We start from the raw sequence: 57671 nt of genomic DNA on the forward strand, positions 1-57671 counted from the left end.
CCCGCCCCCCCCCCCCCCCCCCCCCCCCCCCCCCCCCCCCCCCCCCCCCCCCTTCTTGTGTGGCGCGTGTTTGGCCTAGAAGAGTGCCACCTTGGGCGCGCGGGGGAAGATCTCGTCCAATTCCTCGCGATCCTCCTGCGTGGGCACCCAGCACACGGCTTCGGCGTTCTCGCGGATCTGCTCCGGACGGGTGGCACCGGCGATGACGCTGCTGACGCCGGGCTGCGCGGCCAACCAGGAGAAGGCCAACTGGAGCTCGCTGATGTCCCGTTCCTTGGCGAACTGGCCGAAACGGCCAAGCTGTTCCCAGTCGGCATCGTGCACCAGGTTGGTCCGGGTGTGGCTCAATCGTGAGCCTTCCGGAGCTTTCCCCGCAGAGTACTTCCCGGTGAGCAGCCCGTTGGCCAGGGGAAAGTACGGAAGGATACCCAAGGAGAAGGCCCCGGCAGCGGGAAGCACTTCGAGTTCGGCGCGCCGATCAAGGAGGTTGTAGTGGTTCTGCGTCGAGATGAAGCGGACACCACCTGATGGTGATTGTCGTGCTACATATTCAGCTTCTGCGATCTGCCAGCCGGCAAAGTTGGAGTGGCCGATATACCGGACCTTGCCGCTGGACACCAAATCATCCAAGGCGGCCAGGGTCTCCTCGATGGGGGTGCGCGGGTCCGGGGTGTGGAACTGGTAGAGGTCGATCCACTCAGTATCCAAGCGGCGAAGGGACGCCTCTACGGCCTTGATGATATAGCGGCGCGAGCCCCGGGCGTCAAAGTCGTTGCCGTTGACTCCGTGCATATCCATACCGAACTTGGTGCCGATGACCACGTCATCGCGGCGCCCCTTCAGCGCTTTGCCCAACATGGTTTCGCTGAGGCCCGGCTCACGCCCGTATACGTCGGCAACGTCGAAGAAAGTCACCCCGGCGTCTAGCGCGGCGTGGACAACAGCGTCCGTACCTTCCTGGGATTCGGTGGGAGTATTGGCGCGGCCCAGGTTGTTGCAGCCCAGCCCAACAGCTGAGACGGTCAGTCCGGAACGGCCAAGGCGTCGGTATTCAGTCATGGATTCAGCCTATACGGCGCCTCGGAGCACATAGTCACCCAAGGCAACAAACACTGGCTAGCCAGTGCCGTAGGAGATCCCGGATTCCTCCATGGCATCTTCCAGTTGAGCCAGGGCGACCGGACCCATGCCGTGGAGCTTGGTAAGTTCAACTTCGCCGAACTCGGCCAGTTGCTCCAGTGTCTCTATCCCTTCGTGGGCCAGGGCTCGTCTCGCCGGCGCGGCGAGACCCTTGGGCAGTGGCGTATGTCCGGGCCAGTTGCTCTTGGAAGACATGGAGATCCCTCCTGATGCGTTGGGTGCTACTTAGAGAGTAAAGCCCACACCCTGCTTGGGCGAGTGCTTCACACGGAATGCCGTTGGGTCGCTATGAGGCGCTGCTGCCACCGTGAGCTTGGTGAAGTCCAGGTCCTCACCACGGACGCAGATCTTGATGGCATTCACTGCTTTGTTGACGTCCGGGCAGAGGCAGAAGATGTTCAGGTGGCCATTGCCGATTTCTGAACGGTCCACGATGCCCAAGCCCCGCCACGCCAGTTCGCCGGTGAGTGCGGCCTTGGCCTTCCGCTCAAGATGCCGGTCACGTTCGGTGCCGTCCTTGGTCTTCAGCGCAATCTGGGCAACTACCCAAAACTGTTCGGACTCCGGAATTTCGGCATAGCCGTCTTCCTCGCATTGCGCGGCGAAAGCAGCCATCAAGCCATCCACGGCAGAATCGTCGTCAACGTTTGCTTCGTCGGTCTTGCTTTGGTGGCCCACTACGCCGTGGTTGACCACGAACTGCTGGTCTTCGTCGTCATACCAGGCCTCCCGGAAGTGGAGAACTCCTTCGTCGTCGCGCTTGTACGCGCGGATGATGCCGCTCATGCTCGTCCTTTCCTGAACCACTCGGCGCTGGTGCTGGTGGCTCCATTGACGTCGAAAGGTGCTTTCATGGTGTCCACTGCCTCAAAGAGAGCTGCGCATTCTGCGCGCATTGTGTCCACCGTCTGTTGCGGATAGCCCATGGCCACCCGATGATGCTCAAATTCGTCTTCGTCGTCCACGAACACCCCATGCTTGGTGGAACGGATGACGTCCAGATCCATGTCGATCATGTGGAATTCAGTGACGCCCGGCTTGATGGGATTCCAGTCATGGCCGGTGGCCAGGTCAACGTAGATCCTGAAGTCGCCCGGGTAGCTGTCGTCGTAGAACGTGGCCACGAAATCACCGTGCCGCGGGACCAACAGGACTGCATCCGACGCGGTATAGAAAGCCGCGCCCGGGCGAGCGCAAAACTCGCCGGCCCCCTGAAATATCCACCAACCATGAATGTCTTCCCCAAGGTAGCGGCCAGGCACCACCCAGTGCGCTTTTCCGTCCCATTTCCTGTTCCTCGACACCACGAGGTCACCGGGCTGTAATGCGCCCGGAACGCGCCCGTCCGTCACAGGGTTGGCAGGCTGCCGGTGGTGGGGTGTTCCTGGCCCGGGAGGGGCCTGGCGAAGGGGACCTTTGTTCCCAAAACCTGGGCCACGACGTCGTGGGTTATTTTCTGGGCGGTGAGTCCCACGCGTTCCAGGACCTGGCTGCGGGAGCCGTGCACCAGGAACTCAACCGGCAGGCCCACTTCGTTCAGGGCGGTGTCTACACCGGCAGCCCGCATTTCCTGGCGTATACGGGAACCCACGCCACCTGCTCGGACTCCGTCCTCGATGCAGATCACCAGGCGGTGACGGGCGGCAAGGGCGATGATCGACTTCCGGACGGGCAGTACCCACCGCGGATCCACTACTGTGGAGCTGATGCCTTGGGCCCCCAAACGGGTAGCGACATCGAGTGCGAGTTCTGACATGGCGCCGACGCTGACAATCAGGACGTCGTTCTCTGTGGAGCCCTCCGGGCGGCGCGCGAGGATGTCCACGCCGTCGTGAAGCCTGTCGATGGCTTCAATTTCGGAACCGACGCTGCCCTTGGAGAACCGGACCACTGTGGGGGCATCGTTGATGGCGACGGCCTCACGCAGTTCTTCGCGGAGGCGGGTTGCATCGCGGGGGGCCGCCAGATGAAGTCCGGGCACGATTTGGACCATCGCCATGTCCCACATCCCGTGGTGGCTGGGCCCATCCGGGCCGGTCACTCCGGCACGGTCCAGGACGATAGTGACGCCTGCTTTGTGCAGGGCGACGTCCATGAGGAGCTGGTCAAAGGCGCGGTTCAGGAAAGTGGCGTACACGGCAACCACCGGGTGGAGGCCACCGAAAGCCATTCCCGCGGCGGACGTCAGAGCATGCTGTTCTGCAATGCCGACGTCGATCACACGCTCCGGGTGGCGCTCAGCGAACTTGTGCAATCCCACGGGGATCAGCATGGCGCCGGTGATCCCCACGATATCGGAGCGTTCATCCGCGATATCCGCGATCTCTTCAGCGAACACCGAGGTCCATGACCTGGCTCCCGGCATTTCCGTGGGCTCGCCCGTTTCCGGGTCAATGATGCCTACCGCATGGAACTGGTCTGCTTCATTGGCCAGGGCTGGTGCATAGCCGTGGCCCTTTTCCGTCATGGCATGCACAATGACCGGTCCGCCATAAGCCTTCGCGGTGTTGAGCGCATGTTCCATGGCTTGCAGGTTGTGTCCGTCAACCGGGCCGATGTATTTCATGCCAAGGTCTTCGAACATGCCCTGCGGGGCCCACCAGTCCTTGATGCCCTTCTTCATGGCATGCAGGCTCTTATAAGTGAACTGACCCGCCGGGCCGCCGTCCTGAAGCTTCTTCTTCCACCAATCCAGCATGCGCTCGTAGGCCGGTGTGGTGCGCAGGGAGTCGATGGTGGGACGCAACGAGGCAAGGTAATCGGCAAAACCGCCAACAGTGGGAGCGTACGAGCGCCCGTTGTCATTGACGACGATCACCACGCGGCGCCGCTTGTCAGCGGCAATGTTGTTGATGGCTTCCCAGGCCATGCCGCCGGTCAGCGCGCCATCGCCAACGACGGCGACGACGAACCGGTCGCCCTCGCCGGTCAGCTGCCGGGCACGCGAGATGCCATCTGCCCAAGACAAGGAGGACGATGCATGTGAACTTTCCACGATGTCGTGCTCGGACTCGGCACGGTCCGGGTAGCCGGACAGTCCGCCTTGCTGGCGAAGTGTGGTGAAGTCCTGACGTCCGGTGAGCAGCTTGTGCACATAGGACTGGTGACCGGTATCGAAGACGATGCTGTCCCGCGGAGAGTCAAAGTTCCGGTGGACAGCGAGGGTGAGTTCAACAACGCCCAGGTTGGGACCCAGGTGTCCACCCGTTGCGGCTACGTTGGTGATCAGGAATTCCCTGATTTCGCCGGCCAGTTGTTCCAGCTCGGTGCCGGACAGTTTGGCCAGGTCCCGTGGATCCTTGACGGTTTCCAAAAGTCCCAACGGCCCTCCTTAGGGTGAATGACGTGCTTGTTAACTCTAGCGCGTGCCCGGGCCTGCGCGTTGCGCCGTGGATTCGAGCCACGGCATTGTTCTCCCGGGCCGGTCCCCGGGACGCCAACAGCCCCGGCTGGTCGGGCGACCAGCCGGGGCTGTCCGGCTTCTGAATCAGCTGCTAATCAGCCGGTTCGTTATGCCGAGATCTGGCGCAGAACGTACTGCAGGATGCCACCGTTGCGGTAGTAGTCCGCTTCACCCGGGGTATCGATGCGCAGAACGGCGTCAAAGGACTTGGCGGTTCCGTCTTCGGCCGTGGCAGTCACCTTGAGCGTCTTCGGCGTGGTGCCGTTGTTGAGCTCGGTGACACCTTCCACTGCAAACGTTTCCGTACCGGTCAGGCCCAGCGTTGCTGCGGACTCACCGGCGGGGTACTGCAACGGAAGGACGCCCATGCCAATGAGGTTGGAGCGGTGGATGCGCTCGTAGCTTTCGGCGACGACGGCCTTGACGCCCAGAAGCGCCGTGCCCTTCGCTGCCCAGTCACGGGACGAACCGGAACCGTATTCCTTGCCTGCCAGGACAACCAGGGGCGTTCCTGCTGCCTGGTAGTTCTGGGCTGCATCGTAAACGTACGCCTGGGGCGCACCCTCCTGGCTGAAGTCGCGGGTGAAGCCACCTTCAACATTGTCCAGGAGCTGGTTCTTGATACGGATGTTGGCAAAGGTACCGCGGATCATGACTTCGTGGTTGCCACGGCGTGAACCGTAGGAGTTGAAGTCCTTGCGCTCCACACCGTTGGCCAGAAGGTACTGGCCTGCGGGAGTGTCCGACTTGAAGGAACCGGCCGGGGAGATGTGGTCCGTGGTGACGGAATCGCCAAGCTTCAGGAGCACGCGGGCGCCTGAGATGTCCTTGACGGGATCCGGCTGGGCCTTCATGCCCTCGAAGTATGGGGGCTTCCGGACGTAGGTGGAATCTTCGGCCCACGCGAAGGTGTCACCGGCGGGGGTGTCGAGGGCCTTCCAGCGATCGTCGCCGTCGAAAACGCCTTCGTAGCCCTTGGCGAACATAGCCTCGTCAATGGAGGAGTCGATGACTTCCTGCACCTCAGTGGGGTTCGGCCAGATGTCCTTCAGGAAGACCTCGTTGCCCTCGGAGTCGGTGCCCAGGGCATCGGTGTCGAAGTCGAAGTCCATGGAGCCGGCCAGTGCGTAAGCGATGACCAGCGGCGGGGACGCCAGGTAGTTCATCTTTACGTCCGGGTTGATGCGGCCTTCGAAGTTACGGTTACCGGAGAGGACTGCGGTGACGGAGAGGTCGTTGGCCTGGATTGCCTCGGAGATTTCCGGCTCAAGCGGACCGGAGTTACCGATGCAGGTGGCGCAGCCATAACCGACGATGTAGAAGCCGAGCTTCTCCAGGTACGGCGTCAGGCCGGACTTTTCGTAGTAGTCAGTGACAACCTTCGAGCCCGGGGCAACGGAGGTCTTGACCCACGGCTTGGAGGTCAGGCCCTTGTCCACGGCGTTGCGTGCAAGGAGGGCCGCAGCCAGCATGACGGACGGGTTGGACGTGTTGGTGCAGGAGGTGATCGAAGCGATCGACACTGCACCGTGGTCCAGCTCGAACTCGCGGCCATCGGCGGTGGTCACCTTGACCGGCGTGGACGGGCGGCCATTCGCACCGTTGGCGGCGGAGTAAACGCGCGCCGTCTCCGTGGTGTGCGAATCAGCGTGCGTGAAGGACGGCGCATCCGATGCCGGGAACGATTCGTCCAGGGACTCGTCCACGCTGCCGTCTTCGATGGCGACGTAGTTGTGGATGTCCTTGCGGAACTGCTCCTTGGCATCCGTGAGCTCGATGCGGTCCTGAGGACGCTTGGGGCCCGAGATGGAAGGAACAACAGTGGACAGGTCCAGCTCGAGGAACTCGGAGAAGCGCAGTTCGCGGGAGGGGTCGTGCCAGAGACCCTGTTCCTTGCTGTATGCCTCCACGAGGGCGACATTCGCTTCGGAACGGCCGGTCAGGCGCAGGTAGTCCAGGGTGACGTCGTCGATCGGGAACATGGCAGCCGTGGAACCGAATTCCGGGCTCATGTTGCCGATGGTGGCGCGGTTGGCCAACGGCACAGCCGCAACGCCTTCACCGTAGAACTCAACGAACTTGCCAACAACACCGTGCTTGCGCAGCATTTCGGTGATGGTCAGCACCACGTCAGTAGCGGTAGCGCCAGCCGGGATGCTGCCCTTGAGCTTGAAGCCCACAACGCGGGGAATCAGCATGGAGACGGGCTGGCCGAGCATGGCTGCTTCGGCTTCGATGCCGCCAACGCCCCAGCCCAGGATGCCCAGGCCGTTGACCATGGTGGTGTGGGAGTCGGTGCCAACACAGGTGTCGGGGTAGGCACGGACAACGCCGTCTACCTCGCGGGTCATGACTGTGCGTGCCAGGTACTCGATGTTGACCTGGTGGACGATGCCGGTTCCCGGGGGAACAACCTTGAAGTCATCGAATGCGGTCTGGCCCCAGCGAAGGAACTGGTAGCGCTCACCGTTGCGCTGGTATTCGATCTCCATGTTGCGCTCCAGTGCGCCGGAGTTTCCGAAGGCGTCGATCTGGACGGAGTGGTCGATGACCATTTCTGCAGGCGCCAACGGGTTGACGCGCTTGGGGTCACCGCCGAGCTCCTTGACAGCTTCACGCATGGTCGCCAGGTCCACGACGCAGGGAACGCCGGTGAAGTCCTGCATGATGACGCGGGCGGGGGTGAACTGGATTTCCGTGTCGGGCTCCGCATTGGGATCCCAACCGGCCAGGGCGCGGACATGGTCAGCCGTAATATTGGCGCCATCCTCAGTCCGCAGGAGGTTTTCAAGCAATACCTTAAGGCTGAACGGAAGGCTGTCTGCGCCCTCTACGGAGTTCAACCGGAAAATTTCATAGTCGGTGCCGGCTACATTCAGTACGCCTTTGGAACCGAAGCTGTCCACAGTGCTCATGGCAGGACTCCTCTCGCAACAGTTTCATCTTTGTCGCGTGGTTGGCCGCTAGCCAGTTAGGCGCACCTTACTTAGCCTGGCGGCATCTCTCTTGGTCACCCCGGTCCGCGGCGTTGATTTCTGCGGACCGGGACTACTACAGCCATCGTAGTGGCATACTCCGGCGTTGCGTCACTGATCAGGTGCCGCTGTAAAAACAAGCAGTTCCGCCTGCTGCCCCATGGAAGGCGGACCGCGCCGCGGCTACGCGGCGGGAACGATCAGCCCTACAGTTTCCAGGTGATGGGTGTTCGGGTAAAGATCGAAGGCCCGCAGGGACTCCAGTCGCCAGCCACCTTGATGGAAGTAACCCAGATCACGTGCAAAGGATGCGGGATCGCATGACACATAGGCGATTGCACGGGGTCCGGTGGCCATCAATTGCTTGACCACGGCCTTGCCCGCTCCGGCACGTGGTGGATCCAGCACCACCGAGTCGAAGCTGCGGGCACGTTGGTGCAGGACCTTCTCCACACGTCCCTGCACAATTTCCACCTGGGCTTCACCGTGCAGGTTTTTTCGGGCGTCGCGGCTGGTGCCCGGCGCGCCTTCAACGGAAAGTACCGAACCGGTAACTCCGACGACGTCCGCCAAGGGCGCCGTAAACAGGCCGGCGCCGGCGTAGAGGTCGGCCACTGTCGCGCCGGGCTGCAAGTAGCCACCGCCGGAAAGATAGCCCGTCACAGCGTCCACCAGCGTGTCCGGGGCGTCCTTGTGGATCTGCCAGAAACCCTCACCGGTCACACGGTACTCATGGCCTGCTGCGGTTTCCTGCACCCAGGTCCTCCCCCGAAGCTGCAGGACTTCGCCCTTGCTGGGATCGAAGCTGGCAACCGAGACATGGTGCGGCAGCTGCGAAAGGATGCTGTGCAATCTCTTGGGGCTGGTCGATTCTTCCGGAGCCAGCAGAATCAGGGGCCGCGAACCGTTGGCGGGCACGGCAACTTCCACACGGGCGATGCCGGACAGGTCAAGGTCCCACAGCTTCAGCTCGTTGACGCCCGTAAGCGCCAACGGCATCTCCTTGATGGGAAGCACTACGTCTGAACGGTGTGCGTGCATGCCCAACCGGCCCTTGGGGGTCACTGCGAAGCTGGCCCGCGTACGCCAGCCGAGTCCGCCGTCGTGCTGATCTCCCACGGCTTCCACCTCGGTGGTGAGGTCCAAGCCGGCAAGCCGCTTGAGCTGTTCCGCCAGCACGTCCGCTTTCAAGGCCCGCTGGCGCTGCAACGAAATGTGGCCGAGCTCGGCACCGCCCACCGGCGGAGCCCCGCGGCTCCATGAGCCCAGCGAGTCCGCCTGCTTCCAGAAGTGCGGAACGCGGTCGGGTGAGGCTTCCAGGACCTCGACGACGTCGGCACGCCAGAAGCGCGACGAGTCGCCGGAGTCGGTCAACCGGATCCGGACTTTCTCTCCCGGGATGGCGTGCCGGACGAAGATGACGCGCCCTTCATGCCGTGCGACAAAGTGCCCTCCGTGGGCTATGGGGCCTACATCCACCACCAGTTCAGTGGCGGGCGCATCCTGGTCTCCGGAGTGGTGTTGAGGGGAATTGCTGTGGGAGGTCATTTAGGTATCCTGCAGTGCCTTTGCTTCTTCGGACGATTTCAACTGCCACGGGACGCTGGCAACCATGACTCCAGGTTCAAAGTGGAGCCTCGTCTTGATTCTGAGTGCTGTTTGGTTATGGACGAGTTGTTCCCACCATTTGCCCACCACATATTCGGGGATGTACACCACGATCAGGTCCCGCGGTGAGTCGCGGCGCATGTTCTTGATGTAATCCATGATGGGTGTCACGGTCTCACGGTAGGGGCTGGCCAGAACGGTCAGGGGAACGGGGATTTCCAGCTTCTCCCAATCGCGGACCGTCTGGGCTGTCTCTTCAGCACTGATGTCCACGGTCACGGCGTCCAGGCGCGATGGCCGCGACGCCCGTGCATATGCCAACGCCCTGAGGACCGGCTTGCGGACGTGGGAAACGAGGAGAACCGCGTGGACCCTGGTGGGAAGTGCACGCGGTGAGGAATCCTCGTCCACGGCCAACTCCCTGGCCACGTTGTCGTAGTGGGCACGAATGCTCCACATGATGAGGAAGAGAACAAACATGGCGAGCAAAGCAATCCAAGCGCCTTGCTCGAACTTGGTGATGAGGACGATGACAAGGACCAAGGCCGTCATCCCGAAGCCCAGCATATTGATGGTCCGTGACTTGATGATACGGCGGCGGACGGCTTTGTCCCTGGCGAGTTTAAGTTCGCGGCCCCAGTGCCGGATCATGCCGAGTTGGCTGGCAGTGAAGGAGATGAAGACGCCCACAATGTACAGCTGGATCAGCTTGGTGACATCTGCGTTGAACGCGAGAATCAGGACCAGCGCCCCGGCTGCCAACGCAAGGACGCCATTGCTGAACGCAAGCCTGTCGCCACGGGTGCGGAGCTGCCGGGGCAGGTAGCCGTCTTGGGCAAGGATCGAACCCAGCACGGGGAAGCCGTTGAAAGCCGTGTTGGAAGCGAACACAAGGATGACGCCGGTGGCCGCAACGACGACGTAGAAAAGAATGGAGCCGGACCCGAAGATGGTGTCTGCGATTTGGCTGATGGCAGGTGTCTGGATGTACCCCTCAGGAAGTGGCTTTCCGTCCACCAGGAACTCCCGGGCAGGATCCAGGACGATGTGCACCTTGGTGGCGTTGGCCAGGTAAAGGATGCCTGCCAGCATGGAGGCTGCGATGACGCCGAGCAGGAGCAACGTGGTGGCCGCGTTTTTGCTCTTGGGCTTCTGGAAGTTTGGTACGCCGTTGCTGATGGCCTCAACACCGGTCAGCGCGGCGGCGCCCGATGAAAAGGCACGCAGAAGCAGGAAAGCCCCGGCCAGGCCCACCAGGCCCTCATCAAATCCGGGCTCAGGGACGATGGTGAAGTTGGCGGAAGGTGCCTCCCCCAAGGTGCCGGTGACCGCCTGAAAGATACCCACCCCGGTCATTCCAAGGATGGACGCCATGAAGATGTACGTCGGGACAGCGAAGAGCGTCCCGGCTTCCTTGACTCCGCGAAGATTGACCAGCGCCAGGATGATCACGCCACTAGTGGCAATCAGTGCCTGCTGGCCATGGAGTGCCGGGATGGCGGTGGTCAGGTACGTCGCCGCTGATGACATGGACACGGCAACCGTCAGCACATAATCCACCAGCAAGGCGGAGGCGACGGTAAGACCGGCGTACTTGCCGAGGTTGACGTTGGCAATCTCGTAGTCGCCGCCTCCGGACGGATACGCGTGCACGTTTTGGCGGTAGGACGCCACCACCGTGAGCAACACCACCATGACGGCCAGGCCCACGAGCGGGGAGAAAGCCACGGCGCTTACGCCGGCAAGGGCGAGCGTCAACAGAATTTCGTCGGGGGCATAAGCCACCGAGGACAGGGCGTCCGAGGCGAAGATCGGCAAAGCGATGCGTTTGGGCAACAAGGTGTGGGACAGGCGGTCGTTCCTGACTGGCCGGCCCACCAACACCCGCTTCGCGGCATTCAGAATTGTCAGCACTCCGCAAAGCTACTCTGAATCCCCAGGGATGTCATGACGGGTTGTCGCCGGCTTAGCCACGCGGCACCGGTAAAGTCATACCGAGCGGGATGGACAACACACATTAGGAGACATGGTGGCTCACTTCGTGATCATGGGTTGCGGCCGTGTTGGCGCAACCCTGGCACACACTTTGGAGGATGCCGGCCACTCGGTGGCCATCATCGACCAGGACGAGCGGGCCTTCCGCCGGTTGCGCAACACGTTCACTGGGCGCAAAGTCACCGGAGTCGGGTTTGATCGGGACACCCTGAAACAAGCCGGCGTGGAAGAGGCCTATGCCTTTGCCGCCGTATCCAGCGGCGACAACTCGAACATCCTGGCCACGCGTGTGGCCCGCGAAACCTTCCATGTTGCCCACGTGGTGGCACGGATTTATGATCCCGGCCGCGCCGAAATCTACCAGCGGCTCGGCATCCCCACGGTGGCAGCCGTCCGCTGGAGTGCCGACCAGGTCCTGCGCCGCATCCTTCCCGAGCAGCACCTCGCCGGTGACTACCGCGAGCCGTCGGGCCGCTTGGTACTGGCCGAAGTGGATCTCCACGAGGATTGGATCGGACACAGCATGGACTCCATCGAGTCCGCCGCCGGAATCCGCATCGCCTTCCTCACCAGGTTTGGTGAGGGCCTGTTGCCCCAGGCCGGCACCGCATACCAAGAGGGCGATACTGTCCACGCAATGGTGAGCCTGGACAGAACCTCCGAGATCAGCCGGATCCTCGCCAAAGCACCCGCCAAGGAGTCTTAGTGAAAGTTGTCATTGTTGGCGCGGGCAGCGTCGGCTCGTCCATTGCGCGTGAGCTGCTGGCCCACAAACACGAGATCCTCCTTATTGACTTGAAGCCCGAAGTCATCGGACGCAGCGGGCTTCGAGGTGCCCGCTGGCTGGTGGGCGACGCCTGCGAACTCAGCACCCTGCAAGACGCCAAACTTGAGGATGCCGACGTCGTGGTTTCTGCCACAGGCGACGACAAAGTGAATCTGGTGGTATCACTGCTCGCCAAGACCGAGTTCGGTGTGGGACGGACAGTTGGGCGCGTCAACAATCCCAAGAACGACTGGATGTTTAATGACTCCTGGGGCGTGGACGTCGCAGTCAACACCCCGCAGCTCATGACGGCCCTGGTGGAAGAGGCTGTTGAAATCGGCGACATCGTGCGGCTGCTGACCCTGCAAACAGGCGTGGCATCGATCGTTGAGTTCACGGTTCCCCACGATTCCCATGTCATCGGGAGCACGGTGGGTGGTATCGACTGGCCGGAAGACGCAACGCTGGTGGCTATCCTGCGCGACCACGCACCCATCACCCCCACACGCGATGACGTCCTGGACGGCGGCGACGAGCTGTTCTTCGTCACCACCATCGCAGCGGAAGACGGGCTGCGGGCCCTGTTGTCACCAGCGGCCGAGGACGGCCAGGAACCTCGTGAGGGGTCCTCCGAAGCAGCAGATCAGTCCGCTGAAGACGACGGCTTCGACGGCTGAGTCGCCGGCTTGGTGACCAGCCAGGCCACCCAGAGGCCCAGGATGTACAGCGGGGCCCCCATCAGGAGCCTGGTGGTGGCCAACGCTGTCAGGCCGGGTTCACCCATGAAGTACAGCGGCACCTGAACCACCAGGCGGAGAGCAAGCACCGCCACCACAATCCACGTGCCCAGGCTGTAGGCGCGGAGCCTTTCAGCATCCTTCCGCCACTCAAGTCCCTCGTTGCGCACGAAACCGAACAGAAGCCCCGCAACCGGCCACTTGAGCGCGATGGAGAGCACCATGCCCGCGATATAGGCGATGTTGGTAAAGAACCCCAGGACATAGAAGTCCTCTGCCTTACCCGTGGTGTTGGCCAGCCACGCGGAAATACCCACGCCCACCACGCCGGCCAATGCCTGCGTCAAGGGCCGCCGCTGGATCAGGCGCACCACGGTGAAGACGGCGGCGGTAGCCAGCGCCGCGATAAGAGACGGCGTTAAATCCCGGGTGATGGTAAAGGCCACCAGGAAGACCAGTCCGGGAAGGATGCTCTCGGCAATGCCCTGTACCCCGCCCGCTGACTTCAGCATGTCGACGTGCCCCGCGCTGTTCCGGTGAAGGCCGGCCTTTTCGGCATATCCCGCAGCGAGCTCGGACACACTGGGTGAGTCCGGACCGGCCTTAGCCGCGTCGGGCAGCACAACGTGGTCCTCCGGGGGCGTGGGGCGGCCTGTGTCCTTCGGTTCTGATCCGTTTGCCACGGTCATAGGTGCTCCTGACGGGAAAGTATTTCGTATCGGGGATTGAACATGGCCGGTAGTCCATCAACCTGGGTCACCATGCCGTTCAAGCGAAGTTGCACACCGGCTTCAATGCCGGGAACCCGGGTCCTGCCCAGCCAGATCACACGGAGGCGGTCATAGGACTTCCGGGCTCCGCCGGGAGCGGACGCACGCTGGTCCCCCGGCCTCAGGGCATCCACCACCACAGCCGAAAAGAATGGTTGTTCGCTGGGCGGTTGATGCGTTACGGATTCAATGAAGCCGGTACATACAGCCCTGCCCCGTGCAGGAAGATCACGGACTCCTTGCTCAGGGGGCCTCTGACCGGGCACACCGCTGCCGCCGGGGGAATCAACCAATCTGGGTGATCTCCGGCCCTCGCTCCGGCTGCTGCATTGCAGGCGCTGCCGGGGGAACCGCACCCTGGGGTGCGCCCGCTTGGCCCGGTACCGCGGCATCCTTGGGCAGGCGCAGCTGCAACAGTTCGCGCGGAGGCATCGGATTGTCCCCGCGGACCACCACAACTTTGCGGAAGAGGTCTTCCAGCCCCGCTGCGGCATCACGTTCCAAGGCAGCCTGCCCGCCAAGGACACCACGGAGGAACCATCGGGGCCCGTCCACACCCATGAAGCGGGCGGCACGGAAGCCGCGGCTGCCGTCAGCCGCCTCAGCGGGCAGTTTGGCCACGAGTTCCGTGCCGAAAGCTCCGGAAACCTCCTCGGTTTCCCCGCCTTGGCTCGCCACCGACTGGGTGATCTGCTCGCGGATTTCGTCCCAAAGACCTTCGGAACGCGGCGCCGCGAACGCCTGGAGCTGCAGGCTCGAACCGTTGAGGTCCATGGTCACGGCCACCACGCGTTGGGTGGCTTCTTCCACCTCAAGCCGCAGTTGGAGACCATCCGCCGGTGCGATCAACAGTGCACCGAGGTCGACGTAGCCATCGCGGCTCTCGATCTCGTCTATGTCCAAGGGGCCTTTGCCAAGGCGGAAATCGCCGGGCGTACCGGACCCGCCTGGTTCGGAAGTCAGTGCCTCGGCACCGGACTCCTCAACAGTGCCGGCGGTTTCGGACCGATCGTCCTTGGACTTCTTGCCGCGCCCAAAAAGCATTGGGTTTTCTCCTTAGTAGTGGTCTATCCCCAAGTAAACCGCAACCACGTTAAACCTCGCTAAACCGCGCACATACGTCAATCGTTTGGTGTGCGGTACACGCCAGGTTCGGTAGTCTCTCAGGCCTTCGGTGCGTTGAATCCACCCGTGGACCCGAAGCCGCCGGTTCCACGAACGGACTCGGACAGTTGGTCAACAGCCACGAACTGCGCGTATTCGACGCGCTGAATCACCATTTGTGCAATTCTATCGCCGCGCTTGAGGTCAATGGCATTTTCCTGGTCGGTGTTCAGGAGCGTGACGGCGATTTCGCCACGGTAGCCTGCGTCCACAGTGCCGGGAGCATTGACCACCGTGAGTCCATGCTTGGTGGCCAGCCCGGAACGGGGGTGGATCAGGGCAACGAAACCTTCAGGCAACGCAATGGAGACGCCCGTTGGAACGAGTTTCCGTTGGCCGGGAGCAAGGTGCACATCCACACGTGCGCGGAGATCGGCACCGGCATCGCCAGGGTGCGCGTAGGACGGGGCCTCCAACCCGGCGTCGAGCATTTTCAGCTGCACTTCCAAAGTGGGGGCGCTGTAGGCTGCTGTGGTTTCGCTGCTGTCCGCGACTGCGGAGCTCTGGTCTGTGCTGAATACTGCGGTCTCGTTGCTCACAATGGTCCATTCTACTGGGACCACGGCCAGGGCCCGATAAGCTGGACCCATGCCTACGCCTGACCAGTCCTCCCCCATGCCTGCCCGGAACACCCCTTCGGCCTCCGACGTCCTGTACACCGAGAAGTTGTGGCCGTCTGTGTGGATCTGGGTTGTGGTGGTTGGCTTGTCCGGCGCCGGCGTCCTGATGTTTGGTCCCATCAGCGCGGCCACCGGCATCATCGCCGCCTTGGTGCTGCTGGCCATCATGACCATCATGTTGGTGCTCTCTACGCCCACCATCACCGTTACGGCTAACACCGTCAGGGTGGGTCGGGCCAGCATCGACCGCAAGTTCGTAGGCTCCGTCCAGGCATTCAGGAAAGCAGAGGCCACCGCTGAACGGGGCCCCCGCCTGAATGGACTCGCCTACATGTGCTTCCGCGGGTGGATCGACCCCGTGGTCAAGATTGAGATCACGGACCCCGCGGACCGGACCCCCTACTGGCTGGCGTCCTCCCGCCGGCCCGATGAGCTCGTTTCCGCCCTCACCACGCCACAGCGTTAACGCCGGGCCGGTCAGGAGCTGACGCCACCCGTGACGCCTTCCGTGGGGGTTCCCGGCCCCGCGGCAGCGACTAGCTCTCGCATTCGGTGCAGTACTGGTGGCCGCCCCGTTCGGCAGCGATCTGGGACCTGTGCTTGACCAGGAAACAGTTGAAGCACGTAAATTCATCAGGTTGGGGCGGCATGACCTGAATGAGGAGCTCTTCCCCGGACAGATCCGCGCCCGGCAACTCGAAGCCATCGGCGAGGTCGGTCTCGTCGACGTCCACCGCTGAGGACTGCTTCCCCGACTGGCGCGTCTTGAGTTCTTCCAGGGAATCCTCGCTGACGTCTTCCTCGGTCTTTCGAGGGGCATCGTAATCCGTGGCCATGGTCCTTCTTCGTCCTCCATACCTGTTCCGGGTTGGAAACCGGAGTGCAGCAACTCTCCTGCCGCCGGCTTAAGGGTGCAAACGCCGGACGCCCCGGATTTGTGCCCGATCTCGGCCAGATTGTCCTCCCCCACGCCCAAAAAGTCCATAGAACTCGATCTGGTGCGAAAAAGCTCGGGAAGCCTTCCGGAATCGATCGGCTTTCAGCGGAATATCACGGCACGCCCTTTGTCCTAGTAGGAAAAGGCCCCCGCGGGTGGCAGAGTTTCGAATGTCAGTTATGCCATGTGGTGGAGGGTGTTATGCAGGATCTACGGCTGGTAGGCGTCCACGACGACGGCGGGCATCTGCTCTTAAGCGGCCCGGGCGGTGCGATGTTCCAGCTTCCGATCGACGAGGCCCTGAGGGCCGCGGCGAGCCGCACCCCTGCCCAGGTGGCCGCACGCGCTTCCAACACGGCGATTGCCATGTCGCCCCGCGACATCCAGGCCCGGATCCGCAGCGGAGCCACGGCCACGGAAGTTGCTGAACTCTCCGGCCTCCCCCTTGCCAACGTCCAGCGCTATGAAGGCCCTGTGCTTGCAGAGCGTGAGTACGTAGTGCGGCAGGCCCGCAACATCGAAGTTGCCTCCCCTGCCCCCGGGCATGACATCTACCGCTCCGCTTTCGGCGACAACCCGGCCACTCTCGGGGAGATGGTTGACTACCGGCTTTCGGCGCACGGTATCGATTCCTCCACGGTGGATTGGGACTCCTGGCGTCGCCCGGACGGCACCTGGACCGTCGTCGCACGCTTCGAAACTGTTCCCGGCGCCCATGGAAGCATCGGCGAAGAGCCGCCTGCCATGTGGACTTTCAGTCCCCAACGCAAGTCCCTGCAGAACGCCAACCGCTGGGCCCAGCAACTCAGCGAACTTGAGCCGATGGACGGCCCGGTGCCTGCGCGACGACTTGCCGCGGTTTCGGACAGGCCGTTCGATTTCGAAACCGACGCCGAAACAGCAGCACGTGCGTCCGCGAAAGAATCAGACAGCCTCCTGGAAATGCTCCGCTCCCGGCGAGGCCAACGCTTGGGCGTGGACGAAGACGGCGATGATGCCTTGGCAGTACTGCTGAGCAACGTTCCGGCAGCGCACCCGCGGCCGGGCGAGGAAAGTGACGAGGCGGCAGAAGAAACAGGCCATGCGGATGGTGAGCCGGCAGCCCCTGCCGCCGAGGAGCCCGCACGCAAAGACGGGCGCCCTTCGATGCTGTCGCGGTTGAGTCTGGCCCCGCGACACTTTGAGTCCCACGACGACGACGGCGACGACTCCCTGAAGCTCCACAATGGAGTCAGCACTGACACACGTGAAATAACGGTGGTAGCCAGCCCGCTCCGGCCCGTTACTTCCTTGGCGGGCCGCAAACCTGCAGGGCTCGACGAACTCCTCGGCGGCAGCGGCAACCCGGAACCCCGCGGGGAAGACGATTCCACCGGCTTGCAAGCTGCACATGACGTCCCTGGCGTCCCTCAGGATGAGACTCCCGTAGAGGACCAGAAAGACTCAGACGTTCGCAAGGACGTTGATGCCCCCGCGGAACGCCAACCCTCACGCCCCAAGCGGTCCAGCATCCCGAGCTGGGACGAGATCGTTTTCGGGGCTCGCGGAGACTAGCCCCGCGGAGATTGCAGCAACGGCTGGCTGGATCGGCTAGCCGTGCCGGAGAGCTCCTGCCCCCGGCCAGAGGCAAGCATCAATGTCGAACGGCAGCGGCTGGTCCGCCCCTGCCATCAGATTTGCGCCATGAGCCGTCACACGCCTCATGTAGTGCCGGCGGCATAACGTCTCGTAACCCACGGCGTGCGCGGGCACAGGCTCGTCGGGCACAGGCTCGTCGCCGCTGTTTTGGGGTGCGACATCGCCCACCATCACCTGGTCACCCTCCACCACCATGATGCCGTTCACGGTGCGGGCGTTCTGCGTTGCCCGTCGGCCACACCAGCACAAAGCTTCCACCTGCAGCACCTGCACTTTGTCCGCGAGTTCAATAAGCCGCTGTGAGCCGGGGAACAATCTGGTACGGAAGTCGGAGGTGATGCCGAACGCGAAGACATCCACATCCATCTCATCCACAACCCGCGCCAACTGCTCCACCTGGGTGGGTGAGTAGAACTGCGCCTCATCACAGATGAGGTAGTCCACGCGGAGTCCGTTGGTCCGCCGGGCAACCACTTCGTCCCAGAAATCGGTGCCGCCCACAACCTCAACCGCATCGGTCTGAAGGCCCAGCCTGCTGGAGATCGTTGAATCACCTGCACGGTCGTTACAGCTGAACCGAACACCTCCGCGGCCCCGTGCCCGATGATTATGGTCCATTTGGAGGGCCAGGGTGGACTTGCCACAGTCCATGGTGCCAGAGAAGAAGACCAGCTCAGCCACGTTTGCCCTTCTTGCCGGCAGCGGCGAAGCACAACAGGGGTACTTCGCGCTCGGCCTTGGTCAGCGAACCGTGCTGCCCCACTACTTCGAGTGATGCCGGGCGGGCCCTCCGTGTGTCGTAGAGGGCCAGGGTGTCACGCGCTGCGATCATGACGTCGCCGATGCGGGGGGCGACCTCGGGACGCACCGGGCCGAATAACCCTGCATCCGCGGCCTGCTCTCGCGTAAAGGCCCATATCCTTTCACCAAAGCGACGACGCCAGGCTTCAATGAGGGCTTCCCGGTGGGCAGGGGCTGCGTCCGGTTCCAAGTAGAGATGGACCATGCGGGGCTCGCCGGCAGTGTGCCGGACACCGGCCACCAAAGATTCATCAGCGGAGTAATCGATCCTTTGGGACTCGGGAACGTCCAACATGCCGTGGTCGCCGGTCACCAGGATGGTGGTTCCGGGAGGCAGTGTGGCGGAGAGCCTCTTCACCGTGGAGTCGAGTTCTTCGAGTTGGTGCTCCCAGCGGTCGGACTGGCAGCCATAGCGATGGCCGGCCTTGTCCAGCTCGTTGGCGTAGAAGTACATCAGGGAACGGCCGCCACCGGACATTGCCTCAGCGGCTGCGGCGGTCCTGGCATGCAGGGTGGTACCGCCCACAAAGCGGCTTCCCCGCAGAGCGGCCTGTGTCATGGGCGAGTTTCCGAACTGCGGCAGGCTGACGGTGACGACGTCCAGCTCTCCCGCCAGCCGTTCGAAGACCGTCGCGTGAGGCTGCCATAGCGCAGGATCCACCTGTGAATCCCAGTTGCCCAGAAGGTTGACTACCTTGTCTTGGGCGGGATCGAGGACGTCGTAGCCCACCATTCCGTGCTGGCCGGCAGGCAAACCGGTGCCGAGGCTCGCGAGGGACGCTGCCGTGGTGCTGGGAAAGGCGGCGTCAATCCATGGAGGGACATTGCGTTGTCCCTCAGCCATGACCGAACGGAGGAAGGGCGTGTGGGAGGCCTTCTGCTTCAGCAGGCTGCGGCCGAGGCCATCGGCGAGGACCACACAGACACGCTGCGTTGACGGCAGCTGAAGGTGGTTGGTGAAGCCGGGCATGCCAAGGGCCGCGGCGGAACTCGTCAGGACTTCGGCTATGGATCTGCTCCCGAAAAGCGGGGGCGATGGGAGGTCTGCGGCCGGGGCGGTCCCCGCAGCTGTGTTCACCGGGTTCTGTGCAGTTTCCCTCAACGCTGGTGTCCGCGGCTGAGGCGGTTGCTGAAGACGCCCGAACGCGGCCTCGGTGCCGGGATGCTGGCATGTTGGGCGGGTGTTGGGTTGCCCGTATTGACCGCACGCAGTGCACGGGCAAATGTCTTGGCGTCCTGGACTGCTTGGAGTCCGTCTGCCTCAGCGCTGATCCGCAGGACAATGTCTTCCTGGGCGATGGTTCCGCTGTAGCCATGGTCGGCTTCGCACTGGGGATCCCCGCAGCTCGCCGGCCCCATGTCCAGGCGTTGCCCGCCGGACCAAGCGATGGACACAGTCATCTCACGGACAGGATCGGACGGCTTGTAGTCCTGGGGTTGCGCATACATGTAGCTGAGCACCACCGAGCGGATCTGGGCCACAGGTACCGACTCAGTGGAAACCTGGGCGACGATCTGTTCTCCGGCCTCATCCAGCTGCTGGTCATCAACGTGGGTGATCACCAGCATGTCTTCCGTGAGCACCAGCACGGTGATGTGCCTGCGGACCTCGGCACGGTCGAAGTGGGTCTCCAGGTGGACCAAGTGGGAGAGGCACTCCCGGCCATCCAAGGCGTCGTCAACGACGTCTGCCACCAACCGCGGGTAGAAACCTGCCTGCTGCAGCGCCTGGTCCAGGCTCTGTCCCTGCGAGCCGTGATGGTGGGCGGTGTGGTGCCCGGCGTTGGACGGGCGGGATTGAGGCGTCGGAGACTGGGTGCTCATTCCCCCATTTTCACAGATCGCTTGGTGACTACCTAACCGTGCGGTCCCTTCCTGTGGCTAACCCCGCATGGCGCGCCGGGCACTGTCCGTACGCTGCGCTGCGTTGCCGATCCAAACCTCCGCCCCCAGGATGGTGGCGCCTGTGGGATGTGCAAGGACGGGGTTGAATTCCACCAGCGCGATTCCAGGGTGGTCATCTTTTAGCTTGGCGAGCCTGGCTGCGATGTCCTCAAGGGCTGCCACATCCACGGCGGGCAGTCCTTGGTAGCCGAAGAGCTTCCGGGACGCCCGGGGTGAGCGGATGACATCGTGCAGATCGGCAGCCGATAGCGGCGGCACCCGATGGGCCCAGTCGTCCAGCAGGTTCACGGCATCTCCTGCCAACCCGAACGACAGAACCGGCCCCAGCAGGGGGTCTTCCATCGCACGGAAAGTGCAGGCCTGCCCCACAGGTGCCATCGCCTGTACTTCAAGTGAGGGTGATCCGTAAGGCTCCAAGGCGCGGCGCATTTGGGCGATGTTCTGCCTCAGGGACTCCGCGTCCTGGATATCCAGCCGAACCCCACCCAGGTCAAGTCGGTGCCGCAGCGCAGGATCGGTGGTCTTGAGAACTACGGGCCATCCAACGGTATCCGCGGCTTGCACGGCTTCATCAGAGGTACCAAATCCAAGCGACGGTACTACCTCGATTCCGTAGCCCGACAGCAGCGCCGCGGCAGCACCGGCGTCGAGCTTTCTGATCTTTTCGCCCGTGACGCCGGCCAGCATCGCGGTCAGCGTGTCCCTGGTGCCGTCCACATCGCAGTCCTCGGGCTCCACAAACAGCCCTTGGTCCCGGTCGCGCCACTGCGCATAGCGGACGATCGCAGCCAGAGCCGCCACGGCGGCACCGGCATTGGAGTAGCACGGCAGCACGGGCTTGCCGGCTGTTCCTACCATGCCTTCCACCTGCACGGAGGGATCCAGGATTCCGGTGAACGCAGCCACCACCGGTTTTCCGGATTCAGCAGCGCATTCGGCCAAGACTCCTGCCAGCGCCTCCACGGTGAGTCCGCGGGCGGGGAGGAGTGCGGCAACCACGGCGTGGACGGACTCGTCCGCGAGGCTCTCCTGCAAGCTGGACCGGAGGGCAGGAACGGCGAGCGACATCCCTGCGTCGAGGTCCAGGTCCGTTACTAGTCGGGCTACGTCCAAACCGAGCGGCACTGCACTGTCCGCAACCACTTTGCCCAAGGCGACCGAGTTGGAATAGACAGCCAGGCCCGGCCCCTTGGGCAGTGCCTGCGAGGACGCAATCTGGGCTATGTCCATAAGCTGTTCAATGGTCTCGACGCGGATGACGCCCGCTTGGCGCATCATGGCATCCACGGCCGCGCCCGGCGCCTGGGTGGTCCGAACCTCGTGCCCGGGCGGAAGGCTAAGTCCCGTGACATCGGACTTGGCCACGATTACGGGCTTGCTGCGCGACAACCGCCGGGCGAGTCGGGAGAATTTACGGGGATTGCCGATGGACTCCAAATAGAGCCCCACGGCGGAGGTATCGGCGTCATCTTCCCAATACTGCATGGCATCGTTGCCGGAAACGTCGGCACGGTTTCCCGCAGACAGGAACGACGACAAACCTAGCCTGCGGCGGCTGGCGGCGGCGTAAACCGCCACACCCACGGCAGCCGATTGGGAAAACAAACCCAGGCTTCCCCTCGGAGGCATCGTGGGCGCCATGGACGCGTTCAAGGATACTGCCGGGTGCGTATTCAGGATCCCGAGGGACTCAGGGCCAATGACGCGCATCCCGTTTGCCCTGGCCCGACGCACCAGCTCGTGCTGGCGGGCCAGTCCCCGCTCGCCGTCGTCGGCGAATCCGGCAGTGGCCACCACAAGGCCCTTGACGCCGGCAGCTGCGCAGTCGTCAACTACCTTGTGGACTTCCTCATAAGGAACGGCGATGATGGCCAGCTGAACCGGCCCCGGGATCTCGGACAATTTCCCGAAGGAGATCATTCCGGCGAGTTCGAACGCTTCCGGGTTGACGGCGTAGACCGGACCTTTGAAGCCGCCTTCGATGATGTGCTCCAGCAGCTGGTAGCCCACCGTCCCCCACTTGCGGCTGGCACCGATAACAGCCACCGACGACGGCGACAACAGGTCGCGCACGCTGCGCGCCTCCGCGCGGTGCTCCCGTGACTCCATGACGGCACGTGATTTCTCCGTAGGATCGATGTTGAATTCCACGGAGACAACGCCGTCGTCGAATTGGCGTTTGAGGTCATAGCCGGCGTCTGCGAAGACCATCAGCATTTTACGGTTGTCCGGCAGGACCTCGGCCGTGAAGCGGCGAATCCCGTTTTCCCGGGCGGCAGCTGCCAAATGCTCCAGGAGGATGGAGCCGATCCCGCGGCCCTGGTGTGCGTCGGAAATGTTGAAGGCGACCTCAGCCTCGGCAGGATCCTCAAGCCGGTCGTAGCGGCCGATCCCTATGATTTCGCCGCCGATGGTGATGACGAATGCGACACGGTTGATGTGGTCCACTTCCGTGAAGCGCCGCACTTCCTTGCCGGAGAGCTTGGGCTTGAAGGAGAAAAACCTCATGTAGATGGAGGCCTGCGACTGGCCCGCGTGGAAGGCCTGCAAAGCGTCCGCGTCTTCGGGTCGTATGGGGCGAAGGTGGGCTGTCCCGCCGTCGCGCAGCACGACATCGGCCTCCCAATATTCCGGATAAATGCCGACGCCGGGCTGATCCACCATAGGCTTAGCCTAGCTAAAACATCCGCAGTACAACTTTCAAGGATCCACCGACCCCATGGCCCGCAGCCAAACTCCCGCACGCAAAGGCGAGCCCCTCGGCGATTTCACCGAGAACATCGTCGATATCGATGTCACTTCCGAGATGGAGGGCTCCTTCCTGGAGTACGCCTACTCGGTGATTTACTCGCGCGCCCTCCCGGACGCACGCGACGGACTGAAGCCGGTTCAACGGCGCATTCTGTACATGATGTCCGACATGGGCCTCCGCCCGGATCGAGGACACGTCAAGAGCGCCCGCGTGGTGGGCGAAGTCATGGGCAAGCTCCACCCGCACGGCGATACCGCGATATATGACGCCATGGTCCGCATGGCGCAGGACTTTTCCCTCCGGCTGCCACTGATCGATGGCCACGGCAACTTTGGATCGCTCGACGACGGCCCGGCAGCACCGCGCTACACGGAAGCACGCTTGGCGGCCGCAGCGCTGACCATGACGGACCACCTTGACGAAGACGTGGTGGACTTTGTCCCCAACTATGACAACCAGCTGACGCAGCCCGATGTCCTCCCCGCTGCTTTCCCCAACCTGCTGGTCAACGGCACCACGGGCATTGCTGTGGGCATGGCCACGAACATGCCTCCGCACAACCTGGTGGAGGTCATCGCCGCCGCACGCCACCTGATCGCCAACCCCGGTGCCACGCTGGAGGAGATCATGCGGTTCATCCCGGGGCCCGACCTTCCCACTGGCGGCCGCATCGTGGGACTGGACGGAGTCCGGGACGCGTACGCCACGGGGCGTGGATCATTCAAGACCCGCGCCAAGGTTGAGGTGGAACAGCTGTCTGCCCGTCGCACGGGCCTGGTGGTCACTGAGCTTCCCTACATGGTGGGCCCTGAGAAGGTCATCGAAAAGATCAAGGATGCCGTCAATTCCAAGAAGCTGACCGGCATCAGCGACGTCGTTGACCTCACGGACCGTAATCACGGCCTCCGCCTGGTCATCGAGTTGAAGAACGGTTTCAATCCCAACGCCGTGCTTCAGCAGCTGTACCGCTACTCACCCATGGAAGATTCCTTCGGCATCAACAACGTCACCTTGGTGGACGGCCAGCCGCAGACGCTTGGCCTCCTGCAGTTGCTGCAGGTGTACGTGGAACACCGCCTGAATGTGGTGCGCCGCCGTACCTCTTTCCGCCTTGGCAAGAAGAAGGACCGCCTCCACTTGGTGGAGGGCTTGCTGATCGCGATTGTGGACATCGACGAGGTCATCCAGATCATTCGTTCCTCCGACGAAGCCTCGGCCGCGCGTGAACGCCTCATGTCCATCTACGACCTCACCGAGATCCAGGCCAACTACATCCTGGAACTGCGCCTGCGGCAGCTGACCAAGTACTCGCGTCTTGAATTGGAGAAGGAACAGGACGAACTCCGCCGCGAGATCGAGGCACTTGAAGCCATCCTGGCCTCGGACGAGTTGCTCCGAGATCTTGTTTCCGGCGAGTTGGCCGTCATTGCCGAGAAGTACGGCACGCCCCGGCGCACGGTGCTGCTGGAATCGGAAGCTGTTTCCCCCACGGTTGCTGCGGCATTGGCAGCGTCAGTTCCGGGCCCCAAAGGCAAGGCGGCAGCGCTGCCGCTGGAAATTCCGGACGACCCCTGCTGGGCCCTGCTCAGCGTCTCAGGGCAGATTGCCAGGACATCCAACCAGGAGCCACTCGCCGAGGCCGGCCCCCGCACCAAACACGACGTCTTCCGCTCAGTGGTGAAGACCACCGCCAGGGGCGAAATCGGCGCGGTCACCTCGCAGGGCCGCATGCTGCGGCTCCAAGTGATGGACATGCCCGTGCTGCCCCCGGTCTCAGGTCTGCCCAACTTGGCCGGTGGCGTCCCCGCCAAGGACTTCATCACCTTACTCAAGGGGGAAACCTTGGTGGCCTTCGTGCCCTTGGACGCCGTCCTTGCCATTGGCACGGTTCAGGGCGTGGTGAAGCGCGTGCAGCCCGATTACCCGTTGAACCGTGAGGACTGGGAGATCATTGCGCTTAAAGACAAAGACTTGGTGCTCGCGGTGGAACCTGCCCAGGACGACAACGTGGACCTCGTCTTCGTGACAAGGCAGGCCCAATTGCTTCGCTTCAGTGCGTCGAACGTCCGTCCGCAGGGACGCACAGCAGGCGGCATGGCCGGCATCAAGCTTGGGGCCGGGGACGAAGTAATCCACTTCGGTACCGTGCGCGCGGACGATCCTGCCGCCGTCGTGGTGACCATTGCCGGTACCAACGGCGCCCTTCCGGGGACGGCGCCGGGTACTGCCAAAGTGACTGCTTTCGAGGAGTATCCCGCCAAGGGTCGGGCAACAGGTGGCGTGCGGGTTCACCGCTTCCTCAAGGGCGAAGACACGCTGTTGATGGCGTGGGCCGGACATGGTCCTGCCAAGGCTTCATCCGCCGCCGGCGTGGCACGGGCACTCCCCCACGAGCATGGTCGCAGGGACGGATCGGGCGTGCCGCTGTCCCAGCCTGTGGAGGCAATCGGGCCGAGCATGGCCTGGGCTGAAGCCGCGGAATAGCCGCAGCATAGCCGCAGAAAAGTCAAGCAGCACGGCAAAGGCCGGGGGTTATGGCACCTCCGGCCTTTGTGCTGCCGTGGCCTTGAAGCCACCGCATGGGCTAGCCGGTTTGGTTGATGCTGAGTATGTTTCCCTCGCTGTCAAGGAACCATGCTGCAGCGCTTCCATCGGGCATCGTGGCGATGCCGTCTTCGGTCTTCAGGCCAGGGAAGTCGTAGTCCTCAAACTTGACTCCCTTGCCGCGCAACTCCTGCACCGTGGCCTTGACATCACTGACAGTCCAGCCCATTTGGGTGTTCTTCGCAGTCCCTGCATTCGACGTCTGATAGACAAAGAATCCGGTTCCATCGCCGCACCTGTACTGGAGGTTGTCGTCGTCGTCCGGATTTTCGGGTTCCAGTCCAAGTTTTTCGCTGTAGTACGCGCGTGCCCGGGCTATGTCCTGTGCCGGTAGGACGGCACCAACCTGCTGATCCTTGAGCATTGTTTTCTCTTTCCGGCTCTCCCCCCGGAACGAACTTTACTCTTGGGCGGGTCGGTAAGTAATTGGAAAACGACACCATATTTCGTGGGCTGCCCAGAGGCACGGAGCGGATCAGCTTAGACTGGCCGCATGCCGATCATCCCTGATGAAAAAGACTGGACCTGGGTGCTCTCACAGCCCTGCCCCGAGTGCGGTTTTGATCCCGCGACCGTGACTCCCTCCACGGTGCCTGGCACCGTCGTCAACATGCTCCCCCGGTGGCGTGCCGTCCTGCGCCGGGAGGACGTTGCCACACGTCCTAATGACCACACCTGGTCCAACCTGGAGTACGCATGCCACGTCCGGGACGTCTTCAGCCTTTTCGACCAGCGTCTCAACCTGATGCTGACGGAGGACGACGCCCGGTTCGCCAACTGGGACCAGGACCAGGCCGCGATCGACGGAGAGTACGGTTCGGCGGACCCACGGACGGTGGCCGATCAGCTTGAGGCCGAGGGTACGGAGATTGCCGAGTCCTTTGCACGGGTCACCGAGGATGACTGGCAGCGTACCGGAACGCGCAGCAATGGATCCTCATTTACCGTGCTGACGTTCTCCCAGTACTTCCTCCACGATGTTGTTCACCATCTTCATGATGTGGACGGCTAGGAACCTAGAGCATTTTCTCCCACGTCATGCTGCGGTTCACGGGCGTATAGCCCATGCCAAGGTAGAGTTCCAGCGCCCCGGTGGGGTTGGCTGAGTCAACGTCCAGTGATGCCACGTCCATTCCCGCCGAGGCGTAGCGCTGCATGGCATCGGCGAGCAGTGCTTGGGCAATGCCCCGGCCGCGATAGGCACGCCGCACGCCAAGGAGCTCCGTGTAGCCTTCCTTGAAACCGCGGTCCGCGGCAGAGTCGGGATCGAAGCTGGTCAGCTGGTATCCGGCCACCTCGCCTTTGGCTTGGTCGATAACCACCGCGCCCAGATCGTGCCGGGCAGTGGGTTCCTCGATGGTGAACCGCCACGATTCTTCGTCCCGCGGTTCGCTCCCCCAGTGGTCCCTGAACGCATCGTTGTGGGCTTGGCGCACGGGTTCGAAGAGCGATGGATCGAGGGTCCTGAGCTCAAGTCCGGCGGGAAGCCGGACTTCAGGCAGTTCCGCAGTCAATGGCCGGTGCATTTCGCTGAACCAGCGCACGGCCCCGTAGCCGTGCCCCATCAGGAGTGTTGCCTGATGTTCGTGCTGCTCCTCCGTCTGGATGCGGAGGCGGGGCGGCGCCGTGGTGTGACCGGCGGCCTCATCGGCTTGGAACCGGTTGCGCACTTGTCCTTCCTGCCACACCAGGACTGCAGAGCCGATGCCTCGTTGTTGCCACTCCGGATCGACGCACGCCATTCCTGTGGCCTTGTCTCCCGTGGGGTTTTTGGAGATACGCCCATAGGCGCGCGCTACTCCCCCGGCGTCCAGGCCCAACAGGGTGCTGGTTTCCGGCGGGTTCTTGGTGGACTGCAGGATGTGGACGAGGTCGCCGCGCTTTTCATACCAGACGGGATGTTCGACGGCGGCCGTCCGGGAGATCAGGCCTGCCCAGTTATCCAGGTCTTCCATGGTGGCCGGCCGCCATTGAAGGCCGGTTGCGAGGACATCAGGCATGGCTTGGCTTGCGGCGTCGAAAGGCATGCCAACAGGCTACTGAGCAGTAGGCCTTCCCACCAGTTCCGCCGCGCCCGGACTTCGCTTGACGGCAGATCGGACCGCGGGCAGTTCAAGCCGCGCATCTGCCGGATCAATGTCCTCCGGGTTATGGGTGACCAGGACAATAGTGACGTCCTTGAGCCCGCTGCGGAGTATAGCCATCATTTCCCGGGCCGAGCCCGCGTCCAAGTGGGCAGTTGGTTCGTCAAGCAACAACACGGAAGCTCCGGTGAGGAGGGTCCTGGCCATGGCAAGCCGCTGCCGTTCGCCGCCGCTCAGGAATGAACCACCGGGACCTATGCGGGCGTCGAGCCCATCCGGCAACGCATTCACCACTGAATCAAGTCCGACGTCGGCCAGGGCCTTGTGCATCTCCGCCTCGCTGGGCTTCGCTCCGGCCGGCCGGCTCAGCAGGAGGTTGCCACGAAGAGTGGAGTCGAACAGGTGGGCCTCTTGGGGGCACCATGCCGCTGTGCCGGAGAGCTGCACAGTTCCTTCCGTCAGCGGCAGGAATCCGAGGAGCACGGAGAGGAGCGTGGACTTCCCTGCGCCCGAAGGCCCTGTTATGGCAAGCCAGCGGCCAGGCTCGGCAACAGCATTTACACCAGTAAAGACGTCAGGCCCACCGGGCCAGGCCGCTGATGCACCTATCAATTCCAGTCCTGCTTTGCCGGGCCGATCCGGCAGGCGCCGGGTGCCGCCGTCGTGGTCTTCCGCTTGGTTCAGTGAAGCGGGAGCGTCCAAAGCGCCGGATGCCGCCACGCGGCCCAGCACATCTGCGAGCGCGGGCGCTTGGCGTACGGCGGATACGATGCCCCCGAATGGTTCAACCAGGGCCAGCTGCATCAGGACTATGACGGCTGCGAGTTCAGGGGCGACAGTGCCGTTCAGAACGGCGGGCGCACTCAGGACGCCCGCCCACAATGCGGCCATGGAGCACCCGAGAACGATCACGGCCTGGCCGAGCCCTTCAGCCCATGCCGAGCGCTGTGCAGAGAGGGTGGCGGTGCGGTCTTTGTCGCGCAGTGCACCGAGGACCGGCTCGCTCACTCCGTTGGCGCTGAGTTCCGCCCGGGCGTCAAGGGCGGCGGCCACTCCCCGAAGCACTACTGAACGCATGTGCTGTTCGGCTTTGGCTGCGTTCCTGTCAGCCAGGACGGCCAGGGTCGGGGCAAGGATCAGCCCCACGACGGCGGCCATCACCACCGCTGCCAGAGCCTCCGGTAAGACCATGGCTGTGGCGAGGATCGCCGCGGCCCCGACTCCCACGGCGGTCATGGGCGGGAGGACAACCCTGGGCAGGAGATCGCGGAGGGTGTCCACGTCGTCCACGATGGAGCCCAAGACGTTGCCGCCTTGGAGGAGGCGGCGGAGAGACAGCGCCCTGCGGCTCAGTGATGCCCACAGTGCGCCGCGGAGGCGGGTCATGGCAGCGAAGACGGCATCATGGGTCAGGAGTCGCTCGCAGTATCGCAGCACGGCCCTCCCTATGCCGAAGAACCTGACTCCGACGATCGCGCCGAGCAGGTAGAGGATGGGTGGCTGTTGGCTGGCCCGGATGATCAGCCACCCGGACAGTCCCGACAACGCCACTGCGAACAGGGCGGCAACTACGGCCACGATTCCGGCGGCGGCGAACTTCCAGCGCACGGGTTTCAACACCCGCAGAAGACCCTGCGCGCTACCGTTCGCGGGAACGGAAAGGAGATCACCGTGGAGTGCAGCGTCTTTCGCGGGGACTGCAGTGTTGGGCTGGGCTGCGGCAACGGTGCGCTGTGCGTTCTTCGCTGACACGGCAGGCACGGAGTTCTTTTGCCCTACAGGCACGAGCTGGTCGGCGAGCGCCCGGGTGGCGGCGTCGTGGGCCACCAGGATCACTGTGACGTTGCCGCGAAGCGACTCGATGGCGTGGCGGACAACGCTGGCGGAGTACGGGTCAAGATGGGCGGTGGGCTCATCCAGCAGCAAGAGCGTCGCGCCGGCTTCCACTCGGGCCAATCCACGGGCAAGTGCTACGCGGCGCAGTTCGCCCGGGCTCAGTTCGGCGGGATGCTTGGCTGCCAAGTGGTCGGCCGAGGCCTTCCGTAGGACGCGGGTCACGGCGTCAGCGGTGTTCCCGACGTATCCGTCCAGGTAGAGCTCAATCTCTTGCTGCACTGTTTCGGCGGCCATGACGGGCTGTTGTGGAACCCACGCCACCGTCTTTGCTGCCGCACCTGTGATGACTCCTGTGACCTCGGCGCCGGGTCCCTGTCCGATGAGGCCGGCGAGGACCCCGAGGACCGTGCTCTTGCCGGCGCCGCTGTCACCGTCGAGGGCTGTTACGCTCCCCTGGTGGGCGGTGAAGCTGAGAGGCCCGACGGCGGCAGCGGACCTTCCGTGGTACGTCACCGACACGTCGGCCACCACTACTCCGGCCGGGGCTGCGTCGGACGTCCCGCCATTCTGGAGGCGCTCATGCGAAGGGGCGTCCAGTACTTTGTTGGTGGTCTGTAGGGCCGCCCTGCCGTCATCGCTGGCGTGGTGCGCGGTACCGAGCTCCCGGAGGGGCAGGTAGCAATCCGGGGCCAGGATCAGTGCCAGCAGGCCGGCTTCGAGGGGCATGTCCCCATGTACCAGCCGGACGCCAATAAAGACTGCCACCACGGCCACGGAAATGGTTGCAATGAGTTCGAGGGCCAGCGCGGAGAGGAACGCCGTGCGAAGGGTGCCCATGGTCCGGGTGCGGTACTGCTCGGAGATGTCTTCCAAGGCTGCGCGCTGTTCGGTGGCACGGCCCAGGCCAACCAGGACAGGCAGGCCTTTGGCGAGCTCCAGTATGTGGCCGGACAGTTTCCGTAGCGTGGTTTGCGCTTCCTGGACAGTGTCTTCGGTGTGCCTGCCTATCAGGACCATGAACAGCGGGACCAGGGGAACCGTCAGGACGATCACCACGGCACTTACCCAGTCGGCGAAGAGGATCCGGGCTCCGATCAACAGCGGGACCGTAGCGCAGTTCACGATGGCAGGTAGGTACTGGGTGTAGTAGTCGTCCAGCGCGTCCAGTCCCCGCGTCGCGAGGATGGCCAGGCCGCCGTCGTTCATTCCCGCTACGGGCGACGAACCGCCGTCGGACAGCGAGCGCCTCAAGAGCCGTGCCCGCAGTTCCTCTTTGACGCCCAGCGCGGCCCGCCTGGAGGCAATGCCTTGGCCCCAGGCGGTCAGGGACCTGAGGACTGCCCCCACCGCACCCCAGACGAGTCCGTTGTTCCACTCCTCCGACCCGGACGCGAGTCCTGCCAGCATCCCTGCAACAGCCTGGGCCATGAGCACCAGGGACAGTGCCTTGAGGGCGGACATCAGGCCAATGGCGTAGAGCGCCGATCGCGTGGCCGGGCCGGAAGGGAACACGGGTTTCATGGGTCGACTAGTCTCCCGATTGGCTTGGAGTGGAGGGCGAGCTGTCTTTGGAAATCATGACCTTCGCGGCGATGGCGGGCAGGAATCCATGCGCTTCGGGGATGTGGGCCGCGCTGACACGCCGTCGGAACACCCAGTACGTCCAGGACTGGTAGGCGATCACAAGGGGCAGTCCAACGGCTGCCACGATGCTCATCAGGCCAAGGGTGTAGTCCGAGGACGAGGCGTTGGAGATGGTCAGGTTGAAAGCGGGATCGATGGTGGAGGGGATGACCACAGGGAACACGGCTCCGAAGATCGAGGCTGTGGCGCAGACAATGAACGCGCCGAGAGCACTGAAAGCGCGCCCTTCGGACCCAGTACGGGCCAGCCTCCATGCCAGGACGACCGCTACCACTGCAGCGACCACCAAGGCCCAGGTCCACGGTTTGCCGCTCAGGAACTGAACGGCCACCATCCAGCCGAACATCGGCAACACCGCAAACGGAACCAGCCGCACAAACCAGCGGCGTGCACGGTACCGCACCTCGCCGTCGGTCTTCAGGGCCAGGAACGCAAGGGCGTGCACCAGTGCGAAGGCCACGACACCAAAACCACCCAGGAGTGCGTAGCCGCTGAACCAGGACATCGGGCCACCGCTGCGGTCTCCGTTGGCGTCCAAGGGCAGCCCCGTGGTGGTGAGCGCCAGTGCAGCGCCGATGCCGAACGCGGCCACGAAAGACCCGACGGCGATCGCCCAGTCCCAGCGGTTGCGCCAGCTCTCGGAGTCCACCTTGCCGCGGTATTCGAATGCGACAGCCCGGAAGATCAAGGCGGCCAAGACTGCCAGGAGCGGGAGGTAAAGGGTGGAGAACAGCGAGGCGTACCAGAGGGGGAAAGCTGCAAAGGTGGCACCGGCTGCGGTGAGCAGCCACACCTCGTTGCCGTCCCATACAGGGCCGATGGTGTTCAGCAGGACGCGGCGGTCGGTGTTGTTGCGGGCGAACAGCTTCATGAGCATGCCGACGCCCAGGTCAAAACCCTCCAGGAAGAGATACCCGGTCCACAAAACCGCGATGGCCACGAACCAGATGGTTGGCAACAGTTCCATTGTCAGTGCCCCTTGGCTTTAGTAGGCGAATGCCAGGACGTCGTCGCCGGACTTGTCCGGGCCGGTGTCGTCGTCATTCTTGTCGGGTTGGTTGTCTGAGTCTTTGGCGTGGGCCAGTTCAGGCATCGCCGAGGCCACTCCACCACGGATGTACTTGACCAGGAGCTTGACCTCTACCACCAGCAGCACGGCGTAGATGGCTGTGAGGACCACCAGCGAGGTCATGAGTTCTCCCGCGCTGACGCCCGGGGATACCGCGGCAGCTGTGAACATAAAGACCTGGTCAATACCGTTCATGTCCGGGTTGGGCGCCACCACGAATGGTTGCCGGCCCATTTCGGTGAAGATCCAGCCTGCGGCGTTGGCGCCGAAGGGAGCGAGGATCCCAAAGACAGCGAGGCGCATGAGCCACTTGGATTGGGGAACGACGCCCTTACGGGTTACCCACAGGGCCAGCAGTGCGGCGAACGCTGCAATGCCGCCGAAACCGATCATCATACGGAAGCCCCAGTAGGTCACTTCCATGACGGGAACGTATTGGATTTCCTGTCCGGCGCGCTCACCGTAGAGCGGGTTGTCCGGCAGGTGGGTGCCGTACTTTTCCTTGTACTCACCCAGAAGGCTGTTCACGCCCTTCACTTCAGTGGTGAAGTCGCCCTTGGCCAGGAAAGAGAGGATGCCGGGCACTTCGATAACTGCAACGATGTCGTCGCAGTTGGTGGCTCCCAGGTTGCCAACGCTCAGCACCGAGAAGCCCGTGCCGTCGTGGCAGGCAGCTTCAGCGGCGGCCATCTTCATGGGCTGCTGTTCGAACATCAGCTTGCCTTGAAGGTCACCGGTGATGGCGGTTCCCGCGAAGGAGATCATGGCCACCACAGCACCGATCCGCAGGGACTTCATCCACACGGTGTAATCAGCCTTGTCGCGGCCCGGGATGGCAGCTTCGCCGGGGACCAGCTTGCCGTCCTCGCCCACAACATCAATGCCGTCGTGGCGGCGACGCCACAGGTGGTACCAGGCAATGCCCAGCAGGAAGGCGCCGGCAACAGCCAGTGCACCAAAGAGAGTGTGCGGCACGGCAACCAGTGCAGTGTTGTTGGTGAACACTGCCCAGGCGTCGGTCATCACGGGCCGGCCATCCACCATGTCAACGCCTACGGGGTGCTGCATCCAGGAGTTCGCCACAATGATGAAGTAGGCGGAGAAGACGGAGCCTACAACGGCGATCCACAAGCAGACCAGGTGCACGCCGCGCTTGAGTTGCTTCCAGCCAAAGATCCACAATCCCAGGAACGTTGATTCGACGAAGAATGCCAGCAAAGCCTCAAGGGCGAGCGGAGCCCCAAAAACGTCCCCCACGAACCGGCTGTACTCACTCCACGCCATGCCGAACTGGAACTCCTGGACGATGCCGGTGGCTACACCCATGATGAAGTTGATGAGGAAGAGCTTTCCCCAGAACTTGGTCATGCGAAGGTACTCAGGCTTGCCGGTGCGGTACCAGATGGTCTGGATGATTGCCACCACCAGGCCGAGGCCGATAGTGAGCGGCACCATCATGAAGTGGTAGACGGTAGTGATACCGAATTGCCAGCGTGCGATTTCCAAGGCGTCCATGGCTGTCCTTTGTGCGGTGGACCGAAGTACGATGACCTTACTTCTACGTCACGTAGAAAACTTCTCTTCTACACAGTGTAGAACAATTGACGGGCAACGAAACCCATTCTTCAAGTGGCGTAACCCACGCGCAAGGGTCCGCTCGGCGGCGCGGCGCGCCGATAGTTCTACTTCACGTAGAATGAAGGTCTGAAAAGCGGTAGATTTATTGTGGAATGTTGGATCATCGCTCCCCGCAGTAGCCACACTGCACCGGGAAGCGGAAGGTAGGGACGTATAAATGGCAAGTCTTGGGGAACTGGAACGGGCAGTGATGGATCTGCTCTGGGCAGGCCAGGAGGCTGCAACCGCCAATACACTGCGTGATCTTTTGGCGCAGGATTCCGAGGCCGGCGACGGCACCGCAGGTCATCAGGGCAAGGATCTGGCAGTCACCACGGTGCTGACGGTTCTCTCGCGCCTGGAGAAGAAGGGCCTGGTGGAGCGTGAACGCGGTACGCGTCCGCACCGTTACCAGGCCGTTTCCAGCCGCGCCGACCACACGGCCGAGCTGATGCACGAAGTTCTGGGCTCCGCCCCGGACCGTGAGGCCGTACTGGCCCGCTTCATTGGCTCCGTCACCGAAAGTGAAGCCGCTACCCTGCGCAAACTGCTCGGCTACAATTAGCCAGTATGTTCTGGACCTCATACCTGCTTGCGGTCCTGGCATTGATTCTGGCGTGGCCGGTACCCGTTTTACTGTCCCGCGCGCAGTGGCCGGCGCGATCCCCTTTCACGGCCATGGTGCTATGGCAGGCGATAGCCCTCGCCGGTGGCTTGTCGATGATCGGCGCCATGCTCGTCTACGGCCTCGAGCCCATTGGCGACAACCTCATTGCAGGGCTGAAGAGCCTCGCCGGGATGGTATTCAATAACGAACCCACCACGGCGCTGGGCTTCTGGCACCTCTTTGCCCTCTCAGCCGCCGCCCTCTTGACCGCGCATCTGGTCTTCACCCTGCTGCTGACCTACTACAAAATCGAACGCCAGCGCCGCCGGCATCGTGAACTGCTGGCACTGCTCGCGTCACCTTCCGACGACGGCCCGGGCACCGTGGTGATCAACCACGAATCTCCGGTGGCCTACTGCCTGCCCGGCGGTGCCAGGTCCGTGACCGTGCTGTCTGACGGCCTCATGGCAGCGCTGGAGCCAGCCGAACTCAGGGCTGTGCTCATTCACGAAAACGCGCACCTGTCGCAACGCCACGACCTTCTGCTATGGGCCTTTGCTGCTTGGCGGCAAGCCCTGCCATGGTTCCCCACCACACGCCTGGCCCAGACAGCAGTTAATTCTTTGATCGAAATGCTGGCCGACGACGTCGCACTCCGCACCGAAAGCAAAGGGACCCTGATCAAGGCCATCGCCATTGTTGCCAGCGGGACCTCACAACCCGCCTTGGGCGGGCAGGCACTCAACGGCAGTCAGGCGCTGGCCGGCGGCCAAGCACTCAGCGCCGGTGGCGCCGTCGTCGAGGGCAATGCCGTCAGCGCGACCGGCGGCGCCGATTCTCCACGTACGACGGCGTCACGCGTCAGCCGCCTGCTCTCACCCAAGCCTCCACTCACCAGGGCTGCGCGAGTGCTGGTCCTGGCGGCCTCAGCCTTGCTTCTTGCGGTGCCCACTGCACTGTTGATCGTCCCGGGACTATTAGGCTGACCAGCGTGGCCGGCTATTGGGGCAGTGTCGCGTCGTACACCAAGGACGCGTAGCCCTCCAGGGTGTCTGCGCATTGAGCAAGCTGCGCTGAGGCTTCCGTCGCTTGCGGCAAATGAAGGACATCGCGCGACTTCAACTCCCTGTACCAGCGCCTCAAGCGCTCCAGGCTTTGTTCTTCTTCCTCCAGTTCAGCGAACGTGAACTTCTCCTGTGAAATCTCTTTGGCGATCTCAAGCTCGAACTTGGTGCAATCCGACGTGAACTCTTTCCATTCCTCCAGCCTGGCAGCTTGGAAAGCGCCGCGGAACGTATCCGCGCCTTTTCCACGGGGCGCAGCGTCCACCAAGGTCCAGGACCCATCCCCCTTCGCCACCAGCGCCTCGGTCCGGGCGAGGCCCTCATCGAAGGCCGGGTGGGCGGGAAGAACCCAGGTTCCGGGCGACAAGGGAACTGCCCCGATCCGCCGCAACTCCCGCCACACAGCCACCCTGTGCCGCGATGGCTGAGCAGGAACTTGAACGAGAATGAGCAACCAACGTTCATCAATCACACTCCTGAATGTAGCAGCTGTTACATTCAAGGAGTGAAAGCACCAGAGGCACTTCCGTCTTTCGATCCTGCCAGCCAGCGTTGGCCCCTCTACGCCGCAGGCTTTACCACCGCCTTCGGCGCCCATGCTGTTGCCGCGGGACTCGGGGCAGAAAGCGCCGACATCGGATTGAGCCTGCTGACTCTGGGGATCCTGCTGGCTTTGTACGACGTCGCGGAAGTGTTCCTCAAACCGGTGTTCGGCGCCCTCAGCGACCGCATCGGACCCAAACCGGTCATCGTAGGCGGGCTTGTGGCTTTCTCCGCCGCATCCGTGATTGGTCTTTGGGCGGACCAGCCCGCCATGCTGGCAGCCGCCCGCCTGGGTCAGGGGATGGCGGCTTCTGCCTTCTCACCGGCCTCCTCCGCCAGCGTTGCACGGCTTGCAGGCGGCCGGACGGGCCACTACTTTGGCCGCTACGGCTCATGGAAAGGACTCGGCTACGCGATCGGTCCGTTGCTGGGAGCCTTGGCCATCATCACCGGCGGTTTCAGCCTCCTGTTCGGGATCCTGGCCGCCCTGGGCTTGGGCGTGGCTGTCTGGGCCCTTGCTTCCATGCCCCGCCTGCAGCCGCTTCCCCGCCCCAGGTACACCATCGTCGATGTATGGCGACAAAGCACCGAGCGGTCATTCCTGAGACCAACCCTGGTGCTGGCCGCTGCCACGGGAGCACTGGGTGCCGCCGTCGGCTTTCTCCCTGCGCTGGCCGCACGGGAAGGGCTTGGAACGGCGGGCAGCGTTGCCGTAGTCACAGTGCTGGCCATAGCTTCGGCGCTGATACAGCCCCGCGTGGGCAGGCTGAGGGACCACGAAAGAATCGCCGACAGGCCTGGCATGGTGGCCGGCCTGCTGGCTATCTCGGTAGGCACCCTGATGGCCGGCTTATTGCCGGGAGCCGCTTGGATTTATTGCGCAGCAGTGCTCATCGGCGCAGGCATCGGCGTCTCCACGCCTCTCGCCTTCGCCCACCTGGCCGATGCGACGCCGGCCGAACGCCTCGGCAGGACCATGGGCTCAGCCGAGCTGGGTCGTGAACTTGGCGACGCCGGCGGGCCGCTGCTGGTGGGCGGCGTTGCCGTAGCGGCCGGGCTCCCCTGGGGACTGGGCGCTTTGGCCCTGGCGGTGGGAGCGGCTACGTTCGCCGCCCCGGGCGCCCGCACACCACAGGCCGCTGATGTTGCGCCGGTTCCGCCAAAGCACGGTTAGGCGTCGATGCGCTCCCGGTCCAGGGTGGCGGCACCGGCAATGATGAACTCCTTGCGCGGTGCAACGTCCGAGCCCATCAGAAGATCGAAGACTTCCTCGGCACGCTGGGCGCTTTCGATTCCCACCTTACGGAGGGTCCGGTGCCGCGGATCCATGGTGGTCTCGGCCAGTTGCTGTGCGTCCATCTCGCCCAGCCCTTTATAGCGCTGGATAGGCTCCTTGTAGCGTTTGCCTTCCTTGGCAAGGTTGGACAGGAGCACGTGAAGCTCGGCCTCCGAGTAGGTGTAGATCATCTCATTGGCCTTCTGGCCGGGGTTGATGACTTCCACGCGGTGCAGGGGCGGGACAGCTGCAAACACGCGGCCGGCTTCCACCATGGGCCGCATGTAACGGAAGAACAGGGTCAGCAACAGGGTTCGGATGTGCGCACCGTCAACGTCGGCATCGGTCATGAGGATGACCTTGCCGTACCGGGCAGCGTCGATATCAAAACTGCGGCCCGAGCCGGCGCCGACAACTTGGATCAACGCCGCGCACTCAGCGTTGGACAACATGTCTCCAACGGATGCTTTCTGGACGTTCAGGATCTTTCCGCGGATGGGCAGCAGGGCTTGGAAATCGGAGGAGCGGGCAAGCTTGGCGGTTCCGAGCGCGGAGTCGCCCTCTACGATGAACAGTTCCGAGCGCGCCACGTCATCAGTGCGGCAGTCTGCAAGCTTGGTGGGCATCGAGGACGTTTCCAGGGCGTTCTTGCGGCGCTGGGTTTCCTTGTGCACGCGCGCCGAGATGCGCGACTTCATCTCGGCAACCATCTTCTCCAGCAGGAGCGCGGACTGGGCTTTGTCATTGCGGTTGGCTGAGCCAAGCCTTGCGGTTATTTCCTTTTCAACCACCTTGGCCACAATGGCCCGGACCGCGGAGGTACCCAGGATTTCCTTGGTCTGCCCCTCGAACTGCGGCTCGGCAAGCCGGACAGTCAAGACGGCTGTCAGACCAGCGAGAATATCGTCCTTCTCAATCTTGTCGTTACCGGCTTTAAGCTTGCGGGCGTTCGTCTCCACCGCTTTGCGGAAAGTCTTCAGCAGGGCGGCTTCGAATCCCGACTGGTGCGTGCCGCCCTTGGGCGTAGCGATGATGTTGACGAAGCTGCGCATGGTGGTCTCGTACCCAATGCCCCACCGCAGCGCGATGTCCACCTCACAATCACGCTCGACTTCCGCGATCTTGCTGTGCCCGTTCTCATCGAGGACAGGGACGGTTTCCTTGAACTTTCCGGAACCATGAAGGCGCCATACGTCCGTCACACCCGAGTCTGCAGCGAGGAACTCAACGAACTCGGAGATGCCGCCGTCGTGGTGGAACACTTCCTCATGGACACCGGCCTCCCCCGGTGTTCCGGCCAGCTTGCGCTCGTCACGCACAGTGATTTTCAGGCCCGGAACAAGGAACGATGTTTGGCGCGCCCGTGCTGCCAGATCGTCATAGGAGAATTTGGCGTCAGGGGTGAAAATTTGCCGGTCTGCCCAATACCGCACGCGGGTTCCCGTCACACCACGCTTGGCTTTGCCCACTACATCCAGCACCGAGTTCTCAACAAACGGCTCGAAGGTTGCATTGGGGCCCGGCTTCGCCCCGGAGTCGATGAAGCGGCCGGGCTCGCCGCGGCGGAATGACATCTGGTAGGTCTTGCTGCCGCGGTCCACTTGGACATCGAGGCGGCTGGACAAGGCGTTCACCACAGAGGCGCCGACGCCATGCAATCCACCCGAGGCTGTGTAGGAACCGCCGCCGAACTTGCCGCCTGCGTGAAGTTTAGTGAAAACAACCTCGACGCCGGAGAGCCCGGTCTTGGGCTCTACGTCCACGGGAATACCGCGGCCGTCATCGTGGATTTCGACCGAATTATCGGCATGCAGGATGACTTTAATGTCATGTCCGAAGCCTGCCAGGGCCTCGTCCACGGCGTTGTCGATGATTTCCCACAAGCAGTGCATGAGGCCGCGGGAGTCCGTGGAGCCGATGTACATGCCCGGGCGTTTTCGGACGGCTTCCAGGCCCTCAAGGACGGACAGATGCCGGGCGTTGTATTCAGAACTCGGTGCCACTCGCGGTGTGCTCCTTCGGGGTATATCTCGGGGTGCTTCCCAACCGTGTTTTGGCTGGTAATTCAAGGCAAACACTGCCCGTACCAGCCTAGCCGGGGAAGGCATCAGACACGGTTTGCCACTCCAGCGCGGACGCAGCCTGCCCGGTTACGTTACGCACATGTGATACGCGGACAGCGAAAGTGACCCATCCTTGCCATGGATCTGCGTCGAATGCTGGTTATATGGATGTACAGAACTACTAAGGAGGCCGACATGACAACAGCAGTTGCAGACCGCACGCTGAACGCAGCTGACCGCTGTGACCGTTGCGGAGCCCAGGCGTACGTCCGCGTTGTACTCGAGTCCTCCGGCGGTGAGCTGCTCTTCTGCGGCCACCACGCACGTGCAGTTGAAGCTACGCTTCGGCCCATGACTTCTGACTGGCACGATGAGACCGAGCGCCTCAACGAGAAGGCTCCCGTCCCCGTCGACTAGGCAGTCCGGCTATCCGGAAACCCTTTTTGATCGTATAACAAGGCTCCTCCCCTTTCGGGAGGGGCCTTGTTGCGTTCAGTCTCTTGTGGTCAGTCGGCTGCGTTCAGCATGTTGCGCACAAGAAAAGCGGCCCAGCCGGAAAGTCCGACAGGGCCGCTTCATCACTGACTCTGGGTGTTTTTAGTCCAGGTAGTCGCGCAGGACCTGCGAGCGGGACGGGTGGCGCAGCTTGGACATGGTCTTGGATTCGATCTGGCGGATACGCTCACGCGTGACGCCGTAGACCTTGCCGATTTCGTCTAAAGTCTTCGGCTGGCCATCGGTCAGGCCGAAGCGCATTGCCACCACTCCGGCTTCACGCTCGGACAAGGTGTCCAAAACTGAATGCAACTGCTCCTGAAGCAGCGTAAAGCTAACGGCGTCGGCAGGAACAACGGCCTCCGAGTCCTCAATCAGGTCACCGAATTCCGAGTCACCGTCCTCGCCCAGCGGGGTGTGCAGCGAAATGGGCTCACGTCCGTACTTCTGAACTTCAACAACCTTCTCGGGCGTCATGTCCAGTTCGAGCGCCAGCTCCTCAGGCGTCGGTTCACGGCCGAGGTCCTGAAGCATTTGGCGCTGTACGCGGGCCAGCTTGTTGATGACTTCCACCATGTGCACCGGAATACGAATGGTGCGGGCCTGGTCTGCCATGGCACGGGTAATGGCCTGGCGGATCCACCATGTTGCGTAGGTGGAGAACTTGAAGCCCTTGGTGTAGTCGAACTTCTCCACAGCGCGGATAAGGCCCAGATTGCCTTCCTGAATCAGGTCGAGGAAGAGCATGCCGCGGCCGGTGTAGCGCTTGGCCAAGGAAACGACGAGGCGCAAGTTGGCTTCGAGCAGGTGGTTCTTGGCGCGCTTGCCGTCGTGGATGACGAATTCAAGTTCACGCTTGAGCTTGGGATCCATGGACCCGTCGTCAGCGTTGATCTTTTCCTCGGCAAAGAGGCCGGCCTCAATCCGAAGGGCGAGGTCGACTTCCTGCTCTGCGTTCAGCAGTGCAACCTTGCCGATCTGCTTCAGGTAGTCCTTGACGGGGTCTGCTGTAGCACCGGCCGACATGACCTGCTGGACAGGGGCGTCATCGTCGTCGGCATCCGAGTAGACGAATCCCGAACCGGACGGAGCTGCCTTGTCCTTGGTGGCCGTGGCGCCGTCCTCGACGTCATCTTCTCCGACTTCGACTTCCTCGGCAGCTGCGGGATCAAAGTCTTCATCCTCGCCGCTGGTCTCCTCAGAGTCGGACCCTGAGGACTTGTTCGCGGCTTCAGCGGCGGCCTTCGCGCCGGGCTTGGGTCCACGCTTCTTGGGTGCCGGCTTGTCAGAGTCGCCCTCTGAGGCCTTGTTGGCAGCACGGGTCGCGGCGCGCTTTGCCGATGTTGCCGCCTTCTTTTCCTCAGCGGACAGTTCGGCCTGGGCGGCGGGTTCCTTCTCGACGGAAGACGGAGTCACAGAAAACCTTTCTAGCGGCGGTCTGTGGAATCACCATACGGGCAACACCACTATGACCCTGTCAAGTCCGCGATCAACTTCAAATGCGATCGCCGTCTGCAGAGTCTCTATAGAGAACTCCCGACGACACTGTATTGTTCCCGATCAAGGGGCCAATTCAGGCATTCGAACGCGGACCCAACCGGGTCTCGGCATCCATTGTCTCACGGTTTTGCGAAACGCAAGCCTGATGAATTTCCAAACCGCCTATGCCACCGTGTCCTTGAACCCCCGCCACGCAGTGCCGGCGTTCCGTGCCCACGGGCAGATGGTCCCCTCGCCCAGGAGATCCATGAGCAGTTCGGCCAATCGGTACCCCGGTTGTGCGGCCACCGCCCGGCTGAGGCAGGCATGTGCAAAGGATCCATGCCCCTTGCACCAGGAAATCCAGCCTTGGAGGGTCAGCGCCGCTGCAGGTACAACACCGGATTCACCGTCCACACATAAACCGGCAAGAACTTTTTGCAGCGCATCGAGGGTGCTCCAGCGGGGCATGTCCGGTTGCATACCCAACAAAACATCGCCGTACGTGAAGACGTCCCTGGAGGAATTTCCTCCAGACGTGACGTTGTCGGCGGGAACAACCAAGCCCGGCACACCGAGTTCTTGTGGGTCGAAAGGCGTATCGCCGCTATCCTCAACAAGAAGTCCGAAGGCTGCGGCACCGGACTTGGCAGATTCCATGCCTGCTGCCGCCATCACAACCACGGCGTCCCGCCATGAAGGGACCCTGAGGGTGGTTCTGAGGAAACCCATGAGCTCTGCGTCAACCCCGGGCTGGAGTGGGTCATTTGCTTCGCACCTGCCGAGCACGTGGCACCACACCGCAAGGACCGCATCCAGAAAGCGCTCACTCCGCCACGAACTGAGGATCTGCTTCCCGTAGCGTGACTCCGCTGCCAGCACCAAAGGATCCAGCACCCCGGGACGTGCAAACTGCGGCTTTCCGGAAGCGCTCCTGGGCGATGGACCGATTGAGCTCCCCATATACACCAGTTCTGCGCTGAGCCTGCTGTTCTTGATGCGATCAACAGGCAGTCCCGGATCAGGGCAGCATTCCACATTCGTGCAGTAGGCGCTGCGCCAGTAGTCGGAGCCAACCAGCCACGCGTCCCGAACCGATAAGTCCACTTCATCAAGGCTGAGTTGAAGGGCCTCAAGCAGCGGCATTGCCTGCCGGGATACACTGCCGTCGGCCCATCCCGCGTCAGTGTAAACGGCAAGAACCACCCCATTGGCGTCCTCGTCTGCAACCAGGAAGTTGCGGATCTGGTCCGCGAAATATGAGCGGGCCTGGAGCGAACCAAGTTTCGGCAGATCCACGCGCAGCGTTGCGCCAAGGACTTTCCCTTGCATGGTGATGGCCACAAGACTGTCCTCGGGCCAGTAACCCAACATGTGGGGGATGTAGCCAAGAATGTCTTCGGGTTGGTGGATGCTGAGCGTTCTGTTGGAAGTCATGGTTCCACCCTGCTCAACTCCTCCCGGAGGAGACAGTGACCATCCTGCCTATGTGGAAAACCGGCCTCAGTAAAACAGCGCCGGAAGGAAAGCAGCGCCGGACTGTCCCTTACTGGTCGTCCGCAGAAACGGGCCGTGAAGCACGCCGCCGCTCAATCCTTTCCCGGCGCTGCCTGGCAAGGGCGGCCATCAGCGGCTGTACGTGGATTCCTTGGGAGGCCATCTGGCGGCGCACCTTCCGCCGCGTCGCCAGGATGAGCACCGTACCAAGGGCAAGGAGTACGAACTGGACACTGAGGGCGATTCGGAACGGTGCGAGCCCGTAAAGATCACCGTCGGAAAACCCGCTGGCATACAGGACGTCGAGGACCACGCCGATGAGGTAGATGGCGACGAGCGCCGCAATAAAACCGCCAACGTTGACGATGCCCGTTGCCGTACCGATCCGGTGCGAAGGGTTGAATGTCCTGGCGAAGTCGAATCCAATCATGGATCCGGGCCCACCCACGGCCAGCACCACCACCAAAATGGCCAGGAGCCACAGCGGCGCGCGCTCGGGAAGAACCAGCACTGCAGCCCAAGCCACGGCGGTCGCCAACGCAATCAGCAGGACCATGGCAGATCTTCGCATGGGATGCCTTGAGACGAACCGGCCAAACCCAGGGCCGGCAACAATGGCCGTGGCCACGAAGAGTGCCATGAGGCCGGAAACGGTACCTGCATCAAGTCCCTGCGCAGACAACAGGAAGGGATAGCCCCAGGTCATGGCGAAAAGGTTGCCGCTGAACTGCACGGTGAAGTGGCTCCAGAGCCCCAGCCGGGTTCCAGGCTGCTTCCATGCGCGGGACAGCGAGATGCCGGTAGCGCGGAGACCCTGGCCGGATTCCCGTGGCGGGTGCCCGGGTGGGGCGTCCCGTAGCACTGCGAGCACCAGGACCACCGCCAGCACGGACATGGCGGCCAGGGTGAGGAACGCGGGGGTCCATCCGGCGTTGTGAAGAAGCAGCGCAAACGGAACCACGCTGAAGAGCTGGCCGAGCTGGCCACACATGCCGGTCAGCTGTGTGACCAGCGGAACCTTGGCAGGTGCGAACCACAAGGGGACCAGGCGGATCACCGAAATGAAGGTCATCGCGTCGCCGGCTCCCACCAGGACCCGGCCCAGGACGCCACCGGGAACACTGTCCGCGAAAGCCAACTGGAGCTGCCCCAGCCCCATGAGCACGGCCCCGCCGGCCACCATGGCCCGCGAACCGAACCTGTCCACCAAGACGCCGACGGGAATCTGCAGCCCTGCGTAAACCAGGAGTTGAAGCACCGTGAAAAAGGAGATGGCAGCGGCACTGGCATGAAAACGCTCAGTGGCTTCCAGCCCTGCGACACCAAAAGAGGTTCGCTGCGCAACCGCCACGAGGTAGGCGAACACGCCGATCGTCCAGATGAGCCAGGCGCGGGGAGCATTCACCCCACAATTATGCCTGTCAGCAACTCAAAGCTGATTTATTGAGGCGAGTCTTTACGGGCCAAGTACGCCTCGACGGCTGCGCCAATGTCCTCGGCATTGGGCAGTTCATCATTTTCGTCGGCCAGCAGCGAGCGGCGGACAATGCCCTCGGATTTCTCGTCGTAGCGCGTCTCAAGATTGGTCACTACTGCCTGCACTTCTTCGGAAGCTTCGATCTGCTCGGCGATCTGGCGGCCCACTTCACGGCCGGCTTCCCGGAGCCTGTCCGTCGGCAGCATGAGGGATGTTGCCGCCCCCAGGTATTCCAAACCGGCGACCGCGGCCGGCGGGTACTCAGCTTCGGAAAGGTAATGCGGGACGTGGATAACGTAGCCGGCTACGTTGCGCTCCGCTTCGGTGAGCCGGAGTTCCAGGATGTGTCCAATGGCGGCAGGAACATCCACGGTGGGCTTCCAACTCGATATTCCCTCAATGAGGTCCGGCATGTTGCCGTGGACCGTCACCCCGACAGGCCGCGTGTGCGGAACGGGCATGGGGATGGAATGGATCCAGGTCACCAGGTTGACGTCGAGTTCTTCCACGATTCCGACGACGGCACGCGAGAAGCGCTCCCACTGCAGGTCGGGCTCGAAGCCGGCAAGCAACAGGAAAGGTTGGCCGAGACCGTCGTTCAGCTTGTACAGCCCGAGCTTTGGCGCCTGGTAGTCCTGCAGATGGTCCTCCACAAAGCTGATGTGGGGCCTCCTGGAACGGTAGTCGATGAGTTGGTCGGCATCGAACATGGCCACCACCTCGGCGCCCAGTTCGTCCAACAGTTCCGCGTTGATCTGCCGGACCACGTGACCGGCATCGGCAAAGCCCGTGAATCCCATGACCATGTTCAACCCGCGAAGCTCGGGGCTGTGGAAGGTCTCGATGTTTCGCGCGTACAGCGATTCGGGGTCCAGGAGGGAGCCGGATATCCGTTCAAACACGGCGTGTTCCTTTCGCAATGACAAAGTTCGGGGAGGTTCCGGTACCCAGCACATGACACCCGGCGACATAACATCGCTGGGCACTTGCTTGGCGGCGGGACTCTATTAATCCATACAACGCTGGGCGGCCAAGGGGCATTCCTGCCCCTGATGTGCCGCAGCTCTCATTTAATTGCCGTCCGCAGCGTTCTAGAGACTACGATCGAAACGGGCCGGCGCCCTTTTGCGACGCTGGACCTGAAGACCAAGGCCGCCGTCGCAAGAAGACGTCGGGGGCGTACCGGGGCAGGCCGCCAAACATGCGGCCCCGCCATGCAATGCAGAGAGAAGTGAGGACACATCCTCGTGGTCAAGACTACTGACATCATCCTGGGCATCATCGCCAAGGACCTGAAAAAGTCCCCCAGCGACGCGCTGGTGATTGGCGTCGCGCAAGGCGCGGACGGGCCGGTATTGCTTTCCAACCCGCTGAGCGCGAAGGCCGCCGAATCCCTTGCGGGTTCCTTGCAGCTTTTAGGGATCACCGGCGCAGCCGACCAGGCGCACCGCCTTCCGGGCCTTCCGGAAACAGGCTCCGGGATTCTTGTTCTTGCCGGCGTCGGGAAGCTGTCCGATGACGGCAGCCTCAGCGAAGAAGCGCTGCGGCGTGCGGCGGGATCCGCTGTGCGCCAGCTTGCCGGTACCTCTTCGGTCACCTTGGCCCTTCCGACGGCGACCCTCGCCGATGTCGCAGCCGTCGCCGAAGGAGCCGCCCTGGGCGCGTACTCCTACACAGAGCACCGTTCCAGCAAGGATGGACTGAAGGCACCAGTAGCCAAGGCCCTGATTTTCTCGGATGTCGAAGCCAAGTCTGCCCAACCGGCACTTGATCGGGCGATTGTCCTCGCTCGTGCCGTGAACACCACCCGCACCCTGGTCAACCAGCCGCCGAGCCACCTTTATCCCGAGTCGTTCGCCGAGTCCGCCAAGGAACTCGCCAAGGGCCTTCCGGTCAAAATCACGGTCTGGGATGAAAAGCGCCTGGAAAAGGAAGGCTTCGGAGGTATTCTCGGCGTCGGCAAGGGGTCCACCCGCCAACCGCGCCTCGTCAAGGTGGAATACGCCCCCGCCAAGGCCACAAAGAAGATTGCACTCGTGGGCAAGGGCATCACTTTCGACACCGGCGGCATTTCCATTAAGCCGGCCCTCGGCATGGGCGACATGAAGAGCGACATGGCGGGTGCCGCCGTCGTACTTAACACGGTCCTGGCCATCGCCTCCCTTGGCCTGCCCCTGAAAGCAACTGCCTGGCTCTGCATCGCGGAGAACATGCCCTCCGGTGCCGCAGCGCGGCCTGCTGACGTATTCACCATTTACGGCGGCAAGACTGTTGAGGTTCTGAACACGGACGCTGAGGGGCGTTTGGTGATGGCCGACGGCATCGTTGCTGCCAGCTTGGAGAAGCCGGACGCCATCATTGACGTCGCAACCCTGACCGGCGCGCAGCTCATCGCCCTCGGGTTGCGCACTGCCGGCGTCATGGGATCCGATTCCGTCACGGCAGCGCTGAAGTCGGCGGCCGACAGGGCGGGCGAACTGGTGTGGCCGATGCCGCTCCCCGAAGAACTCCGGCCCAGCCTGGACTCGCAGGTTGCGGACCTCGCCAACATCGGTGAGCGCAACGGCGGCATGATGACCGCAGCTGTCTTCCTTCGTGAATTCGTGGGCAAGAACGACGACGGCCAGCAGATCCCGTGGGCCCACGTTGATATCGCCGGCCCGTCGTTCAACAACGGCGCCCCGTATGGTTACACGCCCAAGCAGGGAACCGGATGCACCGTCCGCACCCTGGTTGCCTACGCTGAGGATCTCTTGGCGGTCTCCGCCTAGCACCGCTCCCCCATGCCCTTCCGGGTTGCGCAGGCCCCTTGCCGGTTCCTCGGCGGCGGCCGGCGCAACCCCGGAATTATGCGGGGTGTAGCGCTGTGTCACAAGGGAACGTGAGTCTCGACACAAGCGCTCCACAAACGCCTGCAGAGGGTGGAGCATGGGTAGGTGGTTCGCTAAGGTGAACTCGATAGTCACAAATGCAAGAGAACTTAGGTGCTGGCATAATCACGGCAGAACAAGTTCCAAAGACCAGATGGCACGCAGTCCCGTGTCATCATTCACGCGAGGGAGCGTTTTAGTGGCCGATCAGGCAACTGCGCAAGAATTCGACATCCTGGTACTCGGTGGCGGCAGCGGCGGCTACGCCACTGCCCTGCGGGCCGTACAGCTTGGGTTCACCGTTGGCCTTGTGGAAAAGGCAAAGCTCGGCGGAACCTGCCTGCACAACGGTTGTATCCCCACCAAGGCACTCCTGCACTCGGCCGAACTGGCCGACCACGCACGGGATTCCGCCAAGTACGGCGTGAATGTCACGCTCGACAGCATCGACATGTCGGCCGTGAACGCGTACAAGGACGGCATCATCGCCGGTAAGTTCAAGGGCCTCCAAGGACTGATCAAGTCCAAGGGCATCACCGTCATCGAGGGTGAAGGCAAGCTTCAGGGCAACAACACTGTCGTCGTGAACGGCACCTCCTATACTGGCAAGAACATCGTCCTGGCCACGGGTTCGTACTCCCGTTCACTTCCCGGCTTGGAAATCGGCGGCAAGGTCATCACCTCGGACCAAGCCCTCACCATGGACTACATCCCCAAGAGCGCCATCGTCCTGGGCGGCGGCGTCATCGGCGTCGAGTTCGCGTCCGTCTGGAAGTCCTTCGGCGTGGACGTCACCATCATTGAGGGCCTCCCCTCCTTGGTTCCCAACGAGGACGCCTCGATCGTCAAGAACCTTGAGCGTGCCTTCAAGAAGCGCGGCATCAAGTTCACCACCGGCATCTTCTTCCAGGGCGTTGAGCAGAACGACGACGGCGTCAAGGTCACCTTGGTTGATGGCCAGACGTTCGAAGCCGACCTCCTGCTCGTAGCCGTTGGCCGCGGTCCGGTGACCGCCAACCTTGGCTACGAAGAAGCAGGCATCACCATCGACCGTGGCTTCGTCATCACCAACGAACGCCTCCACACCGGCGTTGGCAACATCTACGCCGTCGGCGACATCGTCCCCGGCGTCCAGCTCGCGCACCGCGGCTACCAGCAGGGCATCTTCGTCGCCGAGGAAATCGCCGGCCTGAACCCGGCAATCGTCGAGGACATCAACATCCCCAAGGTCACCTACTGCGAACCTGAAATCGCCACGGTGGGCTACACAGAAAAAGCCGCCAAGGAGAAGTTCGGCGACGACCAGGTGCAGACCCAGGAATACAACCTTGCCGGCAACGGCAAGAGCTCAATCCTCGGCACCGGTGGCATCGTCAAGCTCGTACGCCAGAAGGATGGCCCCGTGGTTGGCATCCACATGATCGGCTCCCGCATGGGCGAGCAGATCGGTGAAGCCCAGCTGATCGTGAACTGGGAAGCCTACCCGGAGGACGTGGCCCAGCTGGTCCACGCCCACCCCACCCAGAACGAAAGCCTGGGCGAAGCCCACCTTGCCCTCGCGGGCAAGGCACTCCACGGCTAAGTCTTACCAAGACCCAACGGATCGGGTGCATGCGGCGGAATATGCCGCATGCACCCGATCCGGACCAGCAGAATTCATCCGCACAAAGATCAATAAGGAGAACGGGGACGACATGTCTGAATCCGTTAACTTGCCCGCCCTCGGTGAGAGTGTCACCGAAGGAACCGTCACCCGCTGGCTCAAGCAGGTTGGTGACCGGGTAGAGATCGACGAGCCGTTGCTCGAGGTTTCAACCGACAAAGTAGACACCGAAATCCCTTCTCCGATCTCAGGCGTCATCGAAGAAATCCTCGTCGCTGAAGACGAGACGGCCGAAGTGGGCGCCCCCTTGGTCCGCATCGGCGACGGCTCCGGTTCAGCTGCTCCGGCAGCTGAGGCCGCACCGGCTGAGGAAGCCCCTGCAGAGCAGGCTGCACCGGCCGAGGAAGCTCCTGCCGCCCCCGCCGCTGAAGAAGCACCAGCAGCTGAAGCCCCCGCCGCTTCGGGTGAAGGCCACGAAGTGACCCTCCCGGCATTGGGCGAGAGCGTCACCGAAGGTACTGTCACCCGCTGGCTCAAGGCCGTTGGCGACACCGTGGAGGTCGACGAACCGCTCCTCGAGGTCTCCACCGACAAGGTAGACACCGAAATTCCTTCCCCGGTTGCCGGCACCCTGCAGGAAATCCGTGTCAGCGAGGACGAGACAGCAGAGGTTGGCTCCGTCCTGGCCGTCATCGGTTCCGGCGCAGCTGCGCCTGCATCTGCTCCCGCTCCGGCTGCACCTGCGGCTGAGGCACCGGCCGCTCCCGCTGCTGCACCCGCCCCGGCTGCTGCTCCGGCTGCTCCGGCTGCTGCACCCGCCCCGGCCGCTCCGGCAGCCGCGCCTGCTCCCGCCGCAGCTCCGGCTGCTCCCGCGGCTGAAGGTTCTTCGGAATCCGGCTACGTCACTCCCCTGGTCCGTAAGCTTGCCAACCAGCACGGCGTGGACATCGCTTCGGTCTCCGGCACCGGCGTCGGTGGCCGCATCCGTAAGCAGGATGTTCTGGCTGCTGCGGAAGCAAAGCAGGCAGCCGCAGCCCCCGCTGCAGCTGCTCCGGCCGCAGCACCGGCAGCCAAGGCCGCTGCCCCCGTGGTCGCATCCTCCTTGCGTGGCACCACTGAGAAGGCCCCGCGTATCCGTCAGGTCATTGCCCGCCGCATGCGCGAGTCCCTTGAGGTCTCCACTCAGCTGACACAGGTGCACGAGGTCGACATGACCAAGATCGCCAAGCTCCGCCTCAAGGCCAAGAACTCGTTCCAGGCCCAGAACGGCGTCAAGCTGACCTTCCTGCCGTTCATCGCCAAGGCTGTGGCCGAGGCCCTGAAGCAGCACCCCAAGCTGAACGCTGCTTACGACGAGTCGAAGCAGGAAATCACCTACCACAACGCCGAACACCTGGCGATCGCCGTCGACACTGACAAGGGCCTACTGGTTCCCGTCATTTCCGACGCCGGCAACCTGAACCTCGCCGGCCTGGCCGGCAAGATCGCCGATGTCGCAGGCCGTACCCGCGATGGCAAGATCGGCCCGGACGAACTGTCCGGTGGCACGTTCAGCATCACCAACATCGGCTCCGTTGGTGCACTGTTTGATACCCCGATCATCAACCAGCCGCAGGTAGGCATTCTCGGAACCGGTGCGATCGTCAAGCGCGCCGTCGTGGTTGCCGACGAAAACGGTGACGACTCGATCGCCATCCGCTCCATGATGTACCTGTCCCTCACGTACGACCACCGCCTGGTGGACGGTGCTGATGCCGGACGCTTCCTGCAGACCCTCAAGGCCCGCCTTGAAGAAGGCGCTTTCGAAGCAGACCTCGGTCTCTAAGACCCTGCATCAATAAGCAGCACTGACTGCAGTATCAAAAGGCAGGTTACCGGGAATCCGGTAACCTGCCTTTCTGTTTCCAAGCACCTGACAGCATCAGCGTGGCTTTGCTACGGGACGTAGAACCAACTGGATAAGCTTGGGCCATGAGTATTCTCTTCAACATCCTGGTGTTCTTGCACATCGTCGGCGCAGCCATGATTGTGGGTTACTGGATCGCCACCCTCAAGGCGCCGACGGTCCACCCACGTCAGCGCGATGGCGCCTTCCTGCAGCTCCTCACAGGCATCGCCATGATGGGTGTATTCCCCTTGCTGCCTGACGCCGATCCCAACTACTTCAAGCTCGGCGTCAAGTTCGCCATTGGTGTGGCCGTAGCAGTTCTCGCAGTTATCGGCTCCCGCAAGGTGAAGAACGGCGAACCGGTGTCTACCGGCCTGGCCCACGGAGTGGGCGGCCTGGCATTGATCAACATCGCCATCGCCACCCTCTGGAACTAATCCGGGGCCCTATCCCAGGTAGCTCCTTAGGTACCGGCGGCCGTCCTGTTCTGCCTGAAGGCAGTGCGGGACGGCCGCTGACTTTAACGGACTGATGTTCTCCGACGCTGTCTTTAGGCGACTACTCCTGGGCTATGCAAAATTCGTTGCCCTCGGGATCCTGCATGACGTCCCAGTGGAAATCTCCGATGTCGTGCGCCTCCACGAAAGTAGCCCCCAACGTCTCAGCTTTGCGCCGCAGCGCTGAGGGATCTGCGTCGTGAAGGTCCAGGTGCAGGCGACGTCGCCCTTCGGTGGGTGTAGAGACTTGTTGGAATGCCAGTTGCGGCAGGCCCGGTTCAGCCGGCCGAAGCCAGATGTAACCTTCATGTTCCGCTGCTACGGGCATGTCCAGCAGCTCCGACCAGAAAGCTGACAGGCGGGCAGCGTCGGCGGCGTTAACCATGATGGACGCGATTCTGGGTCCCCGGTTGCGCCCGGCAGGTGCGAGTTTTTCGGTATCCATTTCGCCAGTCTAGGGGTCACAATCCACTGTCAGCGGAATGGCCGTGCGGTCCGGCAGGCAAATCCCTAGGATTGATCCCGGTGGCACCTGCCGAAGGCTGGTTGCCGACTCACAACGACCCCAAGGAGTGGACATGGCAGCAACACGCACCGCACACACGGTTTGGAACGGCAACCTGATTGAAGGCGCCGGCAACACAACGCTGGACAGCTCAGGACTGGGCACGTTCGATGTCACTTGGAAGGCACGGACCGAACAGTCCGGCGGCAAAACCAGCCCGGAAGAACTGATCGCCGCTGCCCACTCCGCTTGCTTCTCCATGGCCTTCAGCCACGCCCTTGCCGGCGAAGGATTCACCGCTGAGGAAGTGCAGACCAAGGCTGACGTTACCTTCGTTCCGGGCACAGGCATCACCGGCAGCCACCTGACCATGACCGCGAAGGTTCCGGGCCTCTCCGAAGAGGACTTCCGCCGTATTTCCGAGGACGCAAAGACCGGCTGCCCCGTTTCCGGCGCTCTGGCCAGCATCGAGATCACCTTGGATGCCACCCTCGCGGTGTAGCACCGAACAGCACCACCCGTAAGCCCGGAAGAGCCCCGTCACTCCCCCTCAGGGAAGTGGCGGGGCTCTTCTGCGCCTGGTTCTTGTCAGCTCTTTTGGGGGCGCGAGGGCAGTGGTGCCGGCCGGACCTTTCGGTAGCCTTCACGCAACGGAGGACGGTCAGTGGGCAGCTCCTGGATCATTTCCTTGAGTGCACCAATTCCGTACTCCAGTTGCGGATCGGTCCCGGCGGCGTACGCGTGCGGCGGGAACAGTACTTCGATGTCAGGCTCCACGCCCCGGTTTTCAACGTCCCAGCCGATTCCGCCACTGAACCAGGTTGCGTATCGGGGCTGGGTGACACCAGTGCCATCGGCAAGCGCGAAGCGGTTGTCGATGCCCACAACGCCACCCCACGTCCGCGTACCGATGACGGGGCCGATGCCCCTGAGCTTGGACACCTGGGTGATGATGTCGCCGTCGGATCCGGCGAATTCATCGGCGAGGATGATCACGGGTCCGCGAGGTGCGTGGTGCGGGTATGTCCGCGGCTTTTCACCACGCGGCATGCTCCAGCCTGTGACCTTGCGCCCGATCAGTTCAGCAACCAACTGGGAGGTGTGTCCTCCACGGTTGCGCCGCACGTCCACAATCAGGCCGTCCAATGCGGTCTCAGTATCGAGGTCGCGGTGGAGCTGCGCCCAGCCGTTGGCCATCATGTCCGGGACGTGCAGGTAGCCGAACTTGCCGTCCGATGCCTCACGGACGGTGCGTCGGTTAGCCCGGACCCAGTCCTGGTACCGCAACCGCTCCTCGTCACGGACGGGAACTACGGCAACCCGTCGTTGCTCGCCAGCCGCTTGACCGTGGCCATCACCGTTCAAGAGCGTCAGCTCCACGGTCCTGCCCGCTGAACCCACCAGCTGCATCGCCGGCGTCAGGACCGCGGAAAGCTCGACGCCGTCGATCGCCAGGAGGACGTCACCCACCCTTGCGTCCGCGCCGGGCCGCGTCAATGGTGAAGTAGCCAGGGGGTCGGAGGACTCTCCTGCGAGGATCCGGGTGATTTCCCAGCCCTTGGTGCCGAGCTGGAACTCGGCACCAAGCCGGCCCTGACCGTTTCGTCCGGGCTCGGTGACAGCGGCCGGTTTCACATAGGCATGGGATGTTCCCAGTTCCCCGTGGATCTCCCACAACAGGTCAACCAAGTCATCGTGGGAACCGAGCCTGTCCACGATGGGACGGTAGCGTTTGTACACGGAATCCCAATCCTGGCCTGCCATGTCGGCAGTCCAGAAGAAGTCCCGCTGCAGCCTCCAGGCCTCCTCGAAAGCCTGTCCCCAGGCAGCCACGGGGTCAAGGATGACCCGGACCCTGTTGAGCTCCACCTTCACAAGGTCGGCCGAGTCCTCTTCCACCTTGTTGTCAGCAGGGACAGACGTGATCTGCTTATCGAGGACGTAGATGATGCGGCTGAGGTCACCCGACAAGCGGTAGCTGTCCACTGCCTTGACGAGCGTGGCCTGCTTGCGCTTGGCGAGGTCGTAACGGACCAAGGAAGGCGCCGTCTTCTTGTCCTGGAGGGTGCCCCGCCCATCGCCCGTGACGCCCGAAAGTTCAGTATCGAGCCACAACAGCGCACCATCACCAACGGCCAGGTCAGAGTAGTTACCCTGTTGTACCGGGACGGCAATAACCCTATGGGCAAGCCCCTCCGCATCAACGCGCACGGCAGGCGCGTCACCGTCGTCGGACTTTGTCGTGGCGGGTGATGCGTCCTCGAGCGTGTCTATGGAAGGGCCAAACGGCGAGGGCGTGTCCGCTGCCAAGGCAACCATGTACGGCTTAATGGGGCTCGGGAAGGATAGGTCGAAGGAATGACCGTCGTACACGGGGTCAAAGCTCCTGTTGGACAGGAACGCCAGGAATTTTCCGTCCGGGGTGAACCTTGGAGACTCGTCGCAGAAGCGGCCGTCCGTGACATCGATGATGCCCGCGTCAGGCTCTGCCGGGCGGGCGATCCGGAGCTTGCTCCGTGAACCGAAGGACGTCACCGGCTCGGACCAGGCAAGCCACTGCGAGTCGCTGGACCAGGAGAGTTTGTCGATGCTGCCTTCGCCGACGCTGACAAGCCGCGTCAGTTTACCGGCGGCGGTGTCGGCAAGGAAGACATCGCCGAAGGACGTGCCCACAGCCAACCAGCGACCATCCGGGCTGGCTTCCAAAGCACTCGTCCGGGTAGGTGCAGGGAAATCCAGTCGGAGATCTGCGGAGTCTTCCGCCGACGTGGGGGCTGTGTTCTCCGTCGTGCCACCTACCGTATCTGCGGATGGCTCGGCCGTGACCGGCTCACCGGACTGGGCTCGAGCCGGTTCGTCGGAAGCCTGCCTGATATTGGGCCCTGCCTGCGCGGAAGCTGCTCCCTGTCCCAGGACGTTCGACGCCGAGACCGGTTTGGGGAGCGGAGCCGCTTCCTCGGCCGAAGCCGTCGGTTCAACAACAACTTTGGGAACCTCCACCGCGGCAGAAAGGCGCGCGGCGATGCGCTTGATGTACAGCGCCTCCACTCCCCCGTGATCGGCGACGTAAGCTATCCGGCCGTCAGTGAGCGGTCGAGGCAGGCGGGCGCGGACGCCGGCTGTCGCCTCAACCACCCGTGAGGGACCGTCCTTGTGCCGGAGCCAGTGGATGGTGCCGTGCGATTCCACTGCGCTGGCAGTGCCAGTGACATTGGGGAAGACGTCCCCCAAATGGGTGGAGGTCTTGAGCGGTGCGGGGCGGCGGCCGGGTGACGCCGAGCCGAGAGTGACATTCAACTTGACGGGCTCGGCGTCTGCGTCCAACGACGCGATGAGCCACAACTCGCCTGCCGATTCAAAGACGACACGTGTACCGTCGGTGCTGGCATGCCGGACGTAGAAGTCCTCGTGGTCCGTGTGCCGGCGCAGTCCGGAACCATCCGGAAGCACCGAATAAAGGTTTCCGTAGCCCTCGTGGTCCGACAGGAAGGCGATCCGCCCCTGGATCCACAGTGGGTCGGTCAGGTTTCCGTCCACTTCCGGCAACAGTCGCTCGAACTCGCCGTTGCCGTCGGCATCGATCCACAGCTTCCCGGCAGTGCCGCCACGGTAGCGCTTCCACCAGGCGGGCTCACGTGAGAGAACACTTGCCAGGACCACAGGTTTCTCATCACCGATCTCCGGACCAAAGGCGACTGCCTCCACCGGGCCGAACGGAAGTTCGACGGCGGCACCGCCGTCCAGCGGGAGGCTGTACGCGTGCGTGTGACGGCTTTCGGCCTGTTGGAAGGCGCTCGTCACCACCACGTTTCCTGCCGGTGTGAAGCCCTTGACCTTGGTGGTGCTGTGCCCGAAGTAACTCAGCTGCCTGTACCCGCCGCCGTCGACGTCCGCCGTGACCACCTCAGGTGACGTGCCCACCACGGTGGTCCACACCAGCCCCTTACCGTCCGGAGTGAACCGTGGGTTCCTTGCCGGCAGTTGCTGCGAGGAAACCCGCCAAGCGCGGCCTCCTGAAAGGGGGGCGATCCAGATGTCGTCTTCGGCCACGAAAGTGACCAGATCGCCGTGCACATGCGGGAAACGGAGGTAGCTGGAGGAGGTCATTGTTCGATCATAGTCAAGAGGCACGTGTCAGTAGCGGCATCCACTGTCGTTTCCACCACAAGCGTTCGCCATGGTGAGATGGGTCATGAGAATTGTGATGTCCGGAGCTTCGGGAATGATCGGGACGGCCCTGTCCGAGCGATTGGCCGCAGACGGCAATGAGGTCATCCGGCTGGTACGGCGGCCGGCCAGGACAGCTCTTGAACGGATGTGGGACCCAACCAAAGGTGAACTCGACGAGGCTGTCCTGGATGGCGCCGATGCCGTGGTGAACCTTTCGGGTGCCGGCATCGGGGACCGCCCCTGGACAAAACGCCGGATTCGGGTCCTCAAGGAATCCCGCCTCCAGCCCACCCAGACCCTGACCGCTGCCATGCAACGCCTCAGCAAACCGCCCGCTGTCTTCATCAGCCAATCCGCCTCCGGCTACTACGGGGCGTCACGCGATGGAGTTCTCCGGGAGGACTCCGGCAACGGCGGCGGCGTGCTTGGCCGCCTGACCGATGAATGGGAGCGCACGGCCAGGACCGCACCCACGGGGGTGAGGGTGGTGACGCCCAGGACAGGCGTGGTGCTCAGCACCTCCGGTGGCGCGCTGGGCCCATTGCTTCCCTTGTTGAAGCTCGGGCTGGGAGGACCCTTTGGGAACGGACGCCAGTACTGGCCATGGATCACCCTGGCCGATGAAGCCGGAGCCCTCGCGCACCTCCTCACAGCAGACATTGAAGGTCCGGTAAATGTCTGCGCCCCGGAAAGCGCAGATGTGAACACGATTGTCGCGGGCCTCGCCAAGGCTTTCCACAAGCCGGCCTTCTGCCGTGTTCCCCGCCCTGCCCTGCGACTGGTCCTGGGCGGGTTGGCGGACGAACTCGTCATGGCCAACCAGCGAATGGAGCCCGCACGGTTGCAGGAATCCGGCTTCCAATGGCTGCACCCCTCCCTCCGCGACGCCATGGCGTGGCTCAGCTCGGAAAAGGCCCACTAAACACGTCCTCAGCTGGCGCAGCAGGTTCCCACACCCTGCGCAGGGCAGCCCCTTCCGTTGCATCTCAGCCTGCGGAAACGGCGCCAAGAATTCCGGAAATCCACCAGCGCCCCTCCGAACGAACCAGGTCCAGCCGGAGTTGCTGCGGCTTTCCCGCACCCTCGGTCCTGACAACTGCCCCTGATGCCAGACGTTCCTCGTAGCCGGACGTGGCGGCTGTAACCGCTACCAGCACATGATCTGGCTGCGGAGGTCCTTCAACGGTCAGAGCCGTCAACGTTGTACGGAGTCCTGCAAACGCTGTACCAGCACCCCGAAGATAATCACTAAGCTGCTTGTCCGTCGCTTCGGCCGGCGAACCAGGCGCATTGACCGAGTCCAAAAGGTCGAGGCGCCGCTCCCCCAAGGCCATGTCACGCACGGCTGACAATGCGGGCACTGCAACCAAGGGATCCGCTGATCGGAGCGTTTCAGAAAGTGCATCAGGAAGGTCCTTTATCTTCTGAGCGTCCTCGAGGTCCCGCAGTTCCGCTTCCTGACCGGGGTCGGCCACGCCGGTCTCCATCGCCGCTTGGTGCGCCATCGCCGTCGTCGGGCGGTCCTGCTGCCAAAGAATCCACGACGCAGCGCCGATGAGCGCGCCCACCACT

48 protein-coding genes (1 of these 48 only partly in view) are annotated in these 57671 nt (G+C 63.0%); 17 read left to right on the plus strand and 31 right to left on the minus strand.

Annotated features, from left to right (window positions below):
* Window positions 1-75 precede the first annotated feature (75 nt).
* Genes AC1RJY_RS18930 through dxs form a run of 5 tightly spaced genes read right to left on the minus strand, consistent with a single transcriptional unit; the run spans window position 76 to window position 4462 of the window.
* Window positions 76-1059 (minus strand): aldo/keto reductase, encoded by a 984-nt coding sequence (locus AC1RJY_RS18930; protein ID WP_498603004.1) that lies wholly within the window; start codon window positions 1057-1059, stop codon window positions 76-78.
* Between the two features lie 57 nt (window positions 1060-1116).
* On the minus strand, window positions 1117-1335 hold the full coding sequence (locus AC1RJY_RS18935; protein WP_011774496.1) for a helix-hairpin-helix domain-containing protein: 219 nt from the start codon (window positions 1333-1335) through the stop codon (window positions 1117-1119).
* Between the two features lie 30 nt (window positions 1336-1365).
* Window positions 1366-1926, minus strand: a complete 561-nt coding sequence (locus AC1RJY_RS18940) for a hypothetical protein (RefSeq protein ID WP_011774495.1) — start codon at window positions 1924-1926, stop codon at window positions 1366-1368.
* Window positions 1923-2492 (minus strand): DUF402 domain-containing protein, encoded by a 570-nt coding sequence (locus AC1RJY_RS18945; RefSeq protein WP_011774494.1) that lies wholly within the window; start codon window positions 2490-2492, stop codon window positions 1923-1925. Before AC1RJY_RS18945 ends, AC1RJY_RS18940 begins: the two co-directional genes overlap by 4 nt.
* Complete coding sequence (dxs, locus tag AC1RJY_RS18950) at window positions 2489-4462, minus strand: 1-deoxy-D-xylulose-5-phosphate synthase (RefSeq protein WP_210064194.1); 1974 nt, start codon at window positions 4460-4462, stop codon at window positions 2489-2491. Before dxs ends, AC1RJY_RS18945 begins: the two co-directional genes overlap by 4 nt.
* A gap of 23 nt (window positions 4463-4485) precedes the next feature.
* Between dxs and AC1RJY_RS18955 the strand changes: the two genes are divergently transcribed.
* Window positions 4486-4626 carry a hypothetical protein gene (locus tag AC1RJY_RS18955; RefSeq protein WP_162486132.1) on the plus strand — a complete coding sequence of 47 codons (141 nt, stop codon included), beginning with the start codon at window positions 4486-4488 and terminating at the stop codon, window positions 4624-4626.
* A gap of 24 nt (window positions 4627-4650) precedes the next feature.
* On the opposite strand, the gene AC1RJY_RS18960 is transcribed toward AC1RJY_RS18955, so the two are convergent.
* From AC1RJY_RS18960 to AC1RJY_RS18970, 3 genes are all read right to left on the minus strand, one after another.
* Window positions 4651-7458: an aconitate hydratase gene (locus tag AC1RJY_RS18960; RefSeq protein ID WP_011774492.1), complete on the minus strand. Its 2808-nt coding sequence runs from the start codon at window positions 7456-7458 to the stop codon at window positions 4651-4653.
* Between the two features lie 243 nt (window positions 7459-7701).
* Entirely contained in the window at window positions 7702-9066 is a 1365-nt protein-coding gene (locus AC1RJY_RS18965) for a class I SAM-dependent RNA methyltransferase (protein ID WP_498603005.1), read from the minus strand.
* Window positions 9067-11040 carry an APC family permease gene (locus AC1RJY_RS18970; protein ID WP_498603006.1) on the minus strand — a complete coding sequence of 658 codons (1974 nt, stop codon included), beginning with the start codon at window positions 11038-11040 and terminating at the stop codon, window positions 9067-9069. It abuts the gene before it with no gap.
* A gap of 115 nt (window positions 11041-11155) precedes the next feature.
* Between AC1RJY_RS18970 and AC1RJY_RS18975 the strand changes: the two genes are divergently transcribed.
* Both AC1RJY_RS18975 and AC1RJY_RS18980 read left to right on the plus strand, forming a co-directional pair.
* Entirely contained in the window at window positions 11156-11827 is a 672-nt protein-coding gene (locus AC1RJY_RS18975) for a potassium channel family protein (protein ID WP_017198905.1), read from the plus strand.
* Entirely contained in the window at window positions 11827-12564 is a 738-nt protein-coding gene (locus AC1RJY_RS18980; protein ID WP_011774488.1) for a potassium channel family protein, read from the plus strand. Before AC1RJY_RS18975 ends, AC1RJY_RS18980 begins: the two co-directional genes overlap by 1 nt.
* Here the strand turns inward: AC1RJY_RS18980 and AC1RJY_RS18985 are convergent.
* From AC1RJY_RS18985 to dut, 4 genes are all read right to left on the minus strand, one after another.
* Window positions 12531-13313, minus strand: coding sequence for a DUF3159 domain-containing protein (locus AC1RJY_RS18985; protein ID WP_498603007.1), 783 nt, complete (start codon window positions 13311-13313; stop codon window positions 12531-12533). The two genes, AC1RJY_RS18980 and AC1RJY_RS18985, sit on opposite strands and share 34 nt — an antisense overlap.
* Entirely contained in the window at window positions 13310-13528 is a 219-nt protein-coding gene (locus AC1RJY_RS18990; RefSeq protein WP_238324569.1) for a hypothetical protein, read from the minus strand. The genes AC1RJY_RS18985 and AC1RJY_RS18990 overlap by 4 nt, the downstream gene beginning before the upstream one ends.
* Window positions 13529-13679: 151 nt before the next feature.
* Complete coding sequence (locus AC1RJY_RS18995; protein ID WP_011774486.1) at window positions 13680-14438, minus strand: DUF3710 domain-containing protein; 759 nt, start codon at window positions 14436-14438, stop codon at window positions 13680-13682.
* A 119-nt stretch (window positions 14439-14557) separates the two neighbouring features.
* Complete coding sequence (gene dut / locus AC1RJY_RS19000) at window positions 14558-15097, minus strand: dUTP diphosphatase (protein WP_043471120.1); 540 nt, start codon at window positions 15095-15097, stop codon at window positions 14558-14560.
* A 76-nt stretch (window positions 15098-15173) separates the two neighbouring features.
* Here dut and AC1RJY_RS19005 point away from each other — a divergent pair, with 76 nt between their 5' ends.
* Window positions 15174-15644: a DUF3093 domain-containing protein gene (locus AC1RJY_RS19005; protein WP_014921403.1), complete on the plus strand. Its 471-nt coding sequence runs from the start codon at window positions 15174-15176 to the stop codon at window positions 15642-15644.
* Window positions 15645-15714: 70 nt separating this feature from the next.
* Here AC1RJY_RS19005 and AC1RJY_RS19010 read toward each other — a convergent pair whose 3' ends face one another.
* Window positions 15715-16014 (minus strand): DUF4193 domain-containing protein, encoded by a 300-nt coding sequence (locus AC1RJY_RS19010; RefSeq protein WP_011774483.1) that lies wholly within the window; start codon window positions 16012-16014, stop codon window positions 15715-15717.
* A 302-nt stretch (window positions 16015-16316) separates the two neighbouring features.
* Between AC1RJY_RS19010 and sepH the strand changes: the two genes are divergently transcribed.
* Window positions 16317-17669, plus strand: a complete 1353-nt coding sequence (gene sepH / locus AC1RJY_RS19015; RefSeq protein ID WP_187329934.1) for a septation protein SepH — start codon at window positions 16317-16319, stop codon at window positions 17667-17669.
* 36 nt (window positions 17670-17705) lie between these two features.
* On the opposite strand, the gene AC1RJY_RS19020 is transcribed toward sepH, so the two are convergent.
* From AC1RJY_RS19020 to AC1RJY_RS19035, 4 genes are read right to left on the minus strand one after another with little or no spacing between them, the layout of a single operon-like run.
* Window positions 17706-18434, minus strand: a complete 729-nt coding sequence (locus tag AC1RJY_RS19020; protein WP_011774481.1) for a thymidine kinase — start codon at window positions 18432-18434, stop codon at window positions 17706-17708.
* Window positions 18427-19656, minus strand: a complete 1230-nt coding sequence (locus AC1RJY_RS19025) for an alkaline phosphatase family protein (protein ID WP_011774480.1) — start codon at window positions 19654-19656, stop codon at window positions 18427-18429. Before AC1RJY_RS19025 ends, AC1RJY_RS19020 begins: the two co-directional genes overlap by 8 nt.
* Window positions 19653-20378 (minus strand): DUF5998 family protein, encoded by a 726-nt coding sequence (locus AC1RJY_RS19030; protein ID WP_011774479.1) that lies wholly within the window; start codon window positions 20376-20378, stop codon window positions 19653-19655. Before AC1RJY_RS19030 ends, AC1RJY_RS19025 begins: the two co-directional genes overlap by 4 nt.
* Before the next feature lie 57 nt (window positions 20379-20435).
* Window positions 20436-23123, minus strand: coding sequence for a bifunctional acetate--CoA ligase family protein/GNAT family N-acetyltransferase (locus AC1RJY_RS19035; protein ID WP_014921400.1), 2688 nt, complete (start codon window positions 23121-23123; stop codon window positions 20436-20438).
* Between the two features lie 55 nt (window positions 23124-23178).
* On the opposite strand from AC1RJY_RS19035, the gene AC1RJY_RS19040 reads away from it, so the two are divergent.
* Window positions 23179-25695, plus strand: coding sequence for a DNA gyrase/topoisomerase IV subunit A (locus AC1RJY_RS19040; protein ID WP_498603008.1), 2517 nt, complete (start codon window positions 23179-23181; stop codon window positions 25693-25695).
* Between the two features lie 100 nt (window positions 25696-25795).
* On the opposite strand, the gene AC1RJY_RS19045 is transcribed toward AC1RJY_RS19040, so the two are convergent.
* The gene (locus AC1RJY_RS19045) at window positions 25796-26179 is read right to left on the minus strand and encodes a VOC family protein (RefSeq protein WP_011774476.1); all 384 of its coding nucleotides are present in this window, start codon (window positions 26177-26179) and stop codon (window positions 25796-25798) included.
* Between the two features lie 129 nt (window positions 26180-26308).
* On the opposite strand from AC1RJY_RS19045, the gene AC1RJY_RS19050 reads away from it, so the two are divergent.
* Window positions 26309-26827 carry a DinB family protein gene (locus AC1RJY_RS19050; protein ID WP_014921399.1) on the plus strand — a complete coding sequence of 173 codons (519 nt, stop codon included), beginning with the start codon at window positions 26309-26311 and terminating at the stop codon, window positions 26825-26827.
* A gap of 4 nt (window positions 26828-26831) precedes the next feature.
* Here the strand turns inward: AC1RJY_RS19050 and AC1RJY_RS19055 are convergent, their stop codons facing one another.
* The 4 genes from AC1RJY_RS19055 to AC1RJY_RS19070 are packed head-to-tail and all read right to left on the minus strand — an operon-like array spanning window position 26832 to window position 33963.
* Window positions 26832-27842: a GNAT family N-acetyltransferase gene (locus AC1RJY_RS19055; RefSeq protein ID WP_014921398.1), complete on the minus strand. Its 1011-nt coding sequence runs from the start codon at window positions 27840-27842 to the stop codon at window positions 26832-26834.
* A 9-nt stretch (window positions 27843-27851) separates the two neighbouring features.
* Window positions 27852-31256 (minus strand): thiol reductant ABC exporter subunit CydD, encoded by a 3405-nt coding sequence (gene cydD / locus AC1RJY_RS19060; protein ID WP_498603009.1) that lies wholly within the window; start codon window positions 31254-31256, stop codon window positions 27852-27854.
* A gap of 7 nt (window positions 31257-31263) precedes the next feature.
* Window positions 31264-32346, minus strand: coding sequence for a cytochrome d ubiquinol oxidase subunit II (gene cydB, locus AC1RJY_RS19065; RefSeq protein WP_498603010.1), 1083 nt, complete (start codon window positions 32344-32346; stop codon window positions 31264-31266).
* A gap of 18 nt (window positions 32347-32364) precedes the next feature.
* Window positions 32365-33963, minus strand: coding sequence for a cytochrome ubiquinol oxidase subunit I (locus AC1RJY_RS19070; protein WP_498603011.1), 1599 nt, complete (start codon window positions 33961-33963; stop codon window positions 32365-32367).
* 280 nt (window positions 33964-34243) lie between these two features.
* Between AC1RJY_RS19070 and AC1RJY_RS19075 the strand changes: the two genes are divergently transcribed.
* A complete protein-coding gene (locus AC1RJY_RS19075; RefSeq protein ID WP_011774471.1) occupies window positions 34244-34630 on the plus strand; it encodes a BlaI/MecI/CopY family transcriptional regulator in 387 nt (128 codons plus the stop codon).
* Window positions 34631-34635: 5 nt separating this feature from the next.
* A complete protein-coding gene (locus AC1RJY_RS19080; protein ID WP_014921394.1) occupies window positions 34636-35658 on the plus strand; it encodes a M56 family metallopeptidase in 1023 nt (340 codons plus the stop codon).
* Between the two features lie 13 nt (window positions 35659-35671).
* On the opposite strand, the gene AC1RJY_RS19085 is transcribed toward AC1RJY_RS19080, so the two are convergent.
* Window positions 35672-36208 carry a Chromate resistance protein ChrB gene (locus AC1RJY_RS19085; protein ID WP_011774469.1) on the minus strand — a complete coding sequence of 179 codons (537 nt, stop codon included), beginning with the start codon at window positions 36206-36208 and terminating at the stop codon, window positions 35672-35674.
* Between the two features lie 33 nt (window positions 36209-36241).
* Here AC1RJY_RS19085 and AC1RJY_RS19090 point away from each other — a divergent pair, with 33 nt between their 5' ends.
* Complete coding sequence (locus AC1RJY_RS19090; protein ID WP_498603012.1) at window positions 36242-37453, plus strand: MFS transporter; 1212 nt, start codon at window positions 36242-36244, stop codon at window positions 37451-37453.
* Here AC1RJY_RS19090 and AC1RJY_RS19095 read toward each other — a convergent pair.
* Entirely contained in the window at window positions 37450-39558 is a 2109-nt protein-coding gene (locus tag AC1RJY_RS19095) for a DNA gyrase/topoisomerase IV subunit B (RefSeq protein WP_210064199.1), read from the minus strand. The two genes, AC1RJY_RS19090 and AC1RJY_RS19095, sit on opposite strands and share 4 nt — an antisense overlap.
* Before the next feature lie 255 nt (window positions 39559-39813).
* Here AC1RJY_RS19095 and AC1RJY_RS19100 point away from each other — a divergent pair, with 255 nt between their 5' ends.
* Window positions 39814-40035, plus strand: coding sequence for a DUF7455 domain-containing protein (locus tag AC1RJY_RS19100; RefSeq protein WP_018778705.1), 222 nt, complete (start codon window positions 39814-39816; stop codon window positions 40033-40035).
* 180 nt (window positions 40036-40215) lie between these two features.
* On the opposite strand, the gene AC1RJY_RS19105 is transcribed toward AC1RJY_RS19100, so the two are convergent.
* The 4 genes from AC1RJY_RS19105 to AC1RJY_RS19120 form a co-directional block, all read right to left on the minus strand.
* The gene (locus AC1RJY_RS19105; RefSeq protein ID WP_011774465.1) at window positions 40216-41529 is read right to left on the minus strand and encodes an RNA polymerase sigma factor; all 1314 of its coding nucleotides are present in this window, start codon (window positions 41527-41529) and stop codon (window positions 40216-40218) included.
* 246 nt (window positions 41530-41775) lie between these two features.
* The gene (locus AC1RJY_RS19110; RefSeq protein ID WP_498603013.1) at window positions 41776-43029 is read right to left on the minus strand and encodes a DUF4192 domain-containing protein; all 1254 of its coding nucleotides are present in this window, start codon (window positions 43027-43029) and stop codon (window positions 41776-41778) included.
* Between the two features lie 109 nt (window positions 43030-43138).
* Window positions 43139-44494, minus strand: a complete 1356-nt coding sequence (locus tag AC1RJY_RS19115) for an MFS transporter (RefSeq protein ID WP_498603014.1) — start codon at window positions 44492-44494, stop codon at window positions 43139-43141.
* Between the two features lie 35 nt (window positions 44495-44529).
* Window positions 44530-45468, minus strand: a complete 939-nt coding sequence (locus tag AC1RJY_RS19120) for a proteasome assembly chaperone family protein (protein WP_043470029.1) — start codon at window positions 45466-45468, stop codon at window positions 44530-44532.
* A gap of 345 nt (window positions 45469-45813) precedes the next feature.
* Between AC1RJY_RS19120 and AC1RJY_RS19125 the strand changes: the two genes are divergently transcribed.
* The 4 genes from AC1RJY_RS19125 to AC1RJY_RS19140 all read left to right on the plus strand — a co-directional run bounded on the left by AC1RJY_RS19125 (window position 45814) and on the right by AC1RJY_RS19140 (window position 51364).
* Window positions 45814-47337: a leucyl aminopeptidase gene (locus AC1RJY_RS19125; protein ID WP_014921387.1), complete on the plus strand. Its 1524-nt coding sequence runs from the start codon at window positions 45814-45816 to the stop codon at window positions 47335-47337.
* 298 nt (window positions 47338-47635) lie between these two features.
* The gene (gene lpdA, locus AC1RJY_RS19130; RefSeq protein ID WP_026005508.1) at window positions 47636-49018 is read left to right on the plus strand and encodes a dihydrolipoyl dehydrogenase; all 1383 of its coding nucleotides are present in this window, start codon (window positions 47636-47638) and stop codon (window positions 49016-49018) included.
* Between the two features lie 112 nt (window positions 49019-49130).
* Window positions 49131-50864 carry a 2-oxoglutarate dehydrogenase, E2 component, dihydrolipoamide succinyltransferase gene (gene sucB / locus AC1RJY_RS19135; protein WP_014921386.1) on the plus strand — a complete coding sequence of 578 codons (1734 nt, stop codon included), beginning with the start codon at window positions 49131-49133 and terminating at the stop codon, window positions 50862-50864.
* 146 nt (window positions 50865-51010) lie between these two features.
* Window positions 51011-51364: a hypothetical protein gene (locus tag AC1RJY_RS19140; protein WP_011774458.1), complete on the plus strand. Its 354-nt coding sequence runs from the start codon at window positions 51011-51013 to the stop codon at window positions 51362-51364.
* Window positions 51365-51485: 121 nt separating this feature from the next.
* Here AC1RJY_RS19140 and AC1RJY_RS19145 read toward each other — a convergent pair whose 3' ends face one another.
* Window positions 51486-51869 carry a VOC family protein gene (locus AC1RJY_RS19145; protein WP_011774457.1) on the minus strand — a complete coding sequence of 128 codons (384 nt, stop codon included), beginning with the start codon at window positions 51867-51869 and terminating at the stop codon, window positions 51486-51488.
* A gap of 133 nt (window positions 51870-52002) precedes the next feature.
* On the opposite strand from AC1RJY_RS19145, the gene AC1RJY_RS19150 reads away from it, so the two are divergent.
* Entirely contained in the window at window positions 52003-52431 is a 429-nt protein-coding gene (locus AC1RJY_RS19150; protein WP_419199743.1) for an OsmC family protein, read from the plus strand.
* A gap of 86 nt (window positions 52432-52517) precedes the next feature.
* Here AC1RJY_RS19150 and AC1RJY_RS19155 read toward each other — a convergent pair whose 3' ends face one another.
* A complete protein-coding gene (locus tag AC1RJY_RS19155; RefSeq protein WP_498603015.1) occupies window positions 52518-56036 on the minus strand; it encodes a S41 family peptidase in 3519 nt (1172 codons plus the stop codon).
* Between the two features lie 85 nt (window positions 56037-56121).
* On the opposite strand from AC1RJY_RS19155, the gene AC1RJY_RS19160 reads away from it, so the two are divergent.
* Complete coding sequence (locus AC1RJY_RS19160; RefSeq protein WP_014921383.1) at window positions 56122-57021, plus strand: TIGR01777 family oxidoreductase; 900 nt, start codon at window positions 56122-56124, stop codon at window positions 57019-57021.
* A 64-nt stretch (window positions 57022-57085) separates the two neighbouring features.
* Here AC1RJY_RS19160 and AC1RJY_RS19165 read toward each other — a convergent pair whose 3' ends face one another.
* Window positions 57086-57671: the 3' end of a serine/threonine-protein kinase gene (locus AC1RJY_RS19165; RefSeq protein ID WP_498603016.1), read on the minus strand. It continues 1091 nt past the right edge of the window; 586 of the gene's 1677 nt are visible here — the last part of the coding sequence; its start codon lies off the right edge, out of view; its stop codon occupies window positions 57086-57088.

This window comes from Arthrobacter sp. GW822-FHT05G07, assembly GCF_058799755.1.

What these genes read in the sequence shown, in the direction of transcription:
- AC1RJY_RS19160 (WP_014921383.1), top strand. Translation starts at nt 56,122, where the DNA reads ATGAGAATTGTGATGTCCGGAGCTTCGGGAATGATCGGGACGGCCCTG.
- AC1RJY_RS19075 (WP_011774471.1), top strand. Translation starts at nt 34,244, where the DNA reads ATGGCAAGTCTTGGGGAACTGGAACGGGCAGTGATGGATCTGCTCTGG.
- AC1RJY_RS19150 (WP_419199743.1), top strand. Translation starts at nt 52,003, where the DNA reads ATGGCAGCAACACGCACCGCACACACGGTTTGGAACGGCAACCTGATT.
- AC1RJY_RS18960 (WP_011774492.1), bottom strand. Translation starts at nt 7,458, where the DNA reads ATGAGCACTGTGGACAGCTTCGGTTCCAAAGGCGTACTGAATGTAGCC.
- AC1RJY_RS19010 (WP_011774483.1), bottom strand. Translation starts at nt 16,014, where the DNA reads ATGGCCACGGATTACGATGCCCCTCGAAAGACCGAGGAAGACGTCAGC.
- AC1RJY_RS19005 (WP_014921403.1), top strand. Translation starts at nt 15,174, where the DNA reads ATGCCTGCCCGGAACACCCCTTCGGCCTCCGACGTCCTGTACACCGAG.
- AC1RJY_RS18940 (WP_011774495.1), bottom strand. Translation starts at nt 1,926, where the DNA reads ATGAGCGGCATCATCCGCGCGTACAAGCGCGACGACGAAGGAGTTCTC.
- AC1RJY_RS19030 (WP_011774479.1), bottom strand. Translation starts at nt 20,378, where the DNA reads ATGAGCACCCAGTCTCCGACGCCTCAATCCCGCCCGTCCAACGCCGGG.
- sucB (WP_014921386.1), top strand. Translation starts at nt 49,131, where the DNA reads ATGTCTGAATCCGTTAACTTGCCCGCCCTCGGTGAGAGTGTCACCGAA.
- AC1RJY_RS18930 (WP_498603004.1), bottom strand. Translation starts at nt 1,059, where the DNA reads ATGACTGAATACCGACGCCTTGGCCGTTCCGGACTGACCGTCTCAGCT.
- AC1RJY_RS18965 (WP_498603005.1), bottom strand. Translation starts at nt 9,066, where the DNA reads ATGACCTCCCACAGCAATTCCCCTCAACACCACTCCGGAGACCAGGAT.
- AC1RJY_RS19035 (WP_014921400.1), bottom strand. Translation starts at nt 23,123, where the DNA reads ATGGTGGATCAGCCCGGCGTCGGCATTTATCCGGAATATTGGGAGGCC.
- AC1RJY_RS19100 (WP_018778705.1), top strand. Translation starts at nt 39,814, where the DNA reads ATGACAACAGCAGTTGCAGACCGCACGCTGAACGCAGCTGACCGCTGT.
- cydD (WP_498603009.1), bottom strand. Translation starts at nt 31,256, where the DNA reads ATGAAACCCGTGTTCCCTTCCGGCCCGGCCACGCGATCGGCGCTCTAC.
- AC1RJY_RS19110 (WP_498603013.1), bottom strand. Translation starts at nt 43,029, where the DNA reads ATGACTTCCAACAGAACGCTCAGCATCCACCAACCCGAAGACATTCTT.
- sepH (WP_187329934.1), top strand. Translation starts at nt 16,317, where the DNA reads ATGCAGGATCTACGGCTGGTAGGCGTCCACGACGACGGCGGGCATCTG.
- AC1RJY_RS19055 (WP_014921398.1), bottom strand. Translation starts at nt 27,842, where the DNA reads ATGCCTTTCGACGCCGCAAGCCAAGCCATGCCTGATGTCCTCGCAACC.
- AC1RJY_RS19155 (WP_498603015.1), bottom strand. Translation starts at nt 56,036, where the DNA reads ATGACCTCCTCCAGCTACCTCCGTTTCCCGCATGTGCACGGCGATCTG.
- AC1RJY_RS19145 (WP_011774457.1), bottom strand. Translation starts at nt 51,869, where the DNA reads ATGGATACCGAAAAACTCGCACCTGCCGGGCGCAACCGGGGACCCAGA.
- AC1RJY_RS18985 (WP_498603007.1), bottom strand. Translation starts at nt 13,313, where the DNA reads ATGACCGTGGCAAACGGATCAGAACCGAAGGACACAGGCCGCCCCACG.
- AC1RJY_RS18995 (WP_011774486.1), bottom strand. Translation starts at nt 14,438, where the DNA reads ATGCTTTTTGGGCGCGGCAAGAAGTCCAAGGACGATCGGTCCGAAACC.
- AC1RJY_RS19040 (WP_498603008.1), top strand. Translation starts at nt 23,179, where the DNA reads ATGGCCCGCAGCCAAACTCCCGCACGCAAAGGCGAGCCCCTCGGCGAT.
- AC1RJY_RS19050 (WP_014921399.1), top strand. Translation starts at nt 26,309, where the DNA reads ATGCCGATCATCCCTGATGAAAAAGACTGGACCTGGGTGCTCTCACAG.
- AC1RJY_RS19070 (WP_498603011.1), bottom strand. Translation starts at nt 33,963, where the DNA reads ATGGACGCCTTGGAAATCGCACGCTGGCAATTCGGTATCACTACCGTC.
- AC1RJY_RS18935 (WP_011774496.1), bottom strand. Translation starts at nt 1,335, where the DNA reads ATGTCTTCCAAGAGCAACTGGCCCGGACATACGCCACTGCCCAAGGGT.
- AC1RJY_RS19045 (WP_011774476.1), bottom strand. Translation starts at nt 26,179, where the DNA reads ATGCTCAAGGATCAGCAGGTTGGTGCCGTCCTACCGGCACAGGACATA.
- AC1RJY_RS19080 (WP_014921394.1), top strand. Translation starts at nt 34,636, where the DNA reads ATGTTCTGGACCTCATACCTGCTTGCGGTCCTGGCATTGATTCTGGCG.
- cydB (WP_498603010.1), bottom strand. Translation starts at nt 32,346, where the DNA reads ATGGAACTGTTGCCAACCATCTGGTTCGTGGCCATCGCGGTTTTGTGG.
- AC1RJY_RS19140 (WP_011774458.1), top strand. Translation starts at nt 51,011, where the DNA reads ATGAGTATTCTCTTCAACATCCTGGTGTTCTTGCACATCGTCGGCGCA.